The sequence below is a fragment of the Paenibacillus sp. MCAF9 genome, assembly GCF_052114265.1.
Classification (GTDB): Bacteria; Bacillota; Bacilli; order Paenibacillales; family Paenibacillaceae; genus Pristimantibacillus.
In genome coordinates this window covers 57,672-115,342 of sequence record NZ_JBFREL010000008.1, presented here as the reverse complement: position 1 = coordinate 115,342, position 57,671 = coordinate 57,672, and the positions used below count along the sequence as shown (strand labels likewise).

General features: G+C 46.0%; 40 protein-coding genes (1 of these 40 only partly in view). 37 read left to right on the top strand and 3 right to left on the bottom strand.

All coding sequences use genetic code 11. The features are described 5' to 3' along the window. Positions 1-47: 47 nt before the first annotated feature. The 3 genes from AB4Z45_RS16035 (at position 48) to AB4Z45_RS16025 (ending at position 7,613) form a co-directional block, all read left to right on the top strand. Positions 48-1,811, top strand: coding sequence for an ABC transporter ATP-binding protein (locus AB4Z45_RS16035; RefSeq protein WP_441910326.1), 1,764 nt, complete (start codon positions 48-50; stop codon positions 1,809-1,811). Positions 1,812-1,854: 43 nt separating this feature from the next. Further along, complete coding sequence (locus tag AB4Z45_RS16030) at positions 1,855-3,591, top strand: ABC transporter ATP-binding protein (protein WP_083681904.1); 1,737 nt, start codon at positions 1,855-1,857, stop codon at positions 3,589-3,591. A 308-nt stretch (positions 3,592-3,899) separates the two neighbouring features. Further along, positions 3,900-7,613, top strand: a complete 3,714-nt coding sequence (locus tag AB4Z45_RS16025) for an S-layer homology domain-containing protein (RefSeq protein ID WP_441910325.1) — start codon at positions 3,900-3,902, stop codon at positions 7,611-7,613. A gap of 154 nt (positions 7,614-7,767) precedes the next feature. On the opposite strand, the gene AB4Z45_RS16020 is transcribed toward AB4Z45_RS16025, so the two are convergent. Then, positions 7,768-9,279 carry an MFS transporter gene (locus AB4Z45_RS16020; protein WP_441910324.1) on the bottom strand — a complete coding sequence of 504 codons (1,512 nt, stop codon included), beginning with the start codon at positions 9,277-9,279 and terminating at the stop codon, positions 7,768-7,770. Between the two features lie 158 nt (positions 9,280-9,437). Here AB4Z45_RS16020 and AB4Z45_RS16015 point away from each other — a divergent pair, with 158 nt between their 5' ends. The 7 genes from AB4Z45_RS16015 (at position 9,438) to AB4Z45_RS15985 (ending at position 13,906) form a co-directional block, all read left to right on the top strand. Next, a complete protein-coding gene (locus AB4Z45_RS16015) occupies positions 9,438-10,259 on the top strand; it encodes a MerR family transcriptional regulator (protein WP_441910323.1) in 822 nt (273 codons plus the stop codon). 139 nt (positions 10,260-10,398) lie between these two features. Further along, complete coding sequence (locus AB4Z45_RS16010) at positions 10,399-10,605, top strand: hypothetical protein (protein WP_441910322.1); 207 nt, start codon at positions 10,399-10,401, stop codon at positions 10,603-10,605. Positions 10,606-10,738: 133 nt separating this feature from the next. After that, positions 10,739-11,266, top strand: a complete 528-nt coding sequence (locus AB4Z45_RS16005; RefSeq protein ID WP_441910321.1) for a GNAT family N-acetyltransferase — start codon at positions 10,739-10,741, stop codon at positions 11,264-11,266. A 310-nt stretch (positions 11,267-11,576) separates the two neighbouring features. Beyond that, complete coding sequence (locus tag AB4Z45_RS16000) at positions 11,577-12,071, top strand: sigma-70 family RNA polymerase sigma factor (RefSeq protein WP_441910320.1); 495 nt, start codon at positions 11,577-11,579, stop codon at positions 12,069-12,071. Between the two features lie 5 nt (positions 12,072-12,076). Next, positions 12,077-13,315 (top strand): anti sigma factor C-terminal domain-containing protein, encoded by a 1,239-nt coding sequence (locus tag AB4Z45_RS15995; RefSeq protein ID WP_441910319.1) that lies wholly within the window; start codon positions 12,077-12,079, stop codon positions 13,313-13,315. Between the two features lie 207 nt (positions 13,316-13,522). After that, a complete protein-coding gene (locus tag AB4Z45_RS15990) occupies positions 13,523-13,684 on the top strand; it encodes a DNA methyltransferase (RefSeq protein WP_441910391.1) in 162 nt (53 codons plus the stop codon). 12 nt (positions 13,685-13,696) lie between these two features. Beyond that, positions 13,697-13,906, top strand: coding sequence for a hypothetical protein (locus tag AB4Z45_RS15985; RefSeq protein ID WP_441910318.1), 210 nt, complete (start codon positions 13,697-13,699; stop codon positions 13,904-13,906). A 35-nt stretch (positions 13,907-13,941) separates the two neighbouring features. Here AB4Z45_RS15985 and AB4Z45_RS15980 read toward each other — a convergent pair whose 3' ends face one another. Then, positions 13,942-14,148 carry a YuzF family protein gene (locus tag AB4Z45_RS15980; protein WP_441910317.1) on the bottom strand — a complete coding sequence of 69 codons (207 nt, stop codon included), beginning with the start codon at positions 14,146-14,148 and terminating at the stop codon, positions 13,942-13,944. A gap of 820 nt (positions 14,149-14,968) precedes the next feature. Between AB4Z45_RS15980 and AB4Z45_RS15975 the strand changes: the two genes are divergently transcribed. From AB4Z45_RS15975 to AB4Z45_RS15930, 10 genes are all read left to right on the top strand, one after another. After that, positions 14,969-19,195: an FG-GAP-like repeat-containing protein gene (locus AB4Z45_RS15975; RefSeq protein WP_441910316.1), complete on the top strand. Its 4,227-nt coding sequence runs from the start codon at positions 14,969-14,971 to the stop codon at positions 19,193-19,195. 507 nt (positions 19,196-19,702) lie between these two features. Continuing rightward, a complete protein-coding gene (locus tag AB4Z45_RS15970) occupies positions 19,703-20,413 on the top strand; it encodes a metallophosphoesterase family protein (protein ID WP_441910315.1) in 711 nt (236 codons plus the stop codon). 282 nt (positions 20,414-20,695) lie between these two features. Next, entirely contained in the window at positions 20,696-21,877 is a 1,182-nt protein-coding gene (locus AB4Z45_RS15965; protein ID WP_441910314.1) for a polysaccharide lyase 6 family protein, read from the top strand. 21 nt (positions 21,878-21,898) lie between these two features. Further along, positions 21,899-24,253: an AraC family transcriptional regulator gene (locus AB4Z45_RS15960; RefSeq protein ID WP_441910313.1), complete on the top strand. Its 2,355-nt coding sequence runs from the start codon at positions 21,899-21,901 to the stop codon at positions 24,251-24,253. A 172-nt stretch (positions 24,254-24,425) separates the two neighbouring features. After that, positions 24,426-26,096, top strand: coding sequence for an extracellular solute-binding protein (locus tag AB4Z45_RS15955; RefSeq protein WP_441910312.1), 1,671 nt, complete (start codon positions 24,426-24,428; stop codon positions 26,094-26,096). A 102-nt stretch (positions 26,097-26,198) separates the two neighbouring features. Continuing rightward, complete coding sequence (locus AB4Z45_RS15950) at positions 26,199-27,152, top strand: ABC transporter permease (RefSeq protein ID WP_076267706.1); 954 nt, start codon at positions 26,199-26,201, stop codon at positions 27,150-27,152. 12 nt (positions 27,153-27,164) lie between these two features. After that, complete coding sequence (locus tag AB4Z45_RS15945; RefSeq protein ID WP_441910311.1) at positions 27,165-28,040, top strand: carbohydrate ABC transporter permease; 876 nt, start codon at positions 27,165-27,167, stop codon at positions 28,038-28,040. Between the two features lie 21 nt (positions 28,041-28,061). Then, positions 28,062-29,192, top strand: a complete 1,131-nt coding sequence (locus AB4Z45_RS15940; RefSeq protein ID WP_441910310.1) for a glycoside hydrolase family 88 protein — start codon at positions 28,062-28,064, stop codon at positions 29,190-29,192. Positions 29,193-29,330: 138 nt separating this feature from the next. After that, positions 29,331-31,625, top strand: coding sequence for a chondroitinase-B domain-containing protein (locus AB4Z45_RS15935; RefSeq protein ID WP_441910309.1), 2,295 nt, complete (start codon positions 29,331-29,333; stop codon positions 31,623-31,625). A gap of 207 nt (positions 31,626-31,832) precedes the next feature. Beyond that, the gene (locus tag AB4Z45_RS15930; protein ID WP_441910308.1) at positions 31,833-32,801 is read left to right on the top strand and encodes a glycoside hydrolase family protein; all 969 of its coding nucleotides are present in this window, start codon (positions 31,833-31,835) and stop codon (positions 32,799-32,801) included. Positions 32,802-33,365: 564 nt separating this feature from the next. On the opposite strand, the gene AB4Z45_RS15925 is transcribed toward AB4Z45_RS15930, so the two are convergent. Next, the gene (locus AB4Z45_RS15925; RefSeq protein ID WP_441910307.1) at positions 33,366-35,072 is read right to left on the bottom strand and encodes an RICIN domain-containing protein; all 1,707 of its coding nucleotides are present in this window, start codon (positions 35,070-35,072) and stop codon (positions 33,366-33,368) included. Positions 35,073-35,448: 376 nt separating this feature from the next. Here AB4Z45_RS15925 and AB4Z45_RS15920 point away from each other — a divergent pair, with 376 nt between their 5' ends. From AB4Z45_RS15920 to AB4Z45_RS15840, 17 genes are all read left to right on the top strand, one after another. Continuing rightward, positions 35,449-36,243: an alpha/beta hydrolase gene (locus AB4Z45_RS15920; protein ID WP_441910306.1), complete on the top strand. Its 795-nt coding sequence runs from the start codon at positions 35,449-35,451 to the stop codon at positions 36,241-36,243. A 366-nt stretch (positions 36,244-36,609) separates the two neighbouring features. After that, complete coding sequence (locus AB4Z45_RS15915) at positions 36,610-37,518, top strand: ABC transporter permease (RefSeq protein ID WP_441910305.1); 909 nt, start codon at positions 36,610-36,612, stop codon at positions 37,516-37,518. 14 nt (positions 37,519-37,532) lie between these two features. Next, positions 37,533-38,447 (top strand): carbohydrate ABC transporter permease, encoded by a 915-nt coding sequence (locus AB4Z45_RS15910; protein WP_441910304.1) that lies wholly within the window; start codon positions 37,533-37,535, stop codon positions 38,445-38,447. A 62-nt stretch (positions 38,448-38,509) separates the two neighbouring features. After that, positions 38,510-40,102, top strand: a complete 1,593-nt coding sequence (locus tag AB4Z45_RS15905) for an ABC transporter substrate-binding protein (protein WP_441910303.1) — start codon at positions 38,510-38,512, stop codon at positions 40,100-40,102. Between the two features lie 80 nt (positions 40,103-40,182). Next, positions 40,183-41,919: a sensor histidine kinase gene (locus AB4Z45_RS15900; RefSeq protein WP_441910302.1), complete on the top strand. Its 1,737-nt coding sequence runs from the start codon at positions 40,183-40,185 to the stop codon at positions 41,917-41,919. A gap of 7 nt (positions 41,920-41,926) precedes the next feature. Next, positions 41,927-43,549, top strand: coding sequence for a response regulator transcription factor (locus AB4Z45_RS15895; RefSeq protein WP_441910301.1), 1,623 nt, complete (start codon positions 41,927-41,929; stop codon positions 43,547-43,549). A 170-nt stretch (positions 43,550-43,719) separates the two neighbouring features. Next, the gene (locus AB4Z45_RS15890; protein WP_441910300.1) at positions 43,720-45,579 is read left to right on the top strand and encodes an ABC transporter ATP-binding protein; all 1,860 of its coding nucleotides are present in this window, start codon (positions 43,720-43,722) and stop codon (positions 45,577-45,579) included. Continuing rightward, the gene (locus tag AB4Z45_RS15885) at positions 45,566-47,383 is read left to right on the top strand and encodes an ABC transporter ATP-binding protein (protein WP_441910299.1); all 1,818 of its coding nucleotides are present in this window, start codon (positions 45,566-45,568) and stop codon (positions 47,381-47,383) included. The genes AB4Z45_RS15890 and AB4Z45_RS15885 overlap by 14 nt, the downstream gene beginning before the upstream one ends. Beyond that, positions 47,380-47,829, top strand: coding sequence for a GNAT family N-acetyltransferase (locus AB4Z45_RS15880; protein WP_441910298.1), 450 nt, complete (start codon positions 47,380-47,382; stop codon positions 47,827-47,829). The genes AB4Z45_RS15885 and AB4Z45_RS15880 overlap by 4 nt, the downstream gene beginning before the upstream one ends. A 134-nt stretch (positions 47,830-47,963) precedes the next feature. After that, the gene (locus AB4Z45_RS15875; protein ID WP_441910297.1) at positions 47,964-48,305 is read left to right on the top strand and encodes a GNAT family N-acetyltransferase; all 342 of its coding nucleotides are present in this window, start codon (positions 47,964-47,966) and stop codon (positions 48,303-48,305) included. Positions 48,306-48,697: 392 nt separating this feature from the next. After that, entirely contained in the window at positions 48,698-50,014 is a 1,317-nt protein-coding gene (locus AB4Z45_RS15870) for an ABC transporter substrate-binding protein (protein WP_441910296.1), read from the top strand. Between the two features lie 382 nt (positions 50,015-50,396). Further along, on the top strand, positions 50,397-50,915 hold the full coding sequence (locus AB4Z45_RS15865) for a MauE/DoxX family redox-associated membrane protein (protein ID WP_441910390.1): 519 nt from the start codon (positions 50,397-50,399) through the stop codon (positions 50,913-50,915). Between the two features lie 16 nt (positions 50,916-50,931). Then, positions 50,932-51,528, top strand: coding sequence for a hypothetical protein (locus AB4Z45_RS15860; RefSeq protein WP_441910295.1), 597 nt, complete (start codon positions 50,932-50,934; stop codon positions 51,526-51,528). Positions 51,529-51,572: 44 nt separating this feature from the next. After that, complete coding sequence (locus AB4Z45_RS15855; protein WP_441910294.1) at positions 51,573-52,316, top strand: extracellular solute-binding protein; 744 nt, start codon at positions 51,573-51,575, stop codon at positions 52,314-52,316. 282 nt (positions 52,317-52,598) lie between these two features. Continuing rightward, positions 52,599-54,338, top strand: a complete 1,740-nt coding sequence (locus tag AB4Z45_RS15850) for an ABC transporter ATP-binding protein (RefSeq protein WP_441910293.1) — start codon at positions 52,599-52,601, stop codon at positions 54,336-54,338. Between the two features lie 55 nt (positions 54,339-54,393). Continuing rightward, positions 54,394-57,246, top strand: a complete 2,853-nt coding sequence (locus AB4Z45_RS15845) for an FtsX-like permease family protein (RefSeq protein ID WP_441910292.1) — start codon at positions 54,394-54,396, stop codon at positions 57,244-57,246. 164 nt (positions 57,247-57,410) lie between these two features. After that, positions 57,411-57,671: the 5' end (the start) of an extracellular solute-binding protein gene (locus AB4Z45_RS15840; RefSeq protein ID WP_441910291.1), read on the top strand. Its footprint extends 1,452 nt past the window's final position; 261 of the gene's 1,713 nt are visible here — the first part of the coding sequence; its start codon is at positions 57,411-57,413; the stop codon falls past the right edge of the window.

Genomic DNA, 57,671 nt, shown 5'->3' with positions numbered 1-57,671 from the left:
GGCTTACAGTTCTATGGCTAACAACATGGAGAAGGAGCGTTTGATAAATGCTTAAGATTTTGAAGTATTTCAATCCCAAAAATGTTTGGTTTATCGTCATCAGTACTGCATTTATCGTGTTCCAGGTATGGCTCGATCTCAAGCTTCCCGATTATTTGGCAGAAATCACAAAGCTGGTGCAGACGGAAGGCAGCTCCTTAAACGAGGTATGGGAGCCAGGCGCCTATATGATGCTGTGTGCCATTGGAAGCTTAATTGCATCCTTCATCGTTGTTTATTTGGTCGCGAAGAGCGCTGCATCACTCGCTAAGAGGCTTAGAAGCCTGCTCTTCGACAAGGTTGAATCATTCTCAATGGCCGAGATGAATCAATTTTCAACAGCAAGCCTCATTACGCGTTCCACGAACGATATCACGCAAGTACAAACGATTGTGGCGATGGGGCTGCAGGTCATGATTAAAGCGCCTATTCTGGCAGGCTGGGCAATTGTGAAAATTTCAAGCAAGAGCTGGCAATGGACGCTCTCGTCCGGTATTTCGGTTGCACTGCTTCTTCTCATGATCGCGATCGTTATTTTGTTCGCCATGCCGAAGTTTAGAATGATTCAAGGACTAACGGATCAGCTGAACCGAGTAACGAGAGAAGGGCTTCAAGGTCTGCGTGTCATTCGTGCTTATAATGCTGGACCGAGCCAAGAAGCAAAGTTCGAGTACGCAAATCGGGAGTTGACCGATGCGAATCTGTTCACGAGCCGATTAATGGCATTAATGATGCCGGTCATGAGTCTAATCATGAGCGGATTAAGCTTGGCGATTTATTGGATCGGTGCGTATCTGATCAATGGAGCGGATACAGCAGCTAGATTAGGCTTGTTCAGCGACATGGTCATTTTCTCGTCCTATGCCATGCAGATCGTCATGGCCTTTATGATGCTGTCGATGGTTTTCTTCATGCTGCCGCGGGCGTCGGTTGCTGCCAAGCGTGTCATGGAAGTATTAAATACAGAACCAAGCATCAAGGATGGCAGTTCGAAATCGACTAATGCTGCGAAAGCAGGAGAGATTGAATTCCGGAATGTCAGCTTCAAGTATGCGGATTCGGATGAATATGTACTTAGGGATATCAGCTTCGTTGCACGCAGGGGAGAGACGGTTGCGTTTATCGGCTCCACAGGCAGCGGGAAAAGTACGATGATGAACTTAATTCCGAGATTTTACGATGTGACGGACGGCGAAGTGCTTGTTGCGGGAATGAACGTGAAGGATTACTCACTGAAAGATCTGCATAACAAGCTAGGTTATGTTCCTCAGAAAGCCGTATTGTTCAGCGGTACAGTGACGTCTAATGTCGCTTATGGCGATAATGGGCATGTGGCTGGCTCGGCGGACGATGTGAAGAAAGCGGTAGCGATCGCTAAGGGACAAGAGTTTGTCGAGAAGCTGGAAGGCGGATATGAGGGCACGATCTCACAAGGCGGCTCGAATTTATCCGGCGGACAGAAGCAGCGGTTATCCATCGCTAGGGCTATCTACCGTAAGCCTGACATTTATATTTTTGACGACTCCTTCTCTGCACTTGATTACAAAACCGACCGCCAGCTGCGTTCCATGTTGAATCAAGAAACAGCTGGAGCTACCAACCTGATTGTGGGGCAGCGAATCGGAACGATTAAGGAAGCCGATCTCATACTCGTTCTCGACGAAGGCAAAATTGTAGGAAGAGGCACGCATCAAGAACTGCTTCAAACCTGCGAGGTATATCGTCAGATCGCGAACTCTCAGTTATCGAAGGAGGAGCTTGAAATTGGCTAAACAACAGGTCGCTACCAAGCAAAACATCGATTTCAAAGGCACAATGGGCAAGCTCGTCGCTTATTGCAAGCCGTACATTCCTCTTATTGTCGTGGCTCTGCTGCTGTCCGTGGTGGGCACGATATTTACGATTGTCGGGCCAAGCAAGCTGAAGGACATGACGGATCATATTACCAAAGGGTTAATGGGCGAAATTGACATGGACGCGATTAGCAGCATAGGTATATTGCTTGCTGTTCTATATGGATTAAGCGTCATCTTCTCGTTCTTCCAAGGCTATATTATGGCTACGGTAACCCAGAAGGTATCGAAAAGCTTGCGTACGCGCATTTCCCAGAAGATCAATAAGCTTCCGCTCAAATATTTTGATTCCACAAGCAACGGCGACGTGCTGAGCCGCGTCACGAACGACATCGATACGATCGGGCAAACGATGAATCAAAGCGTCGGGATGCTGGTTACTTCCGTTACGATGCTGGTCGGCTCCTTGGTCATGATGTTCTATACGAACGTATGGATGACGTTGACGGCAATTATTTCGACGTTTCTAGGATTTGCCTTTATGACCGTGATGATTAAAAAATCACAAACGCATTTCGTCCACCAGCAGGCGAATCTTGGTGCGATGAATGGCCATGTCGAAGAAATATACTCAGGCTATGATGTGGTTAAGGTCTATAATGGAGAGCGGAAGGCGAAAGAAACTTTTAATCAAATAAACGATAAATTATATGAAAGCTCATGGAAGTCGCAGTTTCTATCCGGCTTGACGATGCCTCTCATGATGTTTGTCGGAAACTTCGGTTATGTGTCGGTCTGTATTGTCGGCGGAGCATTAGCGATGAATGGTCATATTTCGTTTGGTGTTATCGTTGCATTCATGCTTTATGTTCGTTTGTTCACGCAGCCCTTGGGGCAAATTGCACAGGCCGCGACAAGTCTGCAATCAACTGCAGCTGCAGCCGCGCGCGTTTTTGAATTTTTGGAAGAGAAAGAGCTTGAGGACGAGAACCATAAATCGAAGGTGCTTAAGGATGTTAAGGGGCAGGTCGAATTCCGGAACGTTTCCTTCGGATATGATCCGAATAAGCTTATCATTCACGATTTCTCAGCCCGTGCTTTGCCTGGTCAGAAGATCGCCATCGTTGGGCCGACGGGTGCAGGGAAGACGACGATCGTCAATTTGCTGATGCGATTCTATGAGCTGAATGGCGGGGAAATTGCCATCGATGGCGTTCCGATCCATGAGCTTCCTCGGGAAAATGTTCATGAACAATTCTGTATGGTGCTTCAGGATACATGGCTGTTCGAGGGAACGATCAAAGAAAATATCGTCTTCAACAAGCAAGGGGTTACCGATGCTGATGTAAAGGCCGTCTGCAAGGCTGTCGGTATTGATCATTTCATCCGAACCTTAACGAATGGCTACGACACGGTATTGAACGAGCAAGTGAACCTTTCCGCAGGTCAGAAACAGCTCATCACGATTGCAAGAGCGCTCATTGCGAACGCCCCGCTGCTCATCCTCGACGAGGCAACAAGCTCTGTCGATACGAGAACGGAGCTTCTCATTCAGGAAGCGATGGACCGGTTGATGGCAGGTCGAACTTCTTTTGTTATCGCGCACAGGTTGTCTACGATTAAGAATGCCGATATTATTCTCGTCATGAAGGACGGCGATATTATCGAAAGCGGCAATCATTACGAGCTGCTTGCGGCAAACGGCTTCTATGCTGAATTGTATAATAGCCAGTTTGAGACAGCGGAGGCGGCCCTGTAAAGGGGACGTGTACTCCAAAAAACGAAAATTCGTGGAATAATCGTCAAACCATGGTGCAGAGCTTTGAGATGCGCTAGGGCAAATACGAATAATTAATTCCGCGGAAATGGAAAACCCGATCGAATGAGATCGGGTTTTTTTGTGTTTTCTACTCGTCTTTTCCCATCACAGCGCAACTCGAAAGGACGATTAATTACAATTTTTGTGAATAAAAATAAAATTTCTTAATAGTTAAGGAGGTTTAATTTTACAATGCACTGTTATAGTTCTCATTGACTAACCATTTTACTAAGGGAGAAGGAAACGTAATGAAAGCAAAAGTATTACGCAAGACAATAGTAATTGCATCCATTATAGCGCTGCTAGGAGGGGGACTACATATCGGTTTTGGTCAAAATAACCATGTCTTTGCAGTAGAGGAAGCATCGCCAAATATTATCGTTGAAGATTTTGAAGATGGAATCTCAGATGTGAAATTTAATCCTAAACGCATGTATGATGCTACGCTGCACTTGGAGAACAACAAGAAGCATGTAAGAAATGGACAATATTCAGCTAGAATTGATTACGATATGATTGGCATCGTAGATAACCCTTCTCAAATTGAAGTCGGGTATAAAACAGGGAATATTCCAGTCACAGGCTACCCTACCAAAGTAGGCATGTGGGTTTATGGGAACAATGAAGGACATTTGCTAACGACAAAATTTAGAGATAAAGGCGGATCATCGTTTCAAGCAGAATTTTATGGTGAAAATCAGATGGGTGTAGACTGGTCTGGATGGAAATATATTGAGGCGGATGTGCCGCAGGGAAAACCAGGTCCGATCGTCCTTGAATTGTTTTTCCAATTGAAACAATCGAATATGAGCAAGAAAAATAAAGGCTCGATTTGGGTAGACGATATTACCTTTATCTATAAGGAACTTGATGAGGATAAAGAAGTTCCAACTATTAAACCTATAGCCCCTGCCCCAAATGAAGTATTAAACGCTCCGCTTGATGCATTGAAGGTTGAGCTGGACGATAGCGGATCAGGTTTGGATTTGAATACATTATCTGTTCTTTTGGATGGAACGAATATAACGGATAAAGTGGACTATTCTGAAAATACAAAGGTATTAACCTACCCAGGAAAATATGTGGATGGCGGTTATCATGAGCTTGTTATTGAAGTGAAGGATAAGGTTGGTAACCCGGCAGGGAAAACATTCGCCTTTACAGTGAATGCAGGAGAACGATTGTTCATGACTGCTAACAAAGAAGCAATAAGCAACGAAATCTACTCTGTACAGGTAGGTATCAATGATTATTTGAATGCAGATCGTGCGGAATTTGCTTTAAATTATGATAAAGGTATCCTTCAAGTTGAAAGCATTACTCAGGCGACTGGAGTTGCCCTAACCTCAGAAATTGATAATGAGCACGGGATGGTTAAAGTAGCACTTCATAACGTAGCAGCAGCCCATAATTCCGTTACGGTTAATTTTAGAGTGAGCTCTCATGCCGCGCTGGAGCGTGGTGAAGCTTACAAGACCATAACCATGAGCAATACAAATCTTACAGCTGGCGAAGTTCAGACTAGCTCACCACTCGCTGCACCTATTCACTATACCATCGCATTTCCATATCAGCTGGAAATGACGGGAGTTGGTTTAGGCACGCCTTCTACATTTACAGTATTAGACCATGTGGGCAAGCCGTATGAAGGTGCGGACATTGTATTCATTGGATTATTAAAGCAAAGCTCAGTAGTTACCGTTAACACTGTAACGTCTAATGTATATGAGGATGACGATACGTCTTCTGAGGTATTAATGGTTGCAAAAGCTGGTGAACGTTACTATGCTTCTGCAAAAGCTGAAGATGGATTATTCGAAATTATTTTAGCAGATGGTCAAACAACAGGTTATATCTCTGAATCGGATGTTAGCAGTCAGTTATTGAACGGCAGCCTTGGTAAAACAGATGCTAAAGGACAATTAATGACAGACCTAACTACATTGGCACTTGGAACCTATCAGGTTCAAGCGGTCAACGGTGATAAGAACAGTAAGGTTGTCAATTATGAAGTCGTGGAGCAATACGGTACAGATACACCTCAATATGTTCAAACCTATGTGGCAGAAGATATGTCTTCTGAGCTGAGCGCTGCTTGGCAAACCAAGCCAGACCAAACCATTACTTATCTTGAATACATTGAAGCTAATGAATGGGGAACAGGAGAAAGCCCTGATATTAAACATGTAAAACAACATCAAGCTGAGAGTGAGCTTCAAGTGCTTAGTATGAAGGAAAATGGAACGAAGGGTGAAATCCGGTTTCATAATGCTCTGATTGAAGGTTTGAAAGCAGACACCGCCTATAAATATCGTGTAGGTTATGAGGGCAATTGGTCGGCATGGTATGAATATTCGACAGTGGATCAGAATAAAACAACACCGACCTCATTCTTGTTTATTACAGATTCTCATACGAATCAATCACAAGGCATACAAGCCTATCAAGAATTAATGACTAACGCTTTGAAACAACATCCATCAACACAGTTTATTATGCATGGCGGAGATATGGTTGATGTAGGCGGCGCTTTTGAAGAATGGCAAAAGTTCTGGCAAGCATCTGCGGTCTACGCAACAAAAATTCCAACGGCTCTAACATTGGGTAATCATGATGTGAAGAGTGAAGGGAAAGAAGTATTTACCAAAGGGGCGAACTTCCCAACGAACGGACCAGAATCTCAGCTTCAATATGCTTACTCTTATGAGGTTGATGATACTCATTTTGTCGTATTGAACTCAGAGGGTACAGAGGAACAAATGATAGATCAAGCAGCTTGGCTCGAAGAAGATTTAAATAAAAATGATAAAAAATGGACTATCGTTATGTTCCATCGTCCTGCTTACCATACAGAAAATGGTCGAGAAACCCTTGTTGAGTATACACAAACGTATTTTGCGCCTATTTTAGAAGAGAAAAAAGTTGATTTGGTTCTAGTAGGTCATGATCATGTGTATGCGCGTACCTATCCAATGCAAGATGGTAAGCCTAATAAGGATACAAATGAAGGTACCGTTTATCTTGATGGCGGTGCATCGGGCTGGAAATTTTATGATGGTACACAATATAATTATTTGAAACATATTTTTGATGAGGACGTGCCAGTATATTCCGCTATTGAAATTACTGAGGACGGGATTCATGTGGAAGCACGTACAAGTGCGGGTAATAAGATTGATGAGTTTACTGTCGTGAAAACAGCAGGAGTTGAGCCGACACCGACACCGACGCCGACGCCAACATCGACACCAACACCGACACCAACATCGACACCAACACCGACTTCAACATCAGCACCGATATCGACGCCAACATCAACACCAAAAGCAACGCCGGCGCCAACATCTACACCAACGATTACGAAACCAGTCTTCAACGACAAGATTGATGTGGATGTAGTTAAGGCTATCGTGGAAAAAGAAAAATCTGCTCCCGCTTTAAAATTTACGGACGTCCCGGCATCTTCGTGGAGTGCTTTAGCAGTGGAGCGTGCTGCTAAGATGGGGATTGTAAAAGGCTATAGTGATGGTTCTTATCATCCGAATGAAAATGTAACTCGCGCCGAGTTCGCCACGATGCTTGCAAAAGCTTTTGGTTTAACGAATTCAGACGGTGCTTCCTTCTCTGACACCAAAGGGCATTGGGCCTCAGAAGCGATTGCAGCATTACAGGCTAATGGGATAATTACAGGTTATAGTGATGGTTCTTTCCATCCTAATCAAAAAATTTCCCGTGCTGAAATCGTTGCAATGCTAGCTCGTTTGACGAACTATGTTCCTAGTACAACCAATCCGTTCTCGGATGTAGTCGCGAACTGGGCTTCTGAACCAATTAATGCTTTTGCTAGTGCAGGTATCGTAAGCGGTAAAGGCAACGGATTGTTCAAACCAAATGAATCTGCTTCCCGTGCCGAGTCAGTTGCGATGATTATTCGCTTGTTGGATAAATTGCTTGAACAATAAGTAAAGTTAATGGAATTGTAGTGTTGCATAACCAAGGTTCGCCATCAGCATGTGAAACCCCGACCTTAAGAGGTCGGGGTTTTTGTTTGTAGGAATGGAATGTATCTTTAATTGCTCCGCAATATAATCTCTTCAAACCTCTTTATTCAGTACTTTAATGATTGTGTTGAACGTTTACTGAATGACTTTGTTTCGATCGATTTCCTATCCATAATATAACTAATGAGGTTATTGCAAAAAATACGGATAACCCCAGAAGTATGACGAAAAAGGATTGATCAAAAGCTAAGCGCCCAGCCGCTTTCAACGCTTCGGATGCCTGAACAGGCAACCCATCGGCAACCAGCAGCGCTTCGTCCAGGCTGTCTTTTACATTGGCAGGAACCTGAAGTCCCTCGGGGATATTCATAGCGAGCGTATACACTAGACCAGAAATGCTTCCGATGATTGCAATTCCGGACGCCCCTCCGACTTCATAGGCCACTTCCTCAATTGAAGCCGCCATCCCCGCTTTTTCAGGCGGTGCATAACTCATGATCGAGTGAGAAGCTGCCGTCATTCCTGCTCCCAAGCCTGCTCCGAGGAGTGCTAGTCCGATCATTTGTCCAGCAATGCCGGAATTAAATTGAAAGACATAAATCATCGTTCCCAAAGCGGCAGTTAGAAGAGCGAGGCCTTTGATATATATCACATTATAGCGATGCAATATCTTTCCGATCAGTGGACCTGCAATAAGAGCCGCCGCCGGTACGCTTAGCGTGATCAGACCCGCTTGCAGCGGACTCATTTCTACCACTAGTTGAAGTCGCTGAGTCACAATATACTGAACCCCGAGCTGTCCAAATAGACCGACTAAAGCAGTAATACATCCTGTCATAAAAGGAGATATTTTAAAGAGCGACAGGTCGAGCATCGGGTTTGGGCTTTTGAGCTGACGACGAATAAAAATAATCATTGCCGCGATCCCGATAACGGAGGCGATAGCAGCAAGCATGGGGGACCCTTCGCGCTTTGCAAATTCTTTAATAGCAAAAACAATCGCCACCATGGAAATCATGATCTGAATGGAGCCGGTAAGATCCCACTTCGTATTCTTATTGCCTTCATGCTTCGGAACATATACCAGTGTCAAAACAAACGCTAAGATCGCGATTGGAACGTTGATCAAAAAGGCGGCACCCCACCAAAAATGCTCCATAAGCAGTCCGCCTACAAGGGGACCAATTCCTGCCCCTCCAGAAGCAATGGAACCCCAAATGCCGATCGCAAGTCCGAGCTCACGCGGGTCGGTAAATGTGACTCTGATGATGGATAATGTAGCAGGCATCATCATGGATGCCCCAACAGCAAGGAGTACCCGTCCTACGACCAATACAGACGGAGTTGGAGCAAAAGCCGCTAGGAGAGAAGTTGCCGTAAATACGAGCAATCCAAGGGCGAATATTTTTTTATGGCCGTAACGATCTCCTAGTGCTCCCATCGCCGGGAGCAGACCTGCCATAACAAGCGAATAACCGTTCAGAATCCATAATTTTTCCGATGCCGAAGCACCTAGGTCGTAAGTTAAGCTTGGCATAGCCGTATAAAGAATCGTCGCATCCATTACAATGAGCAAAAGTGCGCTTGAAACGACAGCCAGAACGATCCAACGATTGATACTGTTCATCTTGCTTTTCCCTCCATGTCATACAAAGCTAGAAACCTTCTGGACTTAACTCTAAACTACAGGGTTACCCTATTGTCAAAGCCAATTTCATTAGGTAAAATTTAGCGATAATCCATTTATCGGTTAATAAGATTTTTAGACTCGGAGGAATATTCAACATGTCCGATATTAACGGTCGTTATCTCACGATCAGCAAACTGGCGAGCATAAGCGGGGTTACAAAGCATACCCTTCTTCACTATGACGAGATCGGGCTTTTGAAGCCTGAATTTATACATGTAAATGGATACCGCTATTATTCTCATCGCCAATCCTATATTTTGGATATTATTAATGTGCTTAAGAAGGCTGGGAGTTCTCTTCACGAAATCAAAGGTTTTATCCAGAACAGGAACACTTCGAGTCTCATCGAGCTGTTTAATCAAAAGCATCGTGAATTGGAAGCAGAGCTGCTTCGAATCAAACGGATGCAGGATATTTTGCAAAATGCCATTCAAATGACGAAGACATCGATGGAGACGTTGCGGGACAATCCTTCTATAGAAGAATGTGAAATGGAGTATTTAATCGCGACGCCGCTCGAAAAAGGGGACGAAGAGGAATTTGCTGTTAAGTTAAGTGAACATCGCAATTATTGTGAAAAACATTTTATCAATCACGAATTTCCGATCTGGGCGCTTATAAGCAAAGAAAGTTATGAATCCAGCACCTTTTCTTGGAGCCATGTAGCAAATAGGATTAAAGCGCCGATTTTGGGAGACAGAATGCTTATCAAGCCCAAGGGCTTTTATGCGGTTATGGACCATAAAGGTTCTTACGAAAGCATTTCAGAGGCTTGCTCCATTATAAAAAAATACATTGAGCGCAAAGGAATGAAAGTATGCGGGAATGTGTACGTAATGGATTTGATCAACTACTTTTCAGAGATGGATTCGGATAGCTATGTTGTTCGGGTCTCCGTTGAAGTTACTGATTATTGAACATGCTTTCGAGTATTACGGCTAGGACTTCTGTATGATTTGTATAATAGTTAATTTGATATAAAATAATGTAGGCTAACGTTCGTTGAAGGAAAGTTATTTATATTGTCGAACTGCTTTAAATGAGGAGGGCGGCTCAATGCGTATCGATGATTTTATTGGACATGTAGTCATTGTAGAGTTAGACTCAACAGTTACCTATGAGGGTGTTCTTCACGATGTTAAAGATCCAGAATTCACTGATTATGTAAAAGTAATGAATGCACAAAGTACGGATTGGTTGCCGAGGCAAGAAATTTATAAAATTGTTCCCGTTTATCCAAAACGCTTTGTCTCTGAGGAATGACATTAGAATGCAAATAATAAGCCATTTTAGCAATGTTAACGGGGCTAAGATGGCTTTTTTATATCTAGATTCATTGCTGCAAGTTCAAGTTGGAATAGTCATTTTTAACAATATTGCGAGGAGATTGAACTACTTGAGTAATTTAGACTATTTTTACGAAAGCAATCGATTAAAATACCGGAGAATCGATTTAGAGGATTACAAGGAGCTTGCAGAAATGCTTACCGATCCAGAAGTAATGTGTGCATGGGAACACACATTTACAAGTGAACAGATAATAGAATGGATATATCGGCAACTGGATTATTATGAGCAGGATGGAGTTGGTTATTTTGTAGCTATATCCAAAGAAACGAGTGAGTTTATTGGGCAGATCGGACTACATTATAGTGATTTCGAAGGGAAGCGCGTACTGGAAGTATGTTATATGCTAAAGAAACGTTTCTGGAATTTAGGATATGCGTTGGAAGGTTCTAAGGCTTGGATTAGTTATGCGAAGGAACAATTGGGGGCAAATGAGATATATGCGTTCGTACGTTCCACAAACTTACCATCTGTTCGAGTGGCAGAAAGAGCGGGTATGAAAGTTGATAAATCATTTATTAAACATTACAACGATAAGGATATGGAACATCTCGTTTTATCAATAAAACTGAACTAAGTCGGAGGCACAGCATAATGAATCAAATAAAAATAGCGAGTAGACCTCATTGGTTTACTCGCTATTTTTATATTGAGGATATCCAATTGTTTACTTATTGATTTTAAGGTGCTGTGCTATTATTCAAAATAAACGTAAAGAGATCATTAAGAATTGGATCTTATTGCTGAAATTAAACTTTTTTGACTGTAGGACAATTTCTTAACATTTGATGATCGTATAAATATATTCTTCTGGACGACTTCCTTTTTTTTGACTGTAAACTGTAACTTTAGTTCGTCTGATTCGTGTTTAGGGCAGGGGGGAGAAAATGAAGGGAAACCATCTGGATGATATTTACCAGCTTTATGTGCAGGATGTCTATCGCTACTTGCGCTCCCTCTGCTACGACCATCATACGGCAGAAGATTTGATGCAGGAGACCTTTTACCGGGCATATCTTTATTTGGAAAATTGTCAAGACGAGAAGATCAAGCCATGGTTATTCCGGGTTGCCTATAATGCTTATGTGGATTACAAGCGCAAGGAGAGCCGCACAACACTGCAGACCCCTGATTATTTTCAGCGCCTTGCAGATCATCATACCCCGGAGGATGAGCTGTTGCGTCAGGAGCGTTGGCACGAAATCGGGCGGTCTTTATCCGGATTGCCGGAAAATCAGCAGCAGGCGATGCTGCTCATTGATTTTAACCAGCTCACGTATCAGGAGGCTGCAGACATTATGGATATCCGATTATCACATGTGAAGATTTTGCTGTTTCGAGCACGGCAAGCGGTACGGGGACAGGGTAGAAAGGGGGAGTGATCAGAATGAGTGAGGATTTCAAACGGAAGTTACAGGATTATGCTGAAGGCAAGCTCACTGATGAAGAGCGTGAGGAAGTAGAGCATGAAATGGAGAAGATGGAGGTTTATCAAGCATATTTGGAGGAAGTTGTCACACAGTCAGACCAGGAGCATTCCCGTGAGGGGGAGGATGGACAGAGGATGCGTAATCGCATACCTTCATTGAAAGAAGCCGTTATTATCCGACGTGGCAAATGGAAGGCTCGGGTGATGAATGTCTTTACGGTACTATCCGTCCTACTAGTGCTGACTGTGATTAGTATGATTATTACTGGTGTATTTTACGGGAGCGGCACGCCGGACCGGATGAAGGCTTACCGGGATGTTGTGGAGTCAGCAGTCGCTGTTTCCCACCCCAATCTGAAGGTCAATATGAATGGAACAGGCAATGCTTTTTTTACAATGGACTTTACAGGTAAGCTGAATAAGAGAGTTGGTGACGAAGAGATTGCTGTAGCAGATTTTTCGATGCGGTTTCTGTTGAATCTAGCCTCGGCTCCGCAGATTACTTGGCAGGGAAACATTATAGGGGGCAATAGTATTTTCTATCATCCCGATTATAAACCAGCAAATCAAAGCGAACAGCAGGAGACTAACCGCCGGGAAGAGGAGCGCTTTAACCATAATGAGTGGGTAAAGCTCGAGAAGCTCCCAGAGGGAACTGTGGCAGAAGCTTATCTATCATTGGATCGGTTATTCTCGACAGATGAGCTATTAAAGCAATTCGAGCATAGGAACATGGAGCCAGTCTGGTTCGCGGTGGATACCGGTCTTGATCCGAAGCAAGTGGATAGCGGTGGAGCCGTTACAAATCCAGTGGGTTTTCCTTACTATCCGATCTGGCAATCTGATGATTTGACGGTGGACTTCTACTCGGAAGAAAAGACAGGGTGGTTCGGAAAAGTGGTGTCCAGTGGAGGATCTTATCCATCGCTCGAATCCTATGGAGACGGGGAAAAGAGGAATGGCTACTTTAAGAAAACCTTATACATGCTACAGAAAAATAAAGGTATTTCAACCAAAGTAGCTCCTTTTCTACAGTTAGATCACACAATCGATTATGTGGAAAAGAATGGTGTAAGGCTGTATGGAGCTGTTATTACCGGCCCGGTCAAAGAGCTGCTAATGCTGCGTGAGGAGCCGTGGGTCAGAGATATAAGGGTTGGTGAAGTACAGCTATGGAACTGGCAATCGCGCGAGTAGGGTAGAAGATGTTAAAAAAGCAAGAAAGGAGAAGAACAATGAACATCATCCAGTATCGTGAAGACGATCATTATGGGATGATATGAAGCTATAGGAATCTAACAAAAAACTGAAGGCTCTGCCGGGGAGTAAATACCTGAGGCAGAGCCTTTGTGCTTCGTAAGCTTAGTTTACAGCTGTTAACATAAATCGCTTGATTTCAGAGCAATTAAGTTTGGGGGATCGGGAACCACATTAAAGGTCGCGCTGGAAAACAACAGGGAATGCACAATTATAGAGCTAGGCGAGCAGTATGTCGAGATTGCAGAGCGCCGGATTGCGACGGTCCAACCAAAGCTGCAGTTCGAAGGAAAAAACTTAGTATTTTAGGAGGCGCCCAGCTTGTTTAGAATAACTACCACGCATTGGAAATGGACGGCGGTAACAGAAGCCAAATGGCAGCAGCGCAATGTTAATCCGCGGCGCGCCGACCAGATTCTTATGGAGCGCGATCGTGACGGTGAATGGGTTAATCGGAAGATAGTCCCGCTGAGCTGGGTGGAAAAGGTTTATGTGCAAGAGGCGGAGGTTGAACAAATAAATCTAATTTGAGGGATTGAGGAAGAGGGAGTAAATCCCCTTTTTAATTAATCGGGCATGATCCAAACGATCTGAGCAATCCTAATAAAAAAATCCTTATTGCGTCCTTTTAAAACGACGTGATCTGGTTTTACGGCTTTAATGGTACCCTCTATGGACCCTTGGGTAGTTTCAATTACCACAAACTTACCTACTATGGTCTGTAATGTCTCATAGACAAATGGATCGTAGCTATAAATGGGTTGTAATTCCATTTTTCATCACTCCTCTAATTTAACTTCATGTGATTATATGGGCAGGGTGATTTGTTTATGACGAATACATACCAATAACTGCGCAGTCCGACGAGACTATGAAACATAATGAATAATAAAGAAAGAATGGGTAAAGTTCGTTGAACACCTTATAGCCGCGAGGAATAACGGCTTTCTGATGATGCTTGTGATGATGAGTTAGTAGGAGCTGGGAGACTCATGGTTCGTTGTTGGATGGCGCGAGGATATATGATAAGCGATAAAACAGGTTGGCTAGTGCGAGGCCATCCTCTCCAGCTACCGAATGGATTAGACCGAAATCCTTTGAATAAATGAGTTGGCCGCTGGTTAGGGGGCAAATGATGCAGTTCTGACTGATATCCCCCCTTTTGGGAATTATAGCATGATCTGCACGATTGATAGAAGTGAATCTAAGTCAGGATTGAGTATTAACTATTAGAAAAACAATTTAATGATAGTGTAGCATCCGAAGATAGTAAGTCCTAAAGCGATTAATTTAAATGCTGGCTTTAATTTGTAAAAGAACATGACGGCACCCTTTCATTATATGAATGGAATTATCTTAAGAGTAACACGGATTTTAACTTGGTTTCAATTGCCGTAAACCTTATTGAATACGATTGAATCTATCGAAGCGCGGGAAACCATTCAAATCTATGCGCTTCGCATTCGGGGAGCTTTGCCTGCCGATTTCAATCTGCGAAAGTTGAGTTATCTGTAAAACTTTAAAAATGGATTACAAATGGATGTAATTGGATGTATTATTATAGCAGTAATTGTCGAAAAGAGGAGTGAAATAATGAGATTTTTAACAAAAGGGACTCTGCCATACAAACTGCTGCCGCTTGTGCTGTGTTTGTCATTGCTGGTCGTACCCGTGCAAGGTTATGCAGCAGCGCCGGTGTTCCAAGATAAGGTTCAATATTATAATGGCAGCAATATCTACAAAGTAGAGAACTCGGATGTCAACGGAGACGGTAAAGAAGATTTACTTGTCCTGGATCTAGGAAGCAATAAAGTTTCGGTACTCTTAGGCATTGGTGATGGTACTTTCCAAGGCCAGAAGGATGTGAGTGTCAGGGGGAATCCTCGGGGGATTGCAGTAGCCGACTTCAATGGCGATGGGAATCTGGATATCGTAGTTACCAGTGCTAATGATAATATGATAAGTATTTTGCTGGGATCTGGAGACGGCAATTTCCAGCTATTCGACTCCATTGCGGTCGGCAACTGGCCGGAGGACGTACTTGCAACGGATTTGAATGGTGATGGCAAGGTAGATATCGTTACTGCCAACCATGCTTCCAATACATTGTCGATTCTGCAAGGTGTTGGGGATGGGACTTTTGTAGCGCAAACATCGCTATCGGTAGGGATATACCCAAGAAGTATAGTGGCAGCTGATTTTAATGGTGATGGCAGGGTGGACCTTGCAGCTGCTAATAGTGGTTCGAATACGATAAGTATTCTGCTCAATAGCGGGACAGAAAGCGGAATTGCGTTTAACTCGATCTCAAATTACGGGACCGGCATATCTCCTCTGGCTCTACATGCTGCTGATTTCAACTCGGATGGCAAGATGGACGTTGCTCTAGCTGCCAATGGTGACCATAGCGTAAATGTGTTTCTTGGTCAAGGAGATGGGACATTCGGATCGTACTCATCCTATTATTTAGGCTATTACCCTCTGAATCTTACATTAGGAGATTTCGATGGAGACGAATTGCTTGATATCGCTGGTGGTGTGCAAGATGGTAATCTTGCGATTTTATTCGGCAATAGAGATGGAACCTTTCAATCGGTATGGAGCTACCCATATGGGTCATTTACTGCTAGATTGACTTCGGGTAATTTCAACGGTGATAACAAAGCGGATATTGCTACTGCTAATACCAATAAAATTTTGGTTATGAACAGCGTATTGGAGCTAACGGCTCCTACCAATATAACGCTTTCTAGCGCTCAGATTGTTGAGAATAATGCTGTAGGCTTAGCGGTGGGGACACTTAGTGCTACGGATAGTAATAAGGGAGAAAGCTTTACTTATAGTCTAGTTAGTGGTTCGGGTGATTCGGATAATAGCAGCTTCGAGATTTCAGGCAATACGCTGTTAGCGTCTGCGAGCTTTGATTATGAAGAGCAGTCTTCCTACAGCATTCGCATAAGAGTAACGGATTCAGCAGGACTTGCATTTGAGAAAAGCTTTACTATTGTAGTTGGGGACGAGAATGAAGCTCCAATAGATATAACTCTTTCGGGTTCGAGCATATCCGAGAATGCTGCGGCCGGAACAACTGTAGGTGTTTTAAGTGCAAAAGATCCTGATGCAGGTGAGAGCTTCACCTATACTCTAGTAAGCGGAGCTGGCAGCACGGATAACAGCAGCTTTCAAATAGTGAACGATCAGCTGCTGACCTATGCTGTTTTTGATTATGAAGCTAAAAACAGCTATGAGATTCGAGTGAGAGTGACAGATAATGGAACACCTGCGCTTAGCTACGAGAAGACTTTTACGATAACGGTAACAGATGTCAATGAAGCGCCAACAGATCTGATTCTGTCTTCAACAACGATAGACGAGAATGAGCCTATTGGCACCACGATAGGGTTCTTCAGCGCCTTAGATAAGGATAAAGACGAGACGCTGACGTACGAACTTGTCAGTGGGGCGGGAGATACGGATAACGCTAGCTTTATGCTCGATGAAGCGGAGCTTAAGCTTAATACGGGCTTGAATTACAAGACTCAATCGAGCTACAGTATTCGTGCTTCGGTGAAGGATTCAGCAGGCCACACTTTGGAGCAGGAATTCATCATTTCAATCAATGATGTGAATGAGGCCCCTGTTGGAGAGCTTCATATTCAGAGCGAAGCTGAAATCATTGGCACGAGGAATATTACCTTGCAGCTGACTGCGTCTGATCCTGATGGTGATGCACTGGATATGCGTTTCTCTAACGACAGTGTGACCTGGGGAGCCTGGGAGCCTTTCGCAGCTGCAAAGGCATGGACACTTTCTGCACCGGATGGCGACAAGACGGTATATATGCAGCTTCGTGATGAGCAGGGCTTGATCAGCACAACGTATGAAGCAAGCATTAAGCTGGATACAACCGCACCAACAGGTACAATTGTTATTCAGAATGGAGATGATCTATCCAGACATAAGCAGATCGTATTGACGGTTAAGACAGAAGATGCAGGCGGAATCGGTGGCGTTCAAGCGAGATTCTCCAATGACCAGACCAACTGGAGTGAATGGGAAGCCGCTCAATCGTCTTCCTACAGCAAGGACTGGATGCTAAAGGATGGCAAAGGAACGAAGTCCGTGTACATGCAGCTAAAAGATGCTATAGATAATACCAGTATGAGCTTGTCCGATACGATTGATTATAAGTCATTGCCTAAGCTGTCCGATGTAACGCTCTCAGTTGATAATGCGGATATTGTAATGTTGTCTGGAGCTGACTTCCAGTACAGTAATGAAGATGGAAGTGCATTGCAGAGTATTATATTCATTACCCTTCCGGACTCGGGAACGCTCAAGCTCGATGGCACTGCTGTTATTGCAGGCCAGTCGGTTGACATGACAGATATTTCGAAGCTGACCTATACACCAAGAAGCGGATGGAAAGGGACAACCACTCTGGAGTGGAATGGCAGCGATGGAGAGGTTGATGCTGAATCTAGTGCTCATATAACGTTTACGGTGACAGGAAGCACGGGTTCAGGCTCGAGCTCCGGCTCTGGATCGACACCTGTTCAACCGAGTACGAAGAACGTTACAATAATCATCAACGGGATTGCATATGAGCAGTTTGCTACAGCAAGTACGACAACTGCGAGTAATAATCGTACACAAACGACGATTACGCTGGATGACAATAAACTGCTGGCGATACTCAAAACGATTCCTAACCTATCGACCATTACGATTCCCTTCCTAGAAGAGATAGATCAGGTTTCGCTTAAGCTAAGCGGATCGATCGCTGCAAACCTGAACTTACAAGGTATTACCGTACAGTTGGAGACAGCAACAGCTTCGTATAGTATTCCGGGGAGGGAGCTCGATGGATTATCCTCGAAATTTGGCGAAGTATCGGAGCTGAAGGATTTCACGATTAACTTTACAATTACGAGCCTATCGCCTGATTCTCCTGAAGCAGCTTTCCAGAAGAAAAAAGATGGCAATATTGTTTTTGTTTCTCCGGCGATAGATTTTCAATTGACGGCCAGCTATAACGGCAAGACGGTAGAAATCAAGCAGTTCAATGGATACGTCGAGAGAAGGATTGCCATTCCAGCAGGCATTCTATTGGACAAAATCACGACTGGTGTTGTGGTGAAATCAGATGGAACCCTCGCACATGTGCCGACGAAGATAGTAGAACAAAATGGTCATTATTACGCTGTGATCAACAGCTTAAGAAACAGCATCTACTCCGTCATTTATAACGATAAGTCGTTTATAGATGTCGCAGGCCATTGGTCGAAAGACATTGTTGAGGAGATGGGAGCCAGACTTATCGTTGGCGGTGTTGATGATACGCATTTCGAACCGAATACCGCGATTACTCGAGCAGAATTTACAGCTATCATCGTTCGGGCGCTAGGGCTTAGGGAAGCGAATCAATCAGCAGCTTTCACCGATGTGCTAGCTAATGGTTGGTATTATACGTCAGTTGCAATTGCTCAACAGTATGGCTTGATTCAAGGTTACAGCGGATCGGAGTTCGGACCGAACCAATCAATTACCCGTCAGGAAGCGATGGTCATCGTACAACGGGCACTGAAGCTGGCGGGACTAGAGCTGGATTTGTCGAAAGAGGACATAGATGCGCAATTGCTAGGCTTTAAAGATTCTTCTAGCGTTGCTGAGTGGGCGAAAGCAGCTGCCGCTTTGTCTATAAAGCTGGGAATTATTGAAGGCAGTGCAGAACTTGCTAGTCCTGAGCGATCAATTACTCGGGCGGAGACGGCAGTCATTATGAACAGAATGCTCGCTGCCGCAGACTTGATTAAATAAACCTGTTGGAATAATAAAAGAATAAGACCTTACTAGTACATTTTATGTCATTGCCCCTAATGAAACGTTATCCGTCCAGAGCAGAAACAGGATAGCGGCTTCTTAGGGGCTTTTGTGTGGTCATTTACTATAGGAATGGTCAAAGTTGTATCAAACGAGGCTGTAAAGACAGGTTTTTTATATTATGAGTGATAGCTGTTCATATCGAGCTTCATACCTTCATGCTCGTGGATTAAATAATGCAAGGCAAGCAACTTTTTTAAAATTTGATGTCCATTCCAGAAATTGCAGATAGGAAGTCGAAATATATGAGGGCTGTTTTAGCTTTTGACGATTTATCAAAGTTGCATCTTTATATATAAAGGAAGGAGAGTACGCTCGACAAATGGGAGAACACTTAGATCCGAATGCGGGAGCGGAACCGTTTCATGCCAGGCGATACAGTGCGCGGGCGGAAGTGGTGACGGTACTGCTGGAAATTTTGAATTTTTGGGAGTTGAACTGATTATGAAAGCATTGATTATTTCGGATATTCACAGCAACGTCTATGCATTGGAATCGATCCGCAAGGCAGAACAAGGCTGTGACCTGATTTATTGCGCGGGAGATCTCGTAGACTATGGGCCTTTCCCGCGGGAAGTTATCGAATGGGTGCATAAGAACGATGCGATTTGCGTTCGCGGCAACCACGACGACATTATTATCGACCTATACCGAAACGGCAATAGAGGTCAGGATGTTGGGGAGGATGGGATCAAGTGGGCACATTGCAATGCAAGGCTGCTCGGTGAAGCCGAAATTTCCTTCCTAGAAAGCATACCAGTCTGTCGCACATTCGAAATGGATGGCTATCGTTACACGATGCAGCATCTGTACGACAACTATTTGACGATTGACAGCTTGCCCAAGTACAACGCTTTCTGGGCGGAACGCAGCGGCCAGGCAACTGGAACCGCAGGAGATCGCCGCATTATTTTCGGACATACGCATCGCAGATGCATTCATTATTTGAGCGACGCCAGTTTGTGGCTAAATCCGGGAAGCGTGTCCTACCGCCGTCGCGACGATCCGTCGAAAGAAGCGCACTATTTCACGATTACAGATGGCAAAATTGCAATGAAAAGTCTTGTCTATGACCGCACACCCCTGCTTGAAGCAGCACAAAAGTTGCTGTTGAAGGAAGAAGAGATGAAGGTTGCATACTTTTTTTTCGGTTAAGCGGGCTGGTAAACAGGCAACTACAAAGGGGGCGTATCTACGATTTGATATCGGGATACGTCCTTTCTTATGTTTTGTCCACCGGCAGGTTGCGATTTACAGGTTGCAAGGCGATTATTTTAGCTATTTTTGAGCCTCAGTTTACTTTTTTATGATTGTTTCATTTTTTTACACTATGGCATGGGAAACGTATCTTTCATAATAGAAGTTGTGAAGTTGCTGATATGATCCTGCAGAGGCTGCGGATCATATCAGCCTATTTTATAGGAAGCAGGTGGGAAGATGACTACTATTTATTGGGTGTCGAGCAGCGACGAGTTGGCGGCAGCCATGGGCCGGGCAGAACCTGGTTCCACGATCTTGCTCGCAGACGGCGTTTATGAGCGGAATGAAGACTATATCATTGAAGGCAAAGTGGGATCGGACACCGCCATATTAAGCATCCGTGCCGTTAATAAAGGAAAAGCGACGATAGCTGGCGAATCAAGTATACGCATCTTGAACTCTGCTTATGTAGAGGTATGGGGGCTGCTATTCCAGGTCGAGAAGCGCGAATCTATCATTCTGGACGGTTCGCGGCATGTGAGGATTGCGCGGAATAGATTTGAGCCGCGACAGGTTGGGGCGGAGTATAGCCTGCTGTCTGTGGTGGGAAGCGGCAGCGGCTGGAACCGGATCGAACGCAACGAGTTCGGGCCAAAGGCCGACCTTGGACCGCTCGTCATATTTGATGGCGATGGGGAACAAATTTCGCAGCATGATGTTATCGAATATAATTATTTTCATCATATAGGTCCACGAGTCGTCAACGGGCTTGAAGCGATCCGGCTTGGCTTGTCCGGAATCTCTCTCTCGAACGGTTATATTACTATTCAACACAATCTGTTTGAAAATTGCGACGGAGAGCCCGAGATTATTTCGGTAAAAAGCTGCTATAATACAATTCGGTACAACACATTCCAAAACTCCGCCGGCCAAGTGACAGCGCGGCACGGACATGGAAACCGTTTTCATAACAATGTGTTTATCGGTGATGGCATGAAGGAAGAGATGGGCGGGTTTCGCATTTACGGCAACGACCATCACATTTTTGATAATTATATGGAAAACTTAACGTTGGATACGCTGCTCATTGACGGCGGTAACTACGACGGGGGTCCGGGCGGCTATCCGGAGGCGCCGACGCAGCAGGAACTGAGGAAACATTGGCGCGTCTATCGCGCGCATGTCGTGAATAATACGATTGTGAATTGTCGTCATGGCGTTACGCTCGGCAAGCGGATTCCTTATGCGCCTGAGAATTGTGTAATCGCTTACAACCGTGTATGCGGCAAGGAGCAACAGGCCATATATGAATACCAGCCGTCTCCGGCGGTATGTATAAACAATCAGAAAGCGGATGTCGAGGATATTCGTTGTCCGGCCATTCTAACAAGAATTGACGTCGGTCCCGACTCCGACTAAAGCTAACATGGAGGAGAACCTATGGCCCAAACTCGAAACCGGTGGACGATCTATCTGAAGCAGCTCCGGCACAAAAACCGCAGCGTATTTCTGACCTGGATGCTTTCATACATCTCGGTGCTGCTCGTGCCCATTCTGATCAGCGGCGTTATATACGGCGCGACGCTGAACGTTGTAAAGGCCGAAATCAACCGCGCCAACCAATCCATTCTTGTTCAGATGGAGCAAGCCATAGATAGCCAGTTCAAAGGAATCGAGAGCCTAAGCCTCGAGGTAAGCCTCAACAGGCGAATCGCATCATTTATTTCTGCCGATCCCATTTTGTCTGATTCAGATCACTACGAAATATACCAAATCGCCAATGATTTGCGCGTATATGAAATCGCTAACGATTTTCTTGAAGGCATTTATATTTACTACAAAAATAGCGATACGGTCATCGCCCGCAACAACCGTATGAACATCGAAGCGTTATACGACCATATCCGCCTTGAAGAGCAAATGCCGTTCCAGTCGTTTCAAAAATATTTTGACCAATGGTACATTAAAGGCTACCACTCGGTTGTTGTGTCTGAAGAGAATGAGTGGAGGCCTACGGTCATGTATGCCCAAAATGCGACATCAACGATCATGAATCAGCCGGGAGCTGTCTTGCTATTCATGATTGACCGGAGCAAGCTGCTGGAGCAAGCGTCGGTGCCTGAGGAAGGCACAATCTTTATTCTAGATGAAGACAACCGATTCATTGCGTCTACAGGCGAGTCGCTGGCGGAACCTGCTCTACACTACAGCGATATGCCGGAAGAATCAGGGCAACTGGAGATCGAAACTTCCGGCAGCAAGCTGGTTGCATCCTATACAACCTCCTCCATTACGGGATGGAAATATGTGATGACGCTTCCGGCGGGCGTATACCACCAGAAGATGAACGTAGTAGAGCAATTGACGATCGCAAGCATCTTGCTTTGCCTTATTATTGGCGGAGGCGTGACGTATTGGCTGCTCAAGCGGAACTACCTGCCGATTCATGCGCTCATTCAGAGCTTGTCGTTCAAGGCTGGTGTGGCATTCGATCGCGGCTCTAATGAATACTCCTTTCTGGAGCAGGCGCTGAGCAGCACCTTCCATGAGAAGGAGGAGCTTCATAACAAGCTGAATCAGCATAACAATACACTCAGATCGCATTTCCTGCAGCGGTTGCTGAAAGGGCAGCTCGACAGTCATATCCCGCTGCACGAATCATTCTCAGCCTATGACCTGCGCTTCCCGCTTGGCGGATTTTCTGTTATCTTGCTGCGCATTGAGCATTTCGGCAAGTTCCATCGGAAGGATGAGGATCAGGTACATAACAAGCGGTTGCTGCACTTCTTGATCGCCAATGTGGTCGAGGAGGTTGCGCGAAAGTCCGTCAACGCCTATGCGGTAGAGCTGGACCAGGAGCTGCTCGCCTGCATCGTCAACCATCAGCTTGTTTCGCCGGAGGAGCAGCGGGGGGAGCTGGAGCACATCGCGGAAGAAACGATGTCGTTCATCGCAAGTCATGCCGATGTCCAGTTGACCGCTGCCATCAGTGCTCAGCAGGAGGGCGAATATGGCATTTTCCAGGCGTTTCAGGAAGCGGTCGAGGCGATGGAATACCGTATCATTGCAGGCAGCGGGGGCATTATTCATTATGCGGACCTGAGCGGCAGCGACAACCAGGGGGCTGCTCCTGGTGGTTATTTTTATCCTCTCAAGGCCGAGCAGCAATTGATCGTTATGGTTCGCGAAGGCCAGCTCGAAAAGGCGAAAACGTTCGTCGGGGAGATTGTTCAGAAAAATGTTACGACAGAGCCGTATCCTTTCCATACAGCGAAATGTCTCATGTTCGATCTGATGGCTACGCTGCAAAAAGTAATCGGAGAAATCCGCATCGCGGGCAAGCCGGATATGCCTGACGGAGTGCGCGCCATCGAACGCCTGATGCAATGCCAGACGGTTGGGGAGATGCGCAGCCAGCTATACGATATGCTGGAGCTTTTGTGCGGCTACGTTAATAATAACCGCGAATACTGCAGCAATCCGCTAATCGATAAGGTCATGAAATATGTTAACGAGTATTACCAAGACGAGAACCTGAACATTTCGATGATTGGGGAAGCCTTCTCCATGACGCCGTCGTATGTTTCCAAGCTGTTTAAGGATCTTGCGGGCGAATCTCTGCTCGACTATATTAACAAGACGCGGCTGGCGCAGGCCAAATTACTGCTTACCAGTGAGAAATATAATGTCAGCGAAATATCGCTGATGGTCGGTTACAACGATGTGAATACCTTTCACCGGATATTCAAAAAATTCGAAGGCATTACGCCCGGGCGCTACAGGGAAGTTGAGTAGCTCTCGGGCTTTTTTTCAAGAAAAAGCGGTTAACTTGCGGTTTTGCTACCTTCATTTTTGAGAAATTGCAGTATATTTGAGGTTTTGACAATGGTTTGTAGCACTGGATTAGCATTACGATGAAAGCGTATTCACACCAACATATTCGATACGAAAAGAACGGAGGGGCACAATGGCGAAAAATCGCAACGGCAAGATGCACAAAGGGCTGCAGCTTACACTGGGGATCACAATGGTACTTTCATTGTTGTTAACCGCATGCACGAGTAATGGGGGCTCCGGCAACAAGGACAAGACAGAGCCAGTTCAAAGCGCCGTCAGCAATACGGGCGGCAATGACGAAAGCAAAGGCAACGAGGGAGCGAATAAGCCGGTTTATCCGCTGGATACCAAAGATACGTTCTCGTACTGGGCTCCAATCAACGGAAACCTGATTACTTTTACAACGAATCTGGCGGAAGCGCCAATCGGGAAGGCGATTGCAGAAGCTACCGGCGTGAAAGTAACCTACATCCACCCGACCGATGGTCAAGCGGAAGAGCAGTTTAATTTGTTGCTAGCTTCCAGCAAGCTGCCGGATGTGCTGGAGTACGACTGGAGCATCTATCCAGGTGGGCCAGAAAAGGCGATTGCAGACGGGGTTATCGTACCGCTCAACGATTTGATCGATAAATATGCGCCTAATCTAAAGAAGATGCTGGAAGCTGATCCGGATCTGGATAAAATGGTGAAAACCGACAGCGGCCAATATTACGCCTTCCCGATGGTGCGCAACTCGGAAGGCGTAGTCTTCCGCGGACCAATGCTTCGTAAAGACTGGCTGGATGAGCTGGGGCTGCAATTGCCTGTAACGATAGATGATTGGCATAAGGTTCTGACGGCGTTCAAAGAGAAAAAAGGCGCCGCAGCACCGCTTACGGCACTATACGCGAACAAAATGAATTTACAGGATGCGTTTTTCGGCGCATACAAAACGTCGCACGGCTTCTATATTGACGATCAGGGCAAAGTGAAATACGGTCCGTTAGATCCGCAATACAAGGATGTTTTGACGTTGTTCCGCCAGTGGTATTCCGAAGGGCTGATTGATAAAGACTTCCCAATCGTCGAGCGCAACACGCTGGATAAGCGGTTTCTGAACGGCGAGTCCGGCGCAACGGTTTACCTGCTGGGCGGCGGCATGGGCAAATGGCTGGAGTCCGGCAAAGCACAAAATCCGGATTTTAATCTCGCAGCGGCTCCTTATCCGGTATTGAAAGCAGGCGAAAAACCATTCACCGGACAGCGCGATTTCAAATATAACCCGAAAGCAAGCGCGGCTGTGACGACATCAGCGAAAGACCTGGAAACGATCGTAAAATGGCTGGATTTCGCATTTAGCGAGCAAGGAACCTTAATGTACAACTTCGGCGTTGAAGGCGAAAGCTACACGATGGACAACGGCGTCCCGAAATTTACCGATATGATCGTGAAAAACGAAAAGTACACTTCGCAGCAGATGCTGGCGCAATATACGGTTCCGAATGGCCCGTTCCCGATGCATGAGCAAAAAACGACCAACACGTTTCCGCAACAGGACGAGGCGGTCAAGGTTTGGTCGGAGACCGACGCGGAGAAACATATTTTGCCCGCGTTCATTACGCCTACTGTAGATGAGAGCAAGAAGGTAGCGCAGACGATGACGGCAATCAACACGTATTTGGAAGAAATGTTTATCAAATTTTTAATGGGCAACGAACCGCTCGACAAGTTCGACAGCTTCGTGAAGCAGCTGGAAGATATGGGCATTCGCGATGTAATCGACATCTATCAAGGTGCCTTGGAACGCTACAACAAAAGATAACTCCATGTATCGTCTTGCGGCAGGCTGCAGGCCGCCGTGGGGACAGGGGGTGGTGCAACCATCCCCTGCCGATGATTCTGCATGTGGACAGGAGGAGTATAGATGGCTCAGTTGAAGCTGGGACGCAGCAAAGTCGCGCATGCCGGGCGTCTGCCGCTTAATATCGCGAAAGACATAGTTAAGAACAAGTATTTGTACATCATGCTTACTCCTGTTTTGGCATATTTCATTATTTTTCAATATTTCCCGATGTACGGTGCGATTATTGCGTTCAAGGATTTTAATCCCAGGCTTGGAATTGGGGGCAGCGCGTGGGCAGGGCTGGAGCATTTCAGAGACTTTTTTGGCGGAATGTATTTTTGGCGGGTGTTTAAAAACACTCTGATGATAAGCTTGTACGATCTCGTTTTTGGTTTTCCCGCTCCGCTTATTCTCGCCTTGCTGCTTAATGAGGTGAAAAATGCGCTGTTCAAGCGTTCGGTTCAGACGATCACTTATTTGCCGCATTTTATTTCGCTTGTCATTATTTGCGGCATGATCAAGGATTTTACGAGCAGTGACGGCGTCATTAACGATATTATCGCATTTTTCGGCGGCGAGCGGATCACGATGCTGCTGGAGCCGTCTTTTTTCCGGACGATCTTCGTTTCCTCGAATATCTGGCAGCATGTAGGCTGGGGTACAATTATTTATTTGGCCGCGCTGTCTGCGATCGATCCCGAGCAATATGAAGCTTGCAAGATCGATGGCGGTGGACGCTGGAAGCAGATGCTTAATGTTACTCTACCGGGGCTGTTGCCCGTCTTCGTTATTTTGCTCATCCTGGACATTGGCCGAATTATGAGCGTTGGCTTCGAGAAAGTTATTCTGCTGTACAACCCGACCACTTATGTGACAGCGGATGTCATTTCCTCGTATGTGTACCGAGTCGGGCTTCAAGATTTTCAATTCAGTTTCAGCTCAGCAGTCGGATTGTTCAACTCCGTGATTAACTTCGCGCTCGTTATCGGCTCCAACTGGATAAGCCGGAAGTTGAACAATACGGGCTTGTGGTAGAGGAGGGTTCGCATGCGAGTAAGCTTGGGTGAACATATATTCAGGGTTTGCAATACGCTGTTTTTGTCCGTGCTCATGATTGCAACAATGTACCCCATTCTGTACGTGGCATTTGCTTCGTTCAGCGAACCGGCGCTGATGATGGCGCATAAGGGTATTCTTTGGAAGCCGCTGGGCTTCTCGCTTGAAACATACGGGGCTGTATTCAGCAACCCGATGATTCTGCTCGGCTACCGCAACACGCTATTTATTGTCATTGTAGGCGTGGCTCTCAATTTGCTGCTCACTTCCTTCGCCGCATACGCCTTGTCCAGAAAAACGCTGCAATATCGCAAGCAGCTTACACTCTTTATCGTGTTTACGATGTTTTTCAGCGGTGGATTAATTCCGTTCTACTTGCTGGTTAGAGGACTGGGCATTACGAACTCACTGTGGGCGCTGATCCTGCCTACCGCAATAAGCGCGTTTAACCTCATTATTATGCGGACTTCGTTCGAGGCGGTGCCGGATGCGCTGGAAGAGTCGGCCAAGATCGATGGCGCCAACGACTTTGTCATTCTGTTCCGCATCTTCCTGCCGTTATGCAAGCCCGTGCTTGCAGTGTTGGGCTTGTATTACGGAGTAAGCCACTGGAACTCGTGGTTTAATGCCATGATCTTCCTTCAGGATCGGTCGATGTATCCGTTGCAGTTAATCCTGCGAGAAATATTGATTATCGGCGAGGCGAGCGCCATGGCGGAGGGAGCATCCCAGGATGAGATCATCATACTCGGCGAGACATTGAAATACGCCACGATTATGGTAGCTACCCTTCCGATTTTTCTGGTATACCCGTTATTGCAAAAATATTTCGTGAAAGGCGCCTTGATCGGTGCCATCAAAGGTTAGGATAAGGAGTGGAATTTTGAAATGAGCAATGAAAATGTGAAGCTGAAACCATCCGAGCTGTCGGATTGGTGGGATAAAGTGAAGATTAAAGTTGATCATATGATCGAAGCGGGCTGGACAGAAGCGCCGCATGTTTCGGCAGCGGGCAAATATGACCAGATCAAAGTGGATCAGTGGATTTCGGGCTTTTGGCCGGGCATTCTGTGGATTCTGTACGATATGACCGGAGAGCGGCGTTATCGGGAGGAAGCAGAGCCTTGGGATGAACGCATGGAACAATGTTACTTGCGGGACAACCATTTCCACCACGATGTTGGCTTTCAGTTTCTGCCGACATCGGTTATCCGCTACAAGCTGACCGGCGACCAGGACGCACGGCGGCGCGGGCTGTTCGCCGCCAATTATTTGGCAGGCCGGTACAACCCGGTCGGGCAGTTTATTAGAGCGTGGCCTCGCAACCAGACGGGATGGTCGATCATCGATTCGATGATGAATTTGCCGCTTCTGTTCTGGGCGAGCGAAGAAAGCGATGATCCGCGCTTCAAGCATATTGCGGTTGCTCATGCAGATATGGTGCTTCGCTCGTTTATCCGAGACGATGGCTCGGTGCATCATATCGTAATCTTCGATCCGGAGACGGGCGAAGTAGAGCGTTATGACGGCGGACAGGGCTTCGCGCCGCAATCGTCCTGGTCGCGTGGCCAAGCTTGGGCGCTCTACGGGATGAGCTGCTCATACCGCTATACGGGTGAAGCGCGTTACTTGAATGCGGCGAAGCGGGTGGCGCATTATTTCATCAGCGCCTTGGCAGAAGACGATGTGCCGCATTGGGATTTCCGTGCGGCGGCCGACTTGACGGACGAGCCGCGCGACACCTCGGCGGCAAGCTGTGCGGCATCTGGACTGATTGATATCGCGTCGCAGGTGCCTCCTGAGGAAGCCGCTTTATATCAGCGCGCGGCCATGCGCATTCTGCGCTCGTTGTCGAACAACTACAGTACGTTCGACCAGCCGGAGTATGAAGGCATTCTGCTCGGTGCAACCGGGCATAAGCCAGTCAATAGCAACATCAACGTATCGCTGATTTACGGCGATTACTATTATATTGAAGCTTTGGCGAAGAGCAAAGGCTGGAGCCAGCACATTTTTTAAGCAGGATCAAGAGCCGTAATCACGAAGCCGGGAGGACAGGAAGCACCTCCCGGCTTCCGTATTCTTGAGAGGAGGTGCGGACGGAACGAAGGGAATGATTCAATAACCATCAATTCATAACGGAAAGGATGAAGAATTATGGGAACCAAAAGTATGACATGTTTGATTTTGCTCTGTATGCTAGTTGCGTTAATGCCAGGAGCGGCGAGGGCGGCCGATGCGAAGTTCACAATTAGCAGCTCCAGTGTGACGGCGAGTGGAAATGACGGCAATGTTCCTGCCAACACGGTGGACGGCGATTTCGCCACACGTTGGTCAGCGAATGGCGACGGGCAATGGATTCAGTACGATTTGGGCGTAAACCGCAAAGTGTCTTCCATTAAAATTGCTTTTTTGAATGGGGCAAGCCGCACCTCTACTTTTGATATTTTAACGTCTACGGATGGTTCCGCCTTCACGACCGTCAGTAGCGGACTTGTGAGCAGCCTTGTGGAAGGCCTGCAAACATTCGATTTCCCGGATGTCGATCCAGCCCGCTATGTGCGGGTCGTTGGGCACGGCAATTCCACTAACCTGTGGAACAGCTATACCGAAGTTGAACTGTACGGCACCGCGAGCGGCCCTTCGCCGGGTGCAAGCAAGCTGGCGGTTACCGTACCGCAGCTTATGGCTAGTGGAGATGACGGCAACATCGTCGCGAATACGATCGACGGCGATCTCGGCACGCGCTGGGCAGCGAGTGGCGACGGGGAGTGGGTTCAATACGGCCTTGGATCGAGCAAACGGGTGGAATACGTGAAGATCGCCTTCACCAACGGGGCGGAGCGAATTTTCAGCTTTGATATCCAGACTTCCTATGATGGCTACAACTTCAGCACAGCGCTTTCGGGAGCGGTCAGCAGTCTGAGCAACAGCTTGCAGACGTTTGATTTTGCCGATGTTGCCCCTGTCCGCTACGTTCGTATTGTTGGCCACGGCAACTCGGTGAACGCATGGAACAGCTTTGCAGAGGTCGAAATTTATGGCAGCGAATCAAGCGGCAGCGGTAGCGAAGGGACGGTAGTCGAAGTTAGCACTTCCACGCAGCTCACTGCCGAGCTTGCAACCGCTACGGCGGGTAAAACGATTGTGCTGGCAAACGGCACGTATTCGCGTACAAGCCCGTTTGCTGTTCAGAACAAAAACGGCACTGCCAATGCGCCAATCGTTATTAAGGCGAAAAACCGCGGCCAAGCTATCATCTCGGGAGCGTCGGGCTTCCGCGTCGAGAACTCCTCGCATGTGGTGCTGGACGGATTAAAGTTTACGAACACAAGCAATAGCGCAGTGGTGCTCGAAGGCTCGCACCATGTGCGACTGACCCGTAATACATTTGCGCTGCCAAGCTCAGGCGGCGGCCTGATGTGGCTGCAAGTGCGGGGCACGAACAGCCATCATAACCGCATAGACCGGAACGACTTCGGAATGAAGAGCGACACCGAACCGCTGATCGCTTACGAAGGACAGGATAGCTCAGGGCAAATTTCGCAATACGATATTATCGAATACAACTATTTCCATGATGTAGGCCCATGGGTAGCCAACGGCAAAGAGACGATCCGTCTAGGCTTGTCCGGTCTAACGCTCTCCCACGGCTATAATACGATACAATACAATGTGTTTCAGAATTGCGACGGCGAGCCGGAAATTGTTTCGGTCAAGAGCAGCAGCAATACGGTGCGCTTCAATACATTCCTCACGTCCAAGGGCAGCCTAACGCTGCGGCACGGCCATAACAACAGCGTATATGGCAACTTCTTCCTCGGGGACGGCGTCGAGTCGGATCAGGAAGGCATCCGGATGTTCGGCAATGACCATAAGATTTATAACAACTACTTCGAGAATTTGACAGGCGAAGCAATCTACTTGCCAAACGGCGATTTCGACGGAGGTACTGGAGGATCACCTCCAAGCCCGACGGTAGAACAATTGCGCAAACAGTGGAAAGTTTACCGGGCGCTTATCGTCAACAATACGATTGTAAACAGCACAACCGGCATCGTCATTGGATCGGGCAAAGCGTATGCTCCGCAGGATTCCGTCGTGGCGAACAATATCGTGCGCAACAGCACCGGCACGCTTTATTACGAGGCGGCGACAACGAATACGCTGTTCCAGGGCAACATCGGGTTTGGCAGCACCATTAGCAACCTATCGCGCAGTTCGGGGCAGGTCCGAAATATCAATCCGCAGCTCACTACGGTGAGCGGCATCCAGAAGCTGACCGCGAGCAGCCCGGCGATTGACGCCGCTGTAGGGACATACGCGTTCGTGCAGGCGGATATGGATGGCCAAATGCGGGCGACAACGGATGTGGGGGCGGATGAATATTCTAGCGCGCCGCTGCTGAATCACCCGCTAGCGGCCGGCGATGTGGGGCTGAATACGCTTTAGGTTGATTGATGAGCAAGCATGCCGGCGGTCGGTCCGCCGGCATGGCTATGTCGATCCATAGCTGTGTGAAGAATGCCGGTTATACACTTCATTCGAAAGGATGGGAGGCCATGGTTCGCAGCAATTATAGAGCAGTGGGAAAAGGCGAGGTGACACTACATGCATACTAACATAATGCTGCCGGCTCCGCGTGGCGGCGGCTTCCGAATGGAAGGTTATTGGATATGGTGTGGTTCAGTCGTGCAGGGCGAGGACGGCAAATTCCATATGTTTGCCTCGCGCTGGCCGAAGACTCTGCCGATGCACCCTGGCTGGATGACGGCTTCGGAGATTGTCAGGGCGGACTCGGATACGCCCGAGGGACCATACCAATTCCGCGAGGTGGCGCTCCCGGCGAGGGGAGCGCAATATTGGGACGGACGCTGCACGCACAACCCCCATATCGTTAAGCACAACAACAAATATTTACTTTATTATACGGGCTCGACCCATCCGCTGGGCGATCCGGATCCGCCCGAAAATTTCGGGTTAACCGATCCGCAATGCATCGTGGCGCGGGCGAACAAACGGGTAGGCCTGGCTATCGCGGACAGCGTATTCGGCCCTTGGCGCAGAGCAGATGAACCGATATTGCCAACACGTCCCGGCCGATTCGATAGCTTTCTGACCTCCAATCCGGCTCCGTGTGTCCGGGAGGACGGTTCCGTGCTGCTGATCTACAAGGCACGAAGCTACGAAGGCAACCTGCATGGCGGCATGACTATTGGCGTCGCGTATGCGGATCACTACGAGGGACCATACCGGGTGCTGAGCGGTGAGCCAGTGTTTCCCCCGGAGTCGTTCCATATCGAAGATCCGTTCATCTGGCAAACAGCGAAAGGATACCATTTGATCGCCAAAGATATGGAAGGTCGTCTATGTGGTGAAAAATACGGCGGCATCTACGCCGGGTCTCCAGACGGCCTGAAATGGAGCATGCATGGACAGTCGCAAAGCTATTCCCGGACGGTACGCTATGATGACGGCACGGTGCAGACGCTGGGCAATTTGGAGCGGCCGTTCCTGCTTTTCCAGAACGGCAAGCCGACTCATTTGTTCGCGGCCGTTTCGGACGGCAATGACGGTTTTATGGATGCTTCCGATACATGGAACATGGTAATACCTTTAAAGCAATGATACACGGGGGAGTTTAAGTTGAGCAGCTGCGTGGTGTAAAGCGAGCGCTATGCGGCTATAACGTATAACTGCTGCACTGAATTGATCAAAATGTAGTATGTTATCAATATTGGTATATGACAAAATTGCATATAAGAGTGATACAGAAAACCCGATCCAATGAGATCGGGTTTTCTGTAACATCTTAAAATATGATTTCTTTTCAAAACAGAGTTATGAATCACTATCCACTTGTCTCAAACAAACTTCCGACTCGTTTTCATCCCATCACAGCGAAACACAATCTTTTTATCCTCAACAAATGTCTCCAGGTGAGCGTTCTTCCCCCAGAGCTGAACGACATGGAGAAGCGTGCGCTCCACATACTTCAGATCCTTAACCATCAATCTAGGGAAACCACCGTTTACTTCTGAATAAACAAGTTGATCGCGAACTTTCTCCCACGATTTATGGGATATAAGCGAGCACATGGGCGACGATAAGTACATTTTGAATTAGAGATTCATAACCGGGGGTCAGTCCCGTCTATCCCCCTTTAGGATGCCTTTTTTGTACCTCTTCCTGCTAGTTAATCTGTACCAGCTGCCATTGCTGATTGAGATCGCCGCGGTATAAGTTTTGCTGAATATTCGCGCCATCAGCCGTGGAGGAGCCGGTGACCTCTACCGCTTTGTTGCTATTCACATTCAAGATGCTCCAGTAACCGTTGCTGAGCTTGATCAATCGGAACTGCTGCGCGGTATTGGAGAGATCCTGCATAAGCTGAATCGCTTCCCCGTTGTTTTTTGTCCCGTTACGAACATCCATGACTTTGTTGTCGGTTGAGCTTACGCTTCGCAATTTGTAATAGTTATTGTAGCTGCCTTGATCCGTGACGATCCAGCGCTGAGCTGTCGTATTATTGTCTGCCCGCTGTTGAAGCTGCAACGCGTTAGTATTCTGGCCGCCTGGAACCTCGAGTATTTTACCCGAAGTACGGTTGACGAGCTTGTAAGTTGCGCCATTCGTGACTCCATTCCATATACCATTCCAAGGATTGAACTGCGCACGTTCATAGTACCATTCGAATATGAATCGGGCCATGCCGTCCCGTGCAGTGTTGCCATCATACATCAATCCGCCTGTTGGGTCTGCAAATGAGCTTCTCGTGCCGGGATTCAACAAAAATCCATTCATATGGACAGCGATGCTCACATTGCCCGCTGCGGTGAAGATCGCTTTGGTATTTTTGCCGAAGCCCGCGTTCGAGCCGTTGAACAGATCCCAGTAGGAAGAGTCTCCCGGTTGGGTCTTGAACCAGGTGGTCTCCGTAATATTAATTGGATAATTATCAGCGCAAGGCTTAATATTGGTATCCCATTGCTGTTGCAAAGGGGTGTAGTCATCATAAGCGCCATAGCCCGGATACCAATGTACGGAATAACCTATATTGTTCAGTGAATCCGTCAATGGATAGGCTGCGCATAGCTGATAGTATTGATCCCAGCCAAGTCCCGATGCCCAGATGACGTTATCTGCGCCTTTGCTGCGAATGGTGGAGATCATGGAGTTTTGAAAATTTTTGAGCGAGTTCCAGTAGGCAATGAAATTGGACTGGGAAGGATGACCGCCCCAGACGCCATTGACATCAGACAGCACGGGCTCGTTAATGAGCTCGAACATAACATTGTCAGCGCTCTTGATTCCTGGCTGATCAGCGAGGTAACCCCAAATCTGATTAAACTTTGCGAGATTGGCAGGGGTTGTTGCTTGGTTGTTGCTTAAAGTGAAATCTAGGCCGAGGGTGACATACAGGCCCTTGGTCTTGGCATAGTTGATATAAGGAATGATGACGTTCTGAGTAACGGCTTGCAGGCCGGCAAAATTGTACGTGCCCGCCGCTACGTCGCCCATGTCTTCCCGGTCAATGAATAGACGTACCTGATTCATATACCATCCATGGTTGTTGCCGTATTTGGCAGAGGTGCTTGTAAAGGTGTCGGTGATATCTTTCAAATACGCTAAGATCGCCGCATGTCGATTCCCGCCATTCTGATTCAGGTAGTAATTGCTGTTCTGGTACGTCCAGTAAGCGCCCGAAGGCTGATGCCACCCGCTTAGCAACACGGGCTGTCCACTGCTGTTCACCAATTGGTTGCCGCTTACATGGAGCTTGGACATCGGCATGCCAACCCACGCTTCTGCCTTCTTGCCGCTCAGCAGCATTGGCGACATCACTAGCGCCACAAGCAGCAGAAGCTTCATTGCCAAACCGACTTTCTTTTTAAACATTAATACTCATCTCCTTTTTTTTGTTTTACATATGTGAATTCATGGTAGTACAAGGGTGTGGTGAAGCATACGGCGGATGAGGTACCCAGAGCCGATTAAGAAGTGAAGAATAACGATTCATAACCATTTAGACTTCAGGAGAGGAGAAGATGAAAGAGGTAAATTATTTGTAAAATTAATATGTATGCGCTTACAAAATTGAGTTTACTATTCGTTTGATACTATCAACAACCTGTCTAATTATGGTTCTGAAACCCTTCTAACTCTATCTTTAACGTGCAAGTGATAGTAACAATTGACAGGTTGTTTGTTCATTATGAAACATTTATACTTTCCGCAGTTAAGTAGGCGTAAACAGGAAGGGGAAGAAAAAAGGATGAGTCCAATTCACTATGATTTGCTAAGACGTGCCGTTCTGACCGGGTATGACCAGTACAGGGATGATATTGCCCACGGCAAAATTGAAGCGGTTGAATATTTCTCTAAGACAATAGGAAGCAAGCGCAGAGCGATGATTTACATCCCTCCAGGTTACCCGGATGGTCAAGGGGAATATAACGTTCTTTATTTATTGCATGGTATCGGCGGAGACGAAGAGGAATGGTACAATCATGCGGGTCCGCAAGTGATTCTTGATAATTTGTATGCAGGCAATAAGCTTGCGCGTATGATTGTGGTTCTACCTAACGGCCGTGCCATGCAGAACGACCGAGCGGAGGGCAATTTATTCGACGCGGACAAATTAAAGGCGTTCGAGGATTTCGAATTCGATTTGCTTTATGATCTCATTCCTTATGTGGAATCGAACTATACGGTTCTGACGAAGAGAGAGAACCGTGCTCTAGCCGGTTTATCGATGGGAGGTGGACAATCGCTCAATATTGGATTAGGCAATCTAGATCATTTTGCTTGGATTGGAGGATTTTCCTCTGCTCCAAACACGAAGGAACCCGAGCTGCTTGTCCCGAATCCGGAAGATGCGGCGGCTAAGCTGAGTTTACTCTGGTTGTCATGCGGACTTATGGACAATCTTAAGCATATCAGCGACCGGACACATGCCTATTTGGAGAGGAACGATGTACCCCATATTTGGTACGAGGAGAGCGGCGGCCACGATTGGCCGGTTTGGAAAAACGATTTATACCATTTTTCCCAACTCATTTTTAGGTAGCCTGTCTAGCGCCTGATCCCTTAGAGGTACACGAGTGAAATAATAACCATGGCATCATGACAATTTGGATTCTCAACAATTGGAGCATCACCTTTTTAAGGTGATGCTTTTGTGATGTTTTGTTCCGCTTTTGATTGTAAGACGATACACGAAGAATAGACAACGAGGATGATATTTGGAAATCAGGTTAAGAGGTAACTTTCTAATAAATGAGATCACCTGGGATAGAGAATTCCAATTTCCAACTTCATTATAATAAATCTATCCTATTGAAATAGAGTGAGGTTAAATGCTATGTCCATTCCATCAACTGTAAATTTTTCTGCTAAGCAAGCACATTCACAGCGACAGAGGAGCTACGTCCGTTTGCTGCGGAACATTGTGAAGTATCGCGTGCTGCTGCTTATGCTGCTGCCGACAAGCATCGTTTTTTTCATTAATTGTTATATTCCCATGTTTGGCGTTTTCATTGCTTTCAAGAACATTAACTACATCGACGGAATTATGGGCAGTCCGTGGGCAGGGCTCGACAATTTCCGTTTTCTCTTCGCTACTTCCGATGCGTGGCGAGTAACGATTAATACGGTCGCCTACAATGTTGTCTTTATTGTGACCGGTCTTATTCTCTCCGTTGCGATCGCCATTGCCGTTAATGAGGTACGTGCCAGGCTTGCATCGCGACTCTATCAGACCGTGATGATCATGCCGAATTTTTTGTCTATGGTCGTCGTTAGCTATATCGTGTACGCCTTTCTGCACCCCGAATACGGTTTCCTGGTCAAATACGTTTTGCCTTTGTTCGGACACTCTTCATTTAATGCTTATATGCACCCGGAGGCTTGGCCTTATATTCTGTGGTTAACGAAAATGTGGCATTCCGTCGGCATAGGGAGCGTCATTTACTTGGCAGCAATAACTGGCATCAGCGAGGAGCTGTATGAAGCAGCTGTCATGGATGGAGCCAGCAAGTGGCAGCAGATCATCCGAATTACAATTCCGCTCCTGACTCCCGTGATGGTCATTCTGACAATATTGAATTTGGGCGGCTTATTCCGCTCTGATTTCGGATTATTCTATCATGTTACGCTCGACTCAGGCGCATTGCGCTCCACGACGGATGTCATCGATACGTATGTCTATAGAGGACTGATTCAGCTCAATGACTTGGGAATGTCCTCCGCAGCGAATTTTTACCAATCGGTAGTTGGATTTTTCCTTGTTATCGGAGCAAATAGCCTGGCTCGTAAGCTTAATCGCGACACGGCACTTTTCTAGAATGGAGAATCAAAATGAACAAAGCAACGAACGTTAAACCGTACCAAAAGGTGTCTAAGCTAGCTGCGATATTGCTTCATATGATTTTCATCGCATTCAGTCTCGCTTGCATTTTGCCGATCCTGCTGATCGTCGCCATCTCGTTTTCAAATGAAAAGCTTCTAACGTTAAAGGGCTACAAGTTCTGGCCTGACGAGTTCGATGGATCTGCATACCACTATCTTTTTGCCAATTCGTCTACTCTCATGAAGGCCTATGGGGTTAGCCTATCTGTTACCTTTATTGGTACTTTGCTGGCAGTGTTGTTAATTGCGTTATATGCGTATCCTATCTTTCGCAAAGATTTTCCGTTTAAAAAAACCTTTAATATTTATCTTTTGATTACGATGCTGTTCTCCGGTGGGCTTGTCCCTTTCTATCTGTTGTACGTCAACTATTTGGATCTGAAGGACACTTATGTCGCGCTTATCCTTCCAGGCCTTTCGAACGCGTTTTATATCTTCATTGCTCGTACATTTTTCCAGCAAACGATACCGGAAGAGATGATTGAATCGGGCAAGCTGGATGGAGCGTCGGAGTGGCGAATTTTTTTCCAGCTTGTGCTTCCCATTTCACTTCCGGTGCTGGCAACCATTGGATTGTTCACGACGCTGATGTATTGGAACGATTGGTTCAACTCCTTGTTGTTCATTAATGATATCGATAAGTTTTCTTTGCAGTATGTGATGATTCAAATGATTCGCCAAGCGGAGTTTTTCAAAAATCAATTGGCGGGGAGTGGAGTAGCACTGCTTGTGCAGCAATCGGTACCAACGGAAAGTCTGCGGATGGCGATGGTAGTCGTCTCCATTGGTCCCATCCTGTTCGTTTATCCATTCTTTCAGAGGTACTTTACCAAGGGGCTCACCATTGGAGCTATCAAAGGTTAATTCGTCTAGCTCTGGCTTAACGGCCGGTTAGAATATATGAAAATTTATAGGGGGTTCAAGAAATGAAGAAAACGAAAGGGTGGGGCATGGCGCTTGCTTGGGTAACCGCGACTATGCTGGTCATGTCAGGCTGCAGCACCAATTCAGGATCATCCGGTTCACCTAATGCAGAACCGCTGTCAACAAGCAAGCCATCCGAGGATATTGGATCAAGCAATCCCGATATATCCACCTACCGCAAGCTCAAAGTATATACGGTAGGCAATTTTCCGCAAAACGACTCCAAGGCAGTTGTAGAAGAAATCAATAAATACTTGAAAGAGAAAATCAACGCCGAAATCGACTTTCAGGGACTGCCTTGGTCTTCCTGGTCTGAGAAGATGGCGCTTGCCTACCAATCCGGAGAGCAAGTAGACTTGACTTTTGCTCCGAACTGGGCAGATTTTTCCAACAACGTAACCAAAGGGGCGTTTCTTCCGCTGGACGATTTGTTGGCCAAATACGGACAAGGGATTATGGAGACGCTGGATCCTCGTTTTCTAGATGGCGGCAAAGTAGATGGTAAAATCTACGCGATCCCAACCAACAAAGAAATCGGCGAGAGCCACACGATTATGTTCAGGAAAGATCTTATTGATAAATACGGGTTTGATATCAACTCCATCAACACACTGGAAGATCTGGAGCCGTGGCTTCAAACCATTAAGGATAAGGAACCCGGCCTTGCACCTATCTGGCTCTCAGGCAGTGGTTCCGATACGCTGAGCTACTTCGACAAAACAAAGCCAAGCATGGAAGAAAACTTCCGTTACGAGCTTGTAGCCGGAGCACCTGCTGGAATCGTATTGGATACAAAGACAGATAAGATGATCATCAGCTCGATGGAGTCCGATGCGGCTATTTACAGGATGAGGCTCTATAGCGACTGGTTCAAAAAGGGATTCATTAACCAAGATGCCGCAACGACCAAAACGAGCGCCGAAGACGCATTGAAGGCGGGCAAAACTTGGATGAAGTTCGGTTCCGATAAACCCGATTCGGACAAGGAAGATTCCAGTGCCACGGGCATCGAACTCGTCAAGCTTAAAGGGAATGATCCCGAAATCAGTACAGCCAGCGTCAGCAACTCCATGATGGCGATCGGGCGCACATCCGTCGATCCGGAGCGGACAATGATGCTTCTGAACCTTCTCCATACCGACAAACATATTGTAAACCTGATCGATTTCGGTGTGGAAGGACGGCAATATGTCAAGGTGGAGGGCAAGGATAATTTCATTAAGCTGCAAGATGGCATTGCTACCCGTGCGGATACGGGGTGGGCGCCGGGGATCGAGTGGATGTTCGGGAATCAGACCCTCACTTATTTGTGGGAAGGCGAAAGCTCGGACAAATGGGAGAAGTTCAAAGCCTATAACGAAAAAGCCCACAAAGTAAGGTCGTTTGGCTTCAACTTCAATACGGACGCTGTCAAAACAGAGGTGTCCGTCGTCAGCAATATTATCAAGGAATATCGTCCGCTGCTTGAAACGGGCAGCTTGGATGCCGACAAGGTATTGGCAGAATACAACGACAAGCTAAAGGCCAACGGTATCGAGAAAATCCGCGCCGAAGTTCAGAAACAGTACGATGAGTGGAAGGCGAAGCAGTCATAAGCAGGCAGGGGAAAGACCGAAATGGTCTTTCCCCTTTCGTGCCGCATGGGCGTTCATATACTAGGCAAAGGAGTGGAACTGTGGGACTTTCATTGCAATTTAAAGTAAGCGCACTCGTCCTGCTATTAGTGGCGCCACTTTTTTTCTTTCTTTACTACACCAATATCTACTCCACAAATATTGTTCGTGAGAAAGTAGCGAAATCCGCATCGGACACGTTGACCCTTCATTTAGGCTCTCTTGATGAGCTGCTGGAACAGACCAGTACTTATTTGCTGCGAACGGCAAATGAAAGCATGCTGCTCGAGCTATACTCGGAGAGCGACCCAGACAGTGTAAACTATTATTTATCGATCAGAAAATTAATGGATCAATGGTATAGCGATGTTAGCTACTACTCTATTATTCGTAGTGTATTCGTGTATCATCTTGACCGGGAGGAGCTATTCCTCAGCAGTCAAAAGGAGTATTACGAGGAGAAGGAGGCTATCCGTGCCGGTCTGTCCGCTCGGCTGAAGAAGTTCAAGCTCCCGACGTCCTTGAAGTGGGAAATCATTAACGTCGGCGGCGAGTCGGTCTTATTTAAGGCACTTCCGGATAAAAGCGGAAGGCTGCTCATCGGTGTACTTGTCAGCATTGACTCCTTAGCTCAGCCTCTAATCCGGTTGGAGTCTGTAGAGAGCGACGAGAAAATCGGCATTATATCCAAAGAGGGGCATCTATTGTGGGGGCAATTCGCTAATGAGGATCTTGTCCGAATCCGCAGCCATCTGAACGATCAATCGAATCGCTCTAGCGCTTCTATTCGACTTAGCGACGGCAGCAGCTATTTGTTCGTAGGCAAACCGTCTCTTTTTTCGGATCTCAACGTTTTCATTTTATTGGACGAAGAATTGCTGCTGGACGAGCTGCCTCTGTTCCAACGCGTAATTAAGGTCATTCCCATAGCGGTAGTTGTCATTCTAGTTGTATTGTTCTTTCTATTAAGCCGGCTTGTATTTAAACCCATTAAGCAGTTGGCAAGCGGGATGCGCATACTTGGCAAGGGACAGCTGGATTACCGTTTAAAGGAAGAGAAATCCAAGGAGTTCCAACTGATTACACAACAGTTCAATCGGATGGCTGAACAAATTGGTAATCTAAAAATCTTCGTATATGAAGAGCAAATGAAAGTGCAGCAAGCCGAACTTAAGCATCTTCAGGCCCAGATTAATCCCCATTTTTTCATGAATTCCTTAAATATCGTTTTCCATCTTGTAGAGCTTCAGAAGTATTCGCTGATTAAAAAGATGATCAGCCACCTCGTCTCCTATTTCCGGTTCATCATGAGCACCAACGATGCGTGGATTACGCTTGTTAGCGAATTTAATCATATCCGAAACTACCTGGAAATCCAAATGGTTATGTACCCGAACAAGCTGAGTTTTCACGAACGGGTGCCCAAGGAACTTGAGAACGTCCTTGTGCCGCCATTGCTTGTGCAACCGTTCGTGGAGAATGCTATGAAGCATGGATTTATTAATAATGCCAAGCATTTTGAAGTCAACGTCACGGTAAGTAAAGAAACGAGTAAAGAAGGGGATTCATGCATGGCCATCGAAATCCGCGACTCTGGACCTGGATTCTCCGAGCAGCAATTGGTCATGCTTAACCTTGGCTTATATGAAAAAGAGCCCACAGACCGTCAACTGGGGATATGGAATGTGCGCAGACGCTTGATTATGTTCTATGATGGACGCGCGAATATAGCCTTCAGCAATGATCCACAGGGCGGCGGAATAGTGAATATCAAATTGCCTATGCAAAGGAGGCTTTGATCATCGTATGTATAAAATCTTAATTGTTGATGACCAATATTTTGCCTTGCTCGGTTTGCAGCAAGGCGTGAACTGGAGCGTGCTGGGCGTTACGCACATTAGTCTGGCGGAGAATGTGGATCAAGCGTTGAAGGTGCTAAGGAACAATACTATTGATTTGCTAATTTGCGATATCGAAATGCCGGGGAGCAGCGGTTTGGATTTGTTGGCCTGGGTGGAACAGCACTCGCCGTACACTTTGACGATTATGCTTACTTGTCATGCGGACTTTGAGTACGCGCAGCGCGCCATTCATCATGGAGCGTTCCATTATTTGCTGAAGCCCGTCGATTATGAGCAATTGAAGAAAGTGGCCAGCGATGCTTTTGCAGAGGTCGGTAGGCAAAAAGAACAAAAAAAGTTTGAAGCTCTGATGCAGGACTATCGAAGAAAATGGGAACATCAGCTGCCTATATTGGTAGAACGCTTCTGGCAGGACATCCTTAGTCAGCGGGCATCTCTGCTCCCGGACTCGCTGCAAAGATCCGCACAAACTTGTGGCTTGTCGATCAAGCCTGATGATCGTTATATCCTGGTTCTGTTTGGACTTGAGCAATGGAAAGATAATCTGAGCGCGCGGGATGAAGCCATTATGGAATACGCGCTTCGCAATTTGGCTGGAGAACTGCTTCTGCTAGAGCTGGAAGGTGTTGTATTTCAGGATCATACAGGGCTCAATCTGGCGATCGTATATGTGAGAAGTGAAGAAACTTCTATTAGCAGCGTGCTTAATCACAATTGCCGTCAGTTTCTGAACGAGTGCGAACGGCTTCTTCAATGCTCCTTATCTATTTATATTAGCCCGACGGTAGTATTACCGGAAATCGTTAGCGCCTACACGTATGTGACAGAGAGAGAGCAGCACAATTTAACTCGATCCCGGCAAGTATTCATGCCTGCCTCTACTCCTATGGAAAAAAGCATGAAACAATTGCAGGCTGTAGCTCCACTAAGCTTATTTGCGGAGTGGTCCACTATTATGGAACTTGGTGAGTTAGAAGAGCTGGATCGCCGCGTGAAGCAATGGTTCTGGAGTAATGAAGGAAATACATGGACAAAGGAATCTCATCATCAGTTTATCCACGGTATCCTCTTCATTATTCACACCATATTGGCCCAAAAAGGCTTATCTATTCACAAGTCGGCCGAATTAAAGAGCTTGATAGATAAGGAAAGCTATCCCAAGCACTCGGATGCCCTGCAACAATGGACGAGATGCTGCCTGAAGGCAACCGTACGACTTCTCACGGTAAGCAACAAAGTATCTTCTGCTGTGGTTACCAAGATTAGACATTACATTCGTTCACGATTGAACCAGGAGATTACCCGGGAGGAAATGGCTGCCCATGTCTATCTGAACCCGGCGTATTTATCCAGATTGTTCAAGAAGGAGACCGGGTTATCTTTGTCGGATGCCATTATTCAGGAACGAATCCAAGAGGCCAAACGATTGCTGGAAGAAACCGAATACAAAATTACAGACATTGCAGAGCGTATAGGTTATACCAGCTTAGGAAGCTTTTCGAACTTGTTCAAAAGAATTGTCAGCGTAACGCCACAGCAATATCGAGCACGGAAAAAACGGGATTAATTGAAAAACCGTTTTCTCTATTTCTATTAATAACTCACAATACATAGGTTTTGTGGGGTTGTTTCCCATTCTTCCCTGTTGTACATTTTTAATTACTAATTTATTTTGAGAAGCTTTTCTCAAAAGGCTGATTACATGCTCTTTACGATACAGAGAGGAAAAAAACGACCTTGGAAAAGATAAACCTTACATTCCAACATATTAAAGTGATTATTGCCAATAACTTATTTGTGTTCAGATTAGCTTGGAGTATGCACCCACAGAGAGTGCTGGCGGATTTTGCAGTTCAAGCCGGTAGAATGATTGGCAATGTGTTTTTTTCTGTATATTTCATGAAGTACCTCATTGAGTCTATTTCAATCGAAAGGGACTTTCAGCAAATTATCCATTTCATAATTATGACGTTAGTGTTGATACTTGCTTTAATTTTACTGGACAATTGGTATGAAATTCGCTTCAAACCCTTAAGTGATCTCAAGTTATATGAGAAGCTGTATCTCATTCTCTTTCGGAAGGCAGCATCCGTAGAATTGAAATGTTTTGAGGATTATGAGTTTTATAACAAGTATACAAAAGCCATTCAAGAAGCCGATCAAAGAGTCAGCGCTGTTCTTGAAAATCTCTCAAGGGTGATATTCGTATCGCTCGCAACGATTAGCATATTTGCCGTGATGTACGCCATTGACCCATGGGTGGTATGGTTTGCTTTATTGCCTATTTTCGGAAATTTTTATTTTGGAAAAAAGCTTAACCGAATTCAGTTTCAGCAAAATAATGAACGGGTACCCTATCAACGAAAAATGGATTATGTCAACCGTGTCATCTATTTATCCCACTTTGCCAAGGAAATCCGTCTGTCCCGCATATTTTCAGTTCTGAGAAACACCTATATAGAAGGGTATGACGGTGCCATTTCGGTCGTTCATAAGTATCGAGTCAAAGCAGGAGTTGTTTCCTTTTTCAAGATATTTACAACCTTTACACTAATATTCCAAGGGGTTCTGTTGTATGGAGCTTATTTGGCTATTGTCAAGCAGTCGATTTCTATCAGTTCCTTTATCGTTCTGGGAAGCGCAATGGTCGGCGGTGCGTGGTCGCTCATCCGATTGTCTGATAGTTTTGTAGAAATTAATAAAAACGGCATTTACATTGAAAATTTAAAAACCTTTTTAAGCTACGTTTCCGAAATCGAGGAGCATGCCGGTCCAGTTAAAGCAATTGCGCCGCCAATACAGAAATTAACATTTAGGCATATTAACTTTACTTATGAAGGGGCAGCTGAGGCTGTTATTCGCGATATTACGATCGAAGTTAATAAGAATGAGAAAATTGCTCTAGTCGGCCATAATGGCGCCGGCAAATCAACGCTAATCAAGCTCATGATGCGATTGTACGATCCTACTGACGGCGAAATATTATGGAATGGCCAAAATATTAAAGAGTTTGATCTCCTGTCATACCGCTCAATGTATGGAACCATATTTCAGGATTTCAAGATTTTTTCGATGACGATTGCAGAGAATGTGCTTATGCGTGATTTGGTTTCCGAAGCAGACCGCAAGCTCGTCATAGATGCACTCAAGAAAAGCAGAGTTTATGATAAGGTAGCCTCGCTGCCGGAGGGAATAAATACGATGCTCACGAAGGAGTTTGATGAACACGGGGTTGTTTTATCAGGCGGCGAGTTTCAAAAGATTGCGATAGCTAGAATCTTTGCGCAACAGGCTGAAATCCTCGTGCTTGATGAGCCTACGAGCGCGTTGGATCCGATTGCGGAATATGAAATTTTTGAAAGTATGATGGAAGCCTGCAAGGATAAAGCTGTTGTTATTATTTCTCATCGCATGTCATCAGCTATGCTTGCAGATCGTATTTATTTCATGGAGGATGGGGAAATCAGAGAGTCTGGTTCGCATATGGAATTGATGCAGCTGCAGGGGAAATATGCGGAGCTATTCTTAAAGCAAGCGGAAAAATATGTTGATCAAGAAGAGTTGGCAGGGGTGGTGAATCTGCATGAAGCCCAATAAGCATAGCTTTACTAGAGTCCTTAGAAATAATTGGTTTATTATGAAATACGGGCTGCGCCATTCCCGCAACTATATCATTTTTACATGCTTGTATGCATGCTTGCAGGAAATCGAAATTTTTATTGAGCATGTCATTTTGATTAAGTTTGTATTCGACAGCGTTCAATATGGAACTTCCTTCTCTACCGTTGCTCTATATATCGGACTTACAATTTTGTTTATCGCAATTTGCTTTGTGCTGGACAGCATCTATTTTCAAAGCGTTGAACCGAAAGGAAAGGAATTGCTGTATCAAAAAATAAGGATGGATCTCTACGAAAAAGCGATTAGCACCGATTTGGCCAACTATGATGATCCTGTTTATTATAATGATTATGTATGGAGCGCCAATGATGCCCATAATCGAATTGATGCTACGATAAACAACATTAGAAAATTGTGCCGATCCGTCACGGTTATTATAACCTCTATAAGCTTTTTCTTGTTTGTTGACAAGCTTGGTTTGCTATTTGTGCTCGCGTCCTTCATTCTAACTCTGATTGTCAACATGATCGCTAATAAAATCAGGTACAAAATGAGAATGGAGCTTAACGAAAAGGATCGTAAACGAATCTATTTGAAACGCTTGTTTTACTTGGCTGATTACGCGAAGGAATTAAGACTCTATTCCATCAAGGAGAAATTTTTTAGAGATTTCTCCGATACGCATAAAGAAATGCACGGGATTGTTAAAAAACGTTCAAAAAAGCAGTTCTGGTTAAATTTCACCTCAGAGTATTTTTTTAATGAGTTGATTTTGAGTGGCCTGTATGTGACTTATGTTGTCTTTATGACATTAGTGAAAGGAACGTTAAGCTATGGAAGCGCAGTTACACTGTTGAATTCATCTTGGCGTCTAAAAGGCAACATGCAATATATGACGACGCTCATCAGTGAGATGCAAGAAAACAGCTTGTACATCGAGAAGTTAAGAAGTTTCCTGGAGCAAAAGAACGCTCTGAAGGAAGTTGAAGATCCACTGCCTGTGCCGGATAAGTTTACTGGATTAATGCTAAAAGAGTTATCGTTCCAATATGGTCCATCCGGGCCGCGTATTCTTCATCATGTTAATTTCAGCATTAGGCCAGGTGAGAAAATTGCAATCGTTGGTTACAATGGTGCCGGAAAAACGACATTGACGAAGCTAATCATGCGTCTATACGATGCAAGCTCGGGGGAAATTCGTTTAAATGGGATACAAATCGATCAGTTCAAGCTGGATGATTACCGTATGAAGATTAGTTCAGTGTTTCAGGATCATCAGCTGTTCGCTGCTACGCTTTCCCAAAATGTCGTCATGAATCAGTTTTCATCCGGCGATTCATTTCTGGTAAGAGAAGCGCTGGAGAAAAGCGGTTTTGGCAATAAGCTGCAGACCTTGCGATTGGGGACCGATACCTCCATTACCAAGGAGTTTGACGACGCCGGGATAGAGCTATCTGGTGGAGAGGCTCAGAAGGTAGCGATCGCAAGAGTGTTCGCCAAGCCGACTCTTCTCATCCTATTGGACGAGCCTTCCAGCGCCTTGGATCCAATGAGCGAATATCATTTGAATCAAGTGATGCTGGAGAAGGCAGAAGATCGACCCATCATTTTTATTTCACACCGCTTATCGACGACCAGAATGGCGGATCGCATACTCATGATGGAAAATGGTCAAATAATTGAGCAAGGCTCACACGAAGAGCTTATGAGAATGGACGGGAAGTACGCTCAAATGTTTAACCTTCAGGCTTCACGTTACCGCGTGGTTGTAGGAGCTTGAAAAATAATGATTGTGGACATGCACTCGCAGAAGCATATATCGCATCAAAAGAGGGGCAGGTCATTATTACATTTGCTATTTATAAAGATGAGACTATGGTCGGCTTTATCATGATGTATTATGACGATGGTAATGGGAATTTCGAATACAGCAGCTATGGCGTTTTTAAAATCATGATTGATGGGCGATATCAAGGCAAAGGATATGGGAAGGAAGCCATGGAAAAAGCTGTAGAATTCGCTAAGACATCTCCTCATGGTGAAGCGAGGGTCGTTGAAGTTACCTATAACCCCGAAAACATAATTGCGAAAAATTTATATGCCTCATTAGGATTTGTTGAAACAGGAAATACCCACCCTTCTGGTGAGGTATATGCGGAGTTTGTTCTACCTAAAACACCATATTTACGGAGTTTTAAAGCAAGAATGTTATCTGAAGGAACCTGAAATAATTGAAAATACGAGGAGGAGAGTCTCATAGTTTCCATTCGAGATTGTACCGAGGCAGATCTTATTCAAGTAGTAAACTTGTCCAATAAATGGTCTCTTGAAAACATAACGATTGGATACGAAAATGTCTCTTGGACCACAGAAAAATCCGTACTCGACTAAATGAGTATTTCCTTATTGCTGAGATTGATCATAAAATTATTGGTTATTGCTTTGGTGATGTAAGGGAAGGGAACGCTCAACCAGTTATAAAGCATGATGAGAAATACTTGGAAATATTTGAAGTGTATGTGGATCCTGATTTTCGATCTCTTGGAATAGGCAGAAAGCTAGTTGAGCATTTAATATTCAAGAGCAATAGTAATAAAGTCTCAAGAATATTGGTTGGTTCGTCAAACAGGAAGTGGGAAGAAACGATAAGATTCTATAAAGACCAGGGATTCCAAATGTGGTATTTCCAGATGTATAAATAAGGCATGAAAATTTATCATGGAGGCGTGTTCCTTCAGCAATTGTTATAGATTGCTGAGGTTTCCTAGCACGATTAGAAAGTCATATTTGTAACCGAATAGTGGAAATGTATAGACCAAACAAGCAGTTGACCATGTCGGCTGCTTGTTTGTTTTTTAGTGCGATGAAATGAGTATCTGACCCATGCTCTTGTGTGGAAAATCCCATCATCTAACAGGTATAGAAACCATTGAACAAAAGGTTGTTTACAAAACATGTAAACGTTACACTTTTTTATAAAGAAAACATTTCGTTAGCAATATGCGAAAGAATTAGAAATTGAATTTGGCTCTAGAGATTAGCATCTGACATTGCATTGTCATGTGAAGTAAAGGCGTAGAGGAGAAATATGTTCATGTCAAACATCAGAAAACTGGGGATACTGCTTATTTTCGTTATGACGTTATCGAGTTGTATGTCGTCATCGCATACACTCAAGAATAACGATACGTCTGCTCGAGTCGGGGAGAAACAGCAGCTAACCATTAAGCTGGTTGGTCGTTATAGCGGGGATACGCTCCCTCAGAAGATCCAGCGTTTTGCCGATATGCATTCGAATGTGGAAATTAAGATCGAGTGGGTTCAGTCTTATAATAATCCGTATAGCAAATCTCCAGTTTTGTTTGCCCCTTGGACTCCAATTGAGGTACCTTCTGAGCTGTATGAGGACTCTAATAACGTTCCGGATATCGTTGAACTGGTGCCCTACCAGATGCGAGAATTGTATGGGATGGGAGTTATCGAGCCGTTAAATTTGAACGAATCGGATCTAGTCGATTATGCGATTGCGACTAATGACGGGTATGTTCTGGGTATGAAAAGCAAGATTAACCCGATGATTCTTTACTACAATAAAGATATTTTTTCTGCCTTGGGGATTGAAGTTCCTTCGGAAAAATGGGATATCGATATGTTGAACGATGCGATCGTCAAGCTGAAGGCTGCGGGAGAGACGCTCTATATTCCTCTATCGCCATTTACACTGGAGTGGGCAACGGGACTGTACGGTGGACGTGTTGTCGGAGTAGACGGCAGGTCATTCGCCGGTTATATCGATAGTGATAATGCAATTAAAGCTGCCAAGTGGATTATGACTATCGGAACGAAAATGGAATATGCCTCGATGTCCTTAACTGATATACGTCCCCCTATGCCTTACGATTTGGTCGATGGTAAAATCGCGCTAGCGATAGAATATGCGTATGGTTTTAATATATCTATGAAAAACAGCTATGAGGAGATTGCGCAAGAGAATAACCAAATCGGAGTGGCAGCGTTACCTGTGGGAACGAACGGTCATAATCCGGCTTTAATATCGGGATTATCCCTAACCTCGAAATCTGAACATAAAGAATTGGCTATGCAGTTAATTCGGTATCTATCAGAAGATCGAGATTCATTGTATTCGGATATTGCTTCGCATACACTTCAGACCGCTACAAGAACCTTGAAGGAGCCAGTGGACGCTGCACGGAAATTGATAATTATAATGGCTATGAAAAGGTCCGTTCCAGCAATACTTAATACGCATGAGGTAGCCGAAATCGGTTTTTATGACGCGATACAATTATTTTTGCCAAAACCACTGCTTGCGATCAGGGACGGGCAGTCAATTAGAGATATGCTAAAACAGTATGCGGATCAACTGGATAGCGATGCGAGAGACAAATAATGTTTTTGAATTAAAAACCAATAATTAGACATGTATTATAAATTATTCCATAAATGTTAAAATGGTTGTGAGTCCGAGAGTTTTGTCGATTCTGTAGTCTGTACTCTCTAAGGACTGGTCTTGGTAAAAAAAAAGAAACGGAGGTGATTATATGTGTGGATATCAATCAGGGGGCTGTCTGGCGAGTTCCTGCGGAGGTTCTTCTAAACTGGGGGTTCAACTGGTGAATTACGTATGTGATGGTGTCATTCTATCCCAGACTTCGTCGGGTTGCTGCAACCTTTAAAATCAGTGGACTACATGCTTACAATAATGAGAAAACACGGCTTTATGCCGTGTTTTCTCATTATATTTCATGTTGGAATAGGAGGATCATAAAGTGATGGGTCCCTTTTTGCAGTTCCTGTTATTGGTTACCTTTTTGTTGTCTGGATTCGGAAAACTAATCAGTTTCGCAGATTTTAAGAAGACGATTGAACAATTAGAAATCAGCCGCCGACTTGTTTTACCGAGTGCAGCTGTTGTTGTACTGCTAGAATTATCTGTTTCGATCCTACTTATATTTTCAGGGACTCAGTATCTCGCGTATTTAATAATCTTGTGTTTACTAGGCTGCTTTGTGTGGTCTATCTACCGGGCATATAAACGCCAGCTGAAAGTGGCCTGTAATTGCTTCGGCAATATTAATCCAGAGTCGTTCGGTTGGAATACGGTACTACGGGTTGTCCTGTTACTTGTCATTACCCTATATCTCTTATCAACCGGAACAACAACTGTATGGGTGGAGTATCCAATCGAAGATATCTATTATGCTGGAGTTGGTTCGATCGGTGTGCTTCTGGTTTACAGCTTAATGCCGTACGCGGCATTCGGTACTTTAGCAAGTGACGGTTCCAAGTAAGGGGGAGTTGGATAACATGCAATCCATTGCGAATGCTGTTCTATGGTTATTAGTCATAATGTTAGCGGTCAGTGTGCTGCGGTTGCGCAATAAGGTCTATATGCCTTTCAAGCTAAAAGAACTGTTGTACTCCGATTTCGGTGCGCCGCTAGGGGAGAAATTTCCAGTAACACACTTTCAGACGATCACTGGCGGACAAGCTGCGGTTCATAATGATTCAGGAAAAAAGAAAATTATATTGGTAACCTCTCCGACCTGCGGCACATGCACGACGTTATATCCACTAATCAATCCTTTCATGCAGAACAAAAACGATCAATACGAGTTTATCTCAATGATGTATGGTGATTTGCAAGAGGTTAAGGCAATCGGTCATAACTACAGCCTTATGGTGCCGATTGTTCAACTGGAGAACGAGGAAAGCTTGAAAGCAATTAAGACCGATCGGTTCCCATTCGGCTATTTGCTATCTCCGGATGGTAAAGTCACATCCAAAGGATTGATTACGAATGAAGAGCAATTTGACCTTCTCCTTACGTGGGCTCCGAAGCAGCCGAAGAAAAGCAGACTAGCCTTTTATCGGCAAAGATCCAATGCAGAGCAGCAAGTCTAATCGGTTATCTGACAGATTACTTTTTAAATCGTGGGAGCCCTGTCGTGAAATACACAATGATGATAAATGTAGCATTGCTTTTCATTACTTTATTATCCAGCTGCGTGTCGACAACAACAATTGAAGAAGCAGCACGGAACAGTGAGGAACCCAAGTCGAAAGACACGCTGACCATCCAGCTTGTATCCATTAACGGCTCGTTTTATGGTGTGGAGCACCATCGGCTAGCGCGGAAAATCAAACGATTTGGAGATCTCAATCCTAATACGAACATTATGATACGTTGGATAAATGATTATAATTTTACACAAGGCTCTAATTCTGTGCCGACTTGGATAAAAACTACAAAGCCAGCCGATTTGTATACAGTAACGCAGAGGGTACAGGATGTACCGGATATCTTCGAACTTGCGCCTAATCAGATGCTAGAATTGTATCGGCGCGGCGCAATTGAACCGCTGAATATGAATGAAACAGGCGTTAGCGAGTATGTGATCTCCTCTAATGACGGCTACGTGCTGGGCATTAAGAGCAAGATCAATCCAATGATTGTCTACTATAATAAGCAAGCTTTTGAATCGCTTGGATTGGACCCGCCTTCGAATCAATGGGACTGGGAAAAGCTGAACGATACGATTGTCAAACTGAGAGCAGCAGGAGAGAACGTTTATATTCCATTTAACCCTTATTCGCTGGAGTGGGCGACAAGTTTGAACGGCAGGCGTATCGCAGCGGTAGATGGTGTCACATATCGTGGATATCTCGATAGTGAAGTCCTAATCGGTTAGCTGCCATTCATAATGGCCTGCCGATTCGTGAATCCCTGCAACATTATGCTTTAGAGCTAGAGCAGGATTTGAAATGCAAGTGCATACGCGAAACAACTTTTCGAAGTGTTATGAATCTGTGAAAGATAAAAAGGAGGCGTCTCATGCTTGAACTGACTTTATGGCATCACCTTGAGCAGCCGGAATCCTATGCGTGCAATGGAGAAGATGAATATGACAAATCAAACTCAGAGACCGAACATCGGGATTCGTAGCATAATAGCCATACTGGGGCGTTCATTGATGCTCGTGTGGCGTTTATCGGCGCCACTCGTCCTGCTGCTTCTCGTTATGCGAGTTGTGAGCGCATTCATTCCGGCTACGCAGGTATTGGTCGTGAAGGAATTGACAGATGCGGTCGCCGGACTGCTCACGCGTGATGGCGAGATGTCGGAGCCCGTCAAGTGGCTGGCGGCAAGCGGCGGTCTGCTGCTGATTGGCGCGCTTTTGGATGCCGCAGCCCAATACATGACGATGCTGATGAAACAGAAGACGCAATTCAAAATGGAAACGATGCTGGCGGGGAAATCAATGAGTATTCCGCTGTCTCGATTCGAGCAGCCACAATACTATGATCAACTGCAAAGGGCTAAGATGAACGTCTCTTTTCGAGGTTTTCAACTGATAGAGCAGTTTTTTTCCATTTGCCAATCGCTGCTCACGGTTGCTTCATTCTTCGCCCTGCTGTGGCATTTCAGCTTTGTATTGTCGCTGGGAATGGTGCTTGTTGTGGTTCCGACGCTTGTTGTACATATGAGAATCGGTGAATGGAAGTATTGGCTGATGCGCGTGCAGACGCCGTTCTCGCGGCGCCTGTTCTACTTCTTCGATCTGATGACCAACCGTCAGTCCGCTAAGGAGGTCAGATTGTATCGGCACGCTAATAAGCTGCTACACTATTGGGGTGGATATTTCTGGAAAAATGCTGGCGAGCAGAAGAAGGTCGAGCTTCGAGCGCAAAAAATGCGAATAGGAATTGAAGGTCTGAACGGAGTGCTTGCCTTTTTATTCTCCTGTTATGCAGTCTGGGTATGTTATTCACAGCAGCTATCGCTCGGGGCTTATGTCGCGATCGCGCAAGTGCTGGCCACGACTCAAGCTTCAATGCGCATGATTGCTCAGAACTTATCGTCCATCTACGAGGAAACGCTCGTCATGAACGAGTATTACGACTTTTTGGATTCGGAGGAAGAGAACGGGCAGGGACGGCATGTGCTGAACAGCCCCATTGCGGAAGGCATTACCGTTGATCATTTGACTTTTGCCTATCCAACCAGCCTGAAGCCAGTGCTTAACGATATATCGTTCCGAATCAAACCGAATCAGACAGTAGCGATTGTAGGGGAGAACGGCGCGGGCAAGAGCACGCTCGTTAATTGCCTCATTGGCCTCTACCGTGAATATTCGGGCTCTATAAAATACGACGGCGTTGACTTGATGGAGCTGGACGTTAACACATTTCGCGACCGTACTGGAGCGGTATTCCAGGATTTTCTAAGATACCAAGTATCCGTGAAGGATAATATTGGGTTCGGCGATGTAGGCCGGATGGAAGACTTGGCCGCAATCGAGGCGGCTGCCGCGCGGTCCGGTGCTGCGGACGTTGTGCAAGGGCTTCCGGACGGCATGGATACGTTGCTTGGCCCGATCTTCGATGGGGGGCACGAGCTGTCTGTCGGCCAGTGGCAGAAGCTTGCCCTCGCGAGGTCGTTTATGCGAGATTCTGCCATTATGGTACTGGACGAGCCTACAGCATCCATGGACCCGATGGCTGAAGCGGAGTTGTTCAAGCGATTCACGGAGCTGGCCGAAGGCCGCATTACGCTGCTCATCTCTCATCGACTCGGAAGCTGCCGAATGGCGGATCATATTCTAGTAATGAAGAATGGCACACTAGTCGAGCAAGGCTCACATGAACAATTGCTAAGCTTGCAAGGAGAATATAGCCGAATGTTCGAAGTGCAGTCATTGGCTTACCGATAATCTAGGTTTCTAACCAACCTGCTATGAACTTCATATCAAGGACGGGGGTGTAGATATGGCATTATTGACGATGATTCTCCGCAAGATGGTGAATAATAAGTGGCTGCAGCTGAACTTATGGTTCGGTCTGACTGTATGCGTGGCTCTATTCTGCTCGATGCCCCTTTATTCTGATGCCATCCTGCAGCGGACGTTGCTGAGGGAGCTCCAGCAGCTTCAAGAGAGGGAAGCCGTATTTCCTGGATATGTAGGGATTAGTACGACCGTCTCCTCCAAGACGACGGACGAGAAGACGAGAAGCCAGATCGCCGAGGCCGATCAATTCGTACAATCGATACCCGAGCGGTTGGGAATGGAAGCAAGAGCGTTCTACCAACAAAGATTTACATCAAAAATGAAAATATACGGGGCGGACGCGTCGGAGCAAGAGAAGAAAGTGCTGAATGCGACAGGCGGCTTTAGGACGCTGACGGACATGGAACATCGGGTTCTTCTTATTGAGGGACGGATGCCCGTCGATCGAACGGACGGCGTCTACGAGGCGCTCGTTACAGAACGCTTCTTGCTGTCGACGAAGAGGGAGCTCGGAGAGGAACTGATCGCCGAAGTGATGACAGGGGATCGTGCACGCTTCCGTGTAATCCCTGTTGGACTTATTGTAACCGATCCGAATGCGGAGCCATATTTGCCTTTTGTTGCAGAAGAGGTCGTTGACGGATTCATGATTCCATTTGAGACGTTCGAGCGCGAGTTTGTACAAGGAGGTAAAGCGGCAATCGCTTTCCTTGAATGGCGTTATGCTATGGAATATGAGCAGTTGAACGTTGAGTTTATCGATCAGCTCGTTAAGGCGGATACCGAGATTAGACGTTTTTTCCAAGGTTATATCGGCATTGCCGAGGTCGAAATTCCGGCAACGCCGACAGCGGCATCATATCATGCGACGGAGAATCAACTGGCCTTTATGATGTTGGCGTTGTATACGCCCGTCATGCTAATGCTCTCCTTCTATTTATATATGGTTGCAAACCTGATTATTAATCAGCAGAAGACGGAGATATCCGTGCTGCGCAGCCGAGGAGCAAGCCGTACGCAGCTGATGACGGCTTATACCGTAGAAGGCTTGCTTCTTGGCCTCAGTGCACTTGCGATCGGACCGTTTCTTGGCGTGAAATTTACACAATTGCTGGGCGCTTCCAGCGGCTTTCTGGAGTTCGTCCAGCGTTCGGCGCTTGAGATCAGCTTGAGCAGCAAGTCTTACAAGATTGGAGCGGTTGCCGTTGGTGCGGCGCTTCTGCTGATCCTGATTCCGGCATTTATGGCTACTCGCGTCAGCATCGTTAGCCACAAGCAGAAGATGGCTCGAGGAGCTAAGCTCTCGTTCTGGTACAAGAGCGGAATTGATATTATTTTGGTCGGATTGGCCATCTATTTACTGATTAACTTCAATAAACGAATGGACGATTTGCAGCGGCTTGCGCTCGATGCCAATGCCTTGCAGGTTGATCCTCTGCTGTTCTTCATGCCCGCAATGTTCACGCTTGGCGGGGGGCTATTGGCGCTTCGCGTCTATCCATGGTTCATTCGGTTCTTATATTGGGCTGGTCGCAGATGGTGGCCGCCGTCGCTTTACCATTCGCTTGTGCAGATCAGTCGCTCATCCGGCCAATATTTGACGATCAAGGTGTTTCTAATTATGACTGTAGCGACAGGGTTGTTCAGTGCCAATGCAGCGCGGACAATTAACGATAATATGGAAAGTAAAATTCAATATGCTATTGGCGCGGATATCACGGTGAAGGCCAAGTGGGAAACCTACGAGTCCGATTCCGGAGGTCAAGCAAGTCTGGCACCGAATTCGAAGCAAATTAAGTACATTGAGCCGCCCATCCAGCCGATGAGAGAGCTGGATGGCGTGGAATCGGCAGCCAAAGTGTTCAGGAAGGAAGACGCGTTTTTCGTAGAAACGAAAAACAAGAGCTCAGGCGTTATGACGGTAATCGGCATCGACACGTTGGATTACGGCAAGACGGTCTGGATGAAAGACGGATTGCTTGATTCTCACATTAACAACTATCTTAATCTTATTGCGCCAGACCCGATGGCGGTGCTCGTCTCTCGTTCCATTGCTGAGGAGCACGGCGTAAAGCCGGGCGATAATATTCGGGTTTATTGGCAGGGACAATCCCAAGCCCTGTTCACTGTATATGGCATTATCGACTATTGGCCGACATGGAATCCTCTGCCTTCCGAAAGGTCGTTCGGAGACATGAAGACGGAGAAACCTCATCTGATCGTTGGACATCTGGGTACAATTCAGAATCGAATTGGATTCGAGCCATACGAGGTATGGTATAAGCTGAAGGCCGGCATTTCCAGCTCGCATATCTACGATCAGCTTGCGGAGAAAGGAATTCCGCTTGTGAGTGTCCGTGACGCAAAGCAGGAATTGATACAGTCCGAAAACGCTCCGCTGCGGATGGCAATGAACGGCGTTATGACGCTTGGTTTTGCCGTTGCAATGCTCATCTGCTTCTTCGGCTTCTTGATCTTCTGGGTACTGACCTTATCCGGACGCACGCTTCAATACGGAGTGCTGCAGGCAATGGGCATTCCGTTCTACCAGGTATTCGGCATGCTTGTCAGCGAGCAGGCGCTCACCTCGGGAGCCGCAATCATTATCGGCGTCTATATCGGCAACTTGACGAGCGATCTATACGTTCCGCTGTTCGAAATGTCTTTCGCAACAACGGAGCAAGTGCCGCCGTTCCAAATCGTGCGCAAGCTTGGCGATTATGTGCAGCTCTATGGCATCGTTGGGCTCACGATTGGCATCGGCTTGTCGATTCTCGTCTACCGGTTGTCGCGTACGCGAATTAGCCAAGCGCTAAAGCTGGGAGAGGAATAATAGGCCTACATGAAAACACGCCAGAACCGGCGTGTTTTTTGCATGCTATCGGCAATCGGCATTTGAATTGCGACTCGTTTTTTCATCAAGTAAAGATTGGATAACATTATAAAGGATTGGCTCTTGCTTTTTTGGTGATTAATCATGGAGAATAATAAACATGCATGATTAATTCGTTGTCGAGAAATGGGGTTGTCATCTTGAGGAGGCGAATTTGGAATAAGGCTGCGCTCATGCTCGCCGTATTCATGTTTATGCAGACGCTTACGGCGTGCGAAAATAATGAAGTGGCAGAAAAGCCGGATACCGAAGGTATGGAACAATCGATGTATACGGATTTAGGCTTAACTAAATATAATCCTCCGATCGAAATTTCACTCGTACGGGAAATAGACGAAGATTTTACTGATTTGATTGCCAATTTT

What these genes read in the sequence shown, in the direction of transcription:
- AB4Z45_RS16035 (WP_441910326.1), top strand. Translation starts at nt 48, where the DNA reads ATGCTTAAGATTTTGAAGTATTTCAATCCCAAAAATGTTTGGTTTATC.
- AB4Z45_RS16030 (WP_083681904.1), top strand. Translation starts at nt 1,855, where the DNA reads ATGGGCAAGCTCGTCGCTTATTGCAAGCCGTACATTCCTCTTATTGTC.
- AB4Z45_RS16025 (WP_441910325.1), top strand. Translation starts at nt 3,900, where the DNA reads ATGAAAGCAAAAGTATTACGCAAGACAATAGTAATTGCATCCATTATA.
- AB4Z45_RS16020 (WP_441910324.1), bottom strand. Translation starts at nt 9,279, where the DNA reads ATGAACAGTATCAATCGTTGGATCGTTCTGGCTGTCGTTTCAAGCGCA.
- AB4Z45_RS16015 (WP_441910323.1), top strand. Translation starts at nt 9,438, where the DNA reads ATGTCCGATATTAACGGTCGTTATCTCACGATCAGCAAACTGGCGAGC.
- AB4Z45_RS16010 (WP_441910322.1), top strand. Translation starts at nt 10,399, where the DNA reads ATGCGTATCGATGATTTTATTGGACATGTAGTCATTGTAGAGTTAGAC.
- AB4Z45_RS16000 (WP_441910320.1), top strand. Translation starts at nt 11,577, where the DNA reads ATGAAGGGAAACCATCTGGATGATATTTACCAGCTTTATGTGCAGGAT.
- AB4Z45_RS15995 (WP_441910319.1), top strand. Translation starts at nt 12,077, where the DNA reads ATGAGTGAGGATTTCAAACGGAAGTTACAGGATTATGCTGAAGGCAAG.
- AB4Z45_RS15980 (WP_441910317.1), bottom strand. Translation starts at nt 14,148, where the DNA reads ATGGAATTACAACCCATTTATAGCTACGATCCATTTGTCTATGAGACA.
- AB4Z45_RS15975 (WP_441910316.1), top strand. Translation starts at nt 14,969, where the DNA reads ATGAGATTTTTAACAAAAGGGACTCTGCCATACAAACTGCTGCCGCTT.
- AB4Z45_RS15970 (WP_441910315.1), top strand. Translation starts at nt 19,703, where the DNA reads ATGAAAGCATTGATTATTTCGGATATTCACAGCAACGTCTATGCATTG.
- AB4Z45_RS15965 (WP_441910314.1), top strand. Translation starts at nt 20,696, where the DNA reads ATGACTACTATTTATTGGGTGTCGAGCAGCGACGAGTTGGCGGCAGCC.
- AB4Z45_RS15960 (WP_441910313.1), top strand. Translation starts at nt 21,899, where the DNA reads ATGGCCCAAACTCGAAACCGGTGGACGATCTATCTGAAGCAGCTCCGG.
- AB4Z45_RS15955 (WP_441910312.1), top strand. Translation starts at nt 24,426, where the DNA reads ATGGCGAAAAATCGCAACGGCAAGATGCACAAAGGGCTGCAGCTTACA.
- AB4Z45_RS15950 (WP_076267706.1), top strand. Translation starts at nt 26,199, where the DNA reads ATGGCTCAGTTGAAGCTGGGACGCAGCAAAGTCGCGCATGCCGGGCGT.
- AB4Z45_RS15945 (WP_441910311.1), top strand. Translation starts at nt 27,165, where the DNA reads ATGCGAGTAAGCTTGGGTGAACATATATTCAGGGTTTGCAATACGCTG.
- AB4Z45_RS15940 (WP_441910310.1), top strand. Translation starts at nt 28,062, where the DNA reads ATGAGCAATGAAAATGTGAAGCTGAAACCATCCGAGCTGTCGGATTGG.
- AB4Z45_RS15935 (WP_441910309.1), top strand. Translation starts at nt 29,331, where the DNA reads ATGGGAACCAAAAGTATGACATGTTTGATTTTGCTCTGTATGCTAGTT.
- AB4Z45_RS15930 (WP_441910308.1), top strand. Translation starts at nt 31,833, where the DNA reads ATGGAAGGTTATTGGATATGGTGTGGTTCAGTCGTGCAGGGCGAGGAC.
- AB4Z45_RS15925 (WP_441910307.1), bottom strand. Translation starts at nt 35,072, where the DNA reads ATGTTTAAAAAGAAAGTCGGTTTGGCAATGAAGCTTCTGCTGCTTGTG.
- AB4Z45_RS15920 (WP_441910306.1), top strand. Translation starts at nt 35,449, where the DNA reads ATGAGTCCAATTCACTATGATTTGCTAAGACGTGCCGTTCTGACCGGG.
- AB4Z45_RS15910 (WP_441910304.1), top strand. Translation starts at nt 37,533, where the DNA reads ATGAACAAAGCAACGAACGTTAAACCGTACCAAAAGGTGTCTAAGCTA.
- AB4Z45_RS15905 (WP_441910303.1), top strand. Translation starts at nt 38,510, where the DNA reads ATGAAGAAAACGAAAGGGTGGGGCATGGCGCTTGCTTGGGTAACCGCG.
- AB4Z45_RS15895 (WP_441910301.1), top strand. Translation starts at nt 41,927, where the DNA reads ATGTATAAAATCTTAATTGTTGATGACCAATATTTTGCCTTGCTCGGT.
- AB4Z45_RS15885 (WP_441910299.1), top strand. Translation starts at nt 45,566, where the DNA reads ATGAAGCCCAATAAGCATAGCTTTACTAGAGTCCTTAGAAATAATTGG.
- AB4Z45_RS15870 (WP_441910296.1), top strand. Translation starts at nt 48,698, where the DNA reads ATGTCAAACATCAGAAAACTGGGGATACTGCTTATTTTCGTTATGACG.
- AB4Z45_RS15865 (WP_441910390.1), top strand. Translation starts at nt 50,397, where the DNA reads ATGGGTCCCTTTTTGCAGTTCCTGTTATTGGTTACCTTTTTGTTGTCT.
- AB4Z45_RS15860 (WP_441910295.1), top strand. Translation starts at nt 50,932, where the DNA reads ATGCAATCCATTGCGAATGCTGTTCTATGGTTATTAGTCATAATGTTA.
- AB4Z45_RS15850 (WP_441910293.1), top strand. Translation starts at nt 52,599, where the DNA reads ATGCTCGTGTGGCGTTTATCGGCGCCACTCGTCCTGCTGCTTCTCGTT.
- AB4Z45_RS15845 (WP_441910292.1), top strand. Translation starts at nt 54,394, where the DNA reads ATGGCATTATTGACGATGATTCTCCGCAAGATGGTGAATAATAAGTGG.